At 25.4% G+C, this 57,671-nt stretch carries 64 protein-coding genes, 2 tRNA genes, 2 rRNA genes and 1 other RNA gene (2 of these 69 running past the window's edge); 51 read left to right on the top strand and 18 right to left on the bottom strand.

What is annotated here, in order from left to right; all coding sequences use genetic code 11:
- Positions 1 to 1,046, bottom strand: the 5' portion of a protein-coding gene (gene tsgA / locus AB4W75_RS02400) for an MFS transporter TsgA (protein ID WP_367679369.1). The gene continues 124 nt to the left of window position 1, outside the view; the window shows 1,046 of its 1,170 coding nt (coding positions 1-1,046); the start codon lies at positions 1,044 to 1,046; the stop codon falls past the left edge of the window.
- Positions 1,047 to 1,562: 516 nt separating this feature from the next.
- Between tsgA and AB4W75_RS02395 the strand changes: the two genes are divergently transcribed.
- The 36 genes from AB4W75_RS02395 (at position 1,563) to rplQ (ending at position 22,979) form a co-directional block, all read left to right on the top strand.
- Positions 1,563 to 2,783, top strand: a complete 1,221-nt coding sequence (locus AB4W75_RS02395) for an acetylornithine/succinyldiaminopimelate transaminase (RefSeq protein ID WP_367679368.1) — start codon at positions 1,563 to 1,565, stop codon at positions 2,781 to 2,783.
- Positions 2,784 to 3,265: 482 nt separating this feature from the next.
- On the top strand, positions 3,266 to 3,652 hold the full coding sequence (gene tusD / locus AB4W75_RS02390) for a sulfurtransferase complex subunit TusD (protein ID WP_367679367.1): 387 nt from the start codon (positions 3,266 to 3,268) through the stop codon (positions 3,650 to 3,652).
- 27 nt (positions 3,653 to 3,679) lie between these two features.
- The gene (tusC, locus tag AB4W75_RS02385) at positions 3,680 to 4,042 is read left to right on the top strand and encodes a sulfurtransferase complex subunit TusC (RefSeq protein ID WP_367679366.1); all 363 of its coding nucleotides are present in this window, start codon (positions 3,680 to 3,682) and stop codon (positions 4,040 to 4,042) included.
- 13 nt (positions 4,043 to 4,055) lie between these two features.
- Positions 4,056 to 4,346, top strand: a complete 291-nt coding sequence (gene tusB, locus AB4W75_RS02380; protein ID WP_367679365.1) for a sulfurtransferase complex subunit TusB — start codon at positions 4,056 to 4,058, stop codon at positions 4,344 to 4,346.
- Positions 4,347 to 4,458: 112 nt separating this feature from the next.
- Positions 4,459 to 4,833 (top strand): 30S ribosomal protein S12, encoded by a 375-nt coding sequence (rpsL, locus tag AB4W75_RS02375; protein WP_367679364.1) that lies wholly within the window; start codon positions 4,459 to 4,461, stop codon positions 4,831 to 4,833.
- Positions 4,834 to 4,916: 83 nt separating this feature from the next.
- Positions 4,917 to 5,387 carry a 30S ribosomal protein S7 gene (gene rpsG / locus AB4W75_RS02370; protein WP_367679363.1) on the top strand — a complete coding sequence of 157 codons (471 nt, stop codon included), beginning with the start codon at positions 4,917 to 4,919 and terminating at the stop codon, positions 5,385 to 5,387.
- 63 nt (positions 5,388 to 5,450) lie between these two features.
- Positions 5,451 to 7,556 carry an elongation factor G gene (fusA, locus tag AB4W75_RS02365; protein ID WP_367679362.1) on the top strand — a complete coding sequence of 702 codons (2,106 nt, stop codon included), beginning with the start codon at positions 5,451 to 5,453 and terminating at the stop codon, positions 7,554 to 7,556.
- Positions 7,557 to 7,652: 96 nt separating this feature from the next.
- Complete coding sequence (gene tuf / locus AB4W75_RS02360) at positions 7,653 to 8,837, top strand: elongation factor Tu (RefSeq protein WP_367679361.1); 1,185 nt, start codon at positions 7,653 to 7,655, stop codon at positions 8,835 to 8,837.
- 522 nt (positions 8,838 to 9,359) lie between these two features.
- A complete protein-coding gene (rpsJ, locus tag AB4W75_RS02355; protein ID WP_367676520.1) occupies positions 9,360 to 9,671 on the top strand; it encodes a 30S ribosomal protein S10 in 312 nt (103 codons plus the stop codon).
- A gap of 31 nt (positions 9,672 to 9,702) precedes the next feature.
- Positions 9,703 to 10,332, top strand: a complete 630-nt coding sequence (rplC, locus tag AB4W75_RS02350) for a 50S ribosomal protein L3 (protein ID WP_367679360.1) — start codon at positions 9,703 to 9,705, stop codon at positions 10,330 to 10,332.
- Positions 10,333 to 10,345: 13 nt separating this feature from the next.
- The gene (gene rplD / locus AB4W75_RS02345) at positions 10,346 to 10,957 is read left to right on the top strand and encodes a 50S ribosomal protein L4 (RefSeq protein WP_367679683.1); all 612 of its coding nucleotides are present in this window, start codon (positions 10,346 to 10,348) and stop codon (positions 10,955 to 10,957) included.
- Positions 10,951 to 11,256 carry a 50S ribosomal protein L23 gene (gene rplW / locus AB4W75_RS02340; protein WP_367679682.1) on the top strand — a complete coding sequence of 102 codons (306 nt, stop codon included), beginning with the start codon at positions 10,951 to 10,953 and terminating at the stop codon, positions 11,254 to 11,256. Before rplD ends, rplW begins: the two co-directional genes overlap by 7 nt.
- A gap of 19 nt (positions 11,257 to 11,275) precedes the next feature.
- Positions 11,276 to 12,094 carry a 50S ribosomal protein L2 gene (gene rplB, locus AB4W75_RS02335; RefSeq protein ID WP_367679359.1) on the top strand — a complete coding sequence of 273 codons (819 nt, stop codon included), beginning with the start codon at positions 11,276 to 11,278 and terminating at the stop codon, positions 12,092 to 12,094.
- Between the two features lie 23 nt (positions 12,095 to 12,117).
- A complete protein-coding gene (gene rpsS / locus AB4W75_RS02330) occupies positions 12,118 to 12,417 on the top strand; it encodes a 30S ribosomal protein S19 (protein WP_367679358.1) in 300 nt (99 codons plus the stop codon).
- A gap of 4 nt (positions 12,418 to 12,421) precedes the next feature.
- Positions 12,422 to 12,748: a 50S ribosomal protein L22 gene (gene rplV / locus AB4W75_RS02325; RefSeq protein ID WP_367679357.1), complete on the top strand. Its 327-nt coding sequence runs from the start codon at positions 12,422 to 12,424 to the stop codon at positions 12,746 to 12,748.
- A gap of 32 nt (positions 12,749 to 12,780) precedes the next feature.
- Complete coding sequence (gene rpsC, locus AB4W75_RS02320; protein WP_367679356.1) at positions 12,781 to 13,491, top strand: 30S ribosomal protein S3; 711 nt, start codon at positions 12,781 to 12,783, stop codon at positions 13,489 to 13,491.
- 2 nt (positions 13,492 to 13,493) lie between these two features.
- A complete protein-coding gene (rplP, locus tag AB4W75_RS02315; RefSeq protein WP_367679355.1) occupies positions 13,494 to 13,898 on the top strand; it encodes a 50S ribosomal protein L16 in 405 nt (134 codons plus the stop codon).
- 6 nt (positions 13,899 to 13,904) lie between these two features.
- A complete protein-coding gene (rpmC, locus tag AB4W75_RS02310) occupies positions 13,905 to 14,096 on the top strand; it encodes a 50S ribosomal protein L29 (RefSeq protein ID WP_367679354.1) in 192 nt (63 codons plus the stop codon).
- On the top strand, positions 14,086 to 14,343 hold the full coding sequence (gene rpsQ / locus AB4W75_RS02305; protein ID WP_367679353.1) for a 30S ribosomal protein S17: 258 nt from the start codon (positions 14,086 to 14,088) through the stop codon (positions 14,341 to 14,343). Before rpmC ends, rpsQ begins: the two co-directional genes overlap by 11 nt.
- 80 nt (positions 14,344 to 14,423) lie before the next feature.
- Positions 14,424 to 14,792 (top strand): 50S ribosomal protein L14, encoded by a 369-nt coding sequence (rplN, locus tag AB4W75_RS02300; RefSeq protein WP_367679352.1) that lies wholly within the window; start codon positions 14,424 to 14,426, stop codon positions 14,790 to 14,792.
- Between the two features lie 15 nt (positions 14,793 to 14,807).
- Positions 14,808 to 15,122, top strand: a complete 315-nt coding sequence (gene rplX, locus AB4W75_RS02295; RefSeq protein WP_367679351.1) for a 50S ribosomal protein L24 — start codon at positions 14,808 to 14,810, stop codon at positions 15,120 to 15,122.
- 14 nt (positions 15,123 to 15,136) lie between these two features.
- The gene (gene rplE / locus AB4W75_RS02290; protein WP_367679350.1) at positions 15,137 to 15,676 is read left to right on the top strand and encodes a 50S ribosomal protein L5; all 540 of its coding nucleotides are present in this window, start codon (positions 15,137 to 15,139) and stop codon (positions 15,674 to 15,676) included.
- A 30-nt stretch (positions 15,677 to 15,706) separates the two neighbouring features.
- Entirely contained in the window at positions 15,707 to 16,012 is a 306-nt protein-coding gene (gene rpsN / locus AB4W75_RS02285; protein ID WP_367679349.1) for a 30S ribosomal protein S14, read from the top strand.
- A 35-nt stretch (positions 16,013 to 16,047) separates the two neighbouring features.
- Positions 16,048 to 16,440 (top strand): 30S ribosomal protein S8, encoded by a 393-nt coding sequence (gene rpsH, locus AB4W75_RS02280; protein WP_367679348.1) that lies wholly within the window; start codon positions 16,048 to 16,050, stop codon positions 16,438 to 16,440.
- Positions 16,441 to 16,457: 17 nt separating this feature from the next.
- Complete coding sequence (gene rplF, locus AB4W75_RS02275; RefSeq protein WP_367679347.1) at positions 16,458 to 16,994, top strand: 50S ribosomal protein L6; 537 nt, start codon at positions 16,458 to 16,460, stop codon at positions 16,992 to 16,994.
- A gap of 1 nt (position 16,995) precedes the next feature.
- A complete protein-coding gene (gene rplR / locus AB4W75_RS02270; RefSeq protein ID WP_367679346.1) occupies positions 16,996 to 17,370 on the top strand; it encodes a 50S ribosomal protein L18 in 375 nt (124 codons plus the stop codon).
- A gap of 14 nt (positions 17,371 to 17,384) precedes the next feature.
- The gene (gene rpsE / locus AB4W75_RS02265) at positions 17,385 to 17,888 is read left to right on the top strand and encodes a 30S ribosomal protein S5 (protein WP_367679345.1); all 504 of its coding nucleotides are present in this window, start codon (positions 17,385 to 17,387) and stop codon (positions 17,886 to 17,888) included.
- A gap of 7 nt (positions 17,889 to 17,895) precedes the next feature.
- Positions 17,896 to 18,078 carry a 50S ribosomal protein L30 gene (rpmD, locus tag AB4W75_RS02260; RefSeq protein ID WP_367679344.1) on the top strand — a complete coding sequence of 61 codons (183 nt, stop codon included), beginning with the start codon at positions 17,896 to 17,898 and terminating at the stop codon, positions 18,076 to 18,078.
- A gap of 3 nt (positions 18,079 to 18,081) precedes the next feature.
- Positions 18,082 to 18,522, top strand: coding sequence for a 50S ribosomal protein L15 (rplO, locus tag AB4W75_RS02255; protein ID WP_367679343.1), 441 nt, complete (start codon positions 18,082 to 18,084; stop codon positions 18,520 to 18,522).
- A gap of 6 nt (positions 18,523 to 18,528) precedes the next feature.
- Positions 18,529 to 19,857 carry a preprotein translocase subunit SecY gene (gene secY / locus AB4W75_RS02250; protein ID WP_367679342.1) on the top strand — a complete coding sequence of 443 codons (1,329 nt, stop codon included), beginning with the start codon at positions 18,529 to 18,531 and terminating at the stop codon, positions 19,855 to 19,857.
- Positions 19,858 to 19,895: 38 nt separating this feature from the next.
- On the top strand, positions 19,896 to 20,012 hold the full coding sequence (gene rpmJ / locus AB4W75_RS02245) for a 50S ribosomal protein L36 (RefSeq protein ID WP_367679341.1): 117 nt from the start codon (positions 19,896 to 19,898) through the stop codon (positions 20,010 to 20,012).
- A gap of 96 nt (positions 20,013 to 20,108) precedes the next feature.
- Positions 20,109 to 20,465: a 30S ribosomal protein S13 gene (gene rpsM / locus AB4W75_RS02240; protein ID WP_367679340.1), complete on the top strand. Its 357-nt coding sequence runs from the start codon at positions 20,109 to 20,111 to the stop codon at positions 20,463 to 20,465.
- Positions 20,466 to 20,488: 23 nt separating this feature from the next.
- Positions 20,489 to 20,878, top strand: a complete 390-nt coding sequence (gene rpsK, locus AB4W75_RS02235) for a 30S ribosomal protein S11 (RefSeq protein ID WP_367679339.1) — start codon at positions 20,489 to 20,491, stop codon at positions 20,876 to 20,878.
- A gap of 33 nt (positions 20,879 to 20,911) precedes the next feature.
- Positions 20,912 to 21,532, top strand: a complete 621-nt coding sequence (gene rpsD, locus AB4W75_RS02230) for a 30S ribosomal protein S4 (RefSeq protein ID WP_367679338.1) — start codon at positions 20,912 to 20,914, stop codon at positions 21,530 to 21,532.
- Positions 21,533 to 21,564: 32 nt separating this feature from the next.
- Positions 21,565 to 22,554, top strand: a complete 990-nt coding sequence (gene rpoA, locus AB4W75_RS02225) for a DNA-directed RNA polymerase subunit alpha (RefSeq protein WP_367679337.1) — start codon at positions 21,565 to 21,567, stop codon at positions 22,552 to 22,554.
- A 44-nt stretch (positions 22,555 to 22,598) separates the two neighbouring features.
- On the top strand, positions 22,599 to 22,979 hold the full coding sequence (gene rplQ, locus AB4W75_RS02220) for a 50S ribosomal protein L17 (protein ID WP_367679336.1): 381 nt from the start codon (positions 22,599 to 22,601) through the stop codon (positions 22,977 to 22,979).
- A 182-nt stretch (positions 22,980 to 23,161) separates the two neighbouring features.
- Here the strand turns inward: rplQ and fmt are convergent, their stop codons facing one another.
- Both fmt and def read right to left on the bottom strand, forming a co-directional pair.
- Positions 23,162 to 24,103 (bottom strand): methionyl-tRNA formyltransferase, encoded by a 942-nt coding sequence (gene fmt, locus AB4W75_RS02215; protein ID WP_367679335.1) that lies wholly within the window; start codon positions 24,101 to 24,103, stop codon positions 23,162 to 23,164.
- A 9-nt stretch (positions 24,104 to 24,112) separates the two neighbouring features.
- On the bottom strand, positions 24,113 to 24,628 hold the full coding sequence (def, locus tag AB4W75_RS02210) for a peptide deformylase (RefSeq protein ID WP_367679334.1): 516 nt from the start codon (positions 24,626 to 24,628) through the stop codon (positions 24,113 to 24,115).
- A 334-nt stretch (positions 24,629 to 24,962) separates the two neighbouring features.
- Here def and AB4W75_RS02205 point away from each other — a divergent pair, with 334 nt between their 5' ends.
- The 6 genes from AB4W75_RS02205 to cspE all read left to right on the top strand — a co-directional run bounded on the left by AB4W75_RS02205 (position 24,963) and on the right by cspE (position 30,445).
- Entirely contained in the window at positions 24,963 to 25,553 is a 591-nt protein-coding gene (locus tag AB4W75_RS02205) for a Sua5/YciO/YrdC/YwlC family protein (protein ID WP_367679333.1), read from the top strand.
- Between the two features lie 4 nt (positions 25,554 to 25,557).
- Complete coding sequence (aroE, locus tag AB4W75_RS02200; protein WP_367679681.1) at positions 25,558 to 26,385, top strand: shikimate dehydrogenase; 828 nt, start codon at positions 25,558 to 25,560, stop codon at positions 26,383 to 26,385.
- A 189-nt stretch (positions 26,386 to 26,574) separates the two neighbouring features.
- A tRNA-Glu gene (locus AB4W75_RS02195) sits at positions 26,575 to 26,646 on the top strand.
- A 172-nt stretch (positions 26,647 to 26,818) separates the two neighbouring features.
- Positions 26,819 to 29,747 (top strand): 23S ribosomal RNA (locus AB4W75_RS02190).
- Between the two features lie 82 nt (positions 29,748 to 29,829).
- Positions 29,830 to 29,945 (top strand): 5S ribosomal RNA (rrf, locus tag AB4W75_RS02185).
- Positions 29,946 to 30,235: 290 nt separating this feature from the next.
- Positions 30,236 to 30,445, top strand: a complete 210-nt coding sequence (gene cspE, locus AB4W75_RS02180; RefSeq protein ID WP_367679332.1) for a transcription antiterminator/RNA stability regulator CspE — start codon at positions 30,236 to 30,238, stop codon at positions 30,443 to 30,445.
- A 224-nt stretch (positions 30,446 to 30,669) separates the two neighbouring features.
- Here cspE and ybeD read toward each other — a convergent pair whose 3' ends face one another.
- A complete protein-coding gene (gene ybeD, locus AB4W75_RS02175; RefSeq protein WP_367679331.1) occupies positions 30,670 to 30,933 on the bottom strand; it encodes a DUF493 family protein YbeD in 264 nt (87 codons plus the stop codon).
- A 436-nt stretch (positions 30,934 to 31,369) separates the two neighbouring features.
- Here ybeD and cysS point away from each other — a divergent pair, with 436 nt between their 5' ends.
- Positions 31,370 to 32,773, top strand: coding sequence for a cysteine--tRNA ligase (gene cysS / locus AB4W75_RS02170; RefSeq protein ID WP_367679330.1), 1,404 nt, complete (start codon positions 31,370 to 31,372; stop codon positions 32,771 to 32,773).
- A 23-nt stretch (positions 32,774 to 32,796) separates the two neighbouring features.
- Here cysS and folD read toward each other — a convergent pair whose 3' ends face one another.
- Positions 32,797 to 33,654: a bifunctional methylenetetrahydrofolate dehydrogenase/methenyltetrahydrofolate cyclohydrolase FolD gene (gene folD, locus AB4W75_RS02165; protein ID WP_367679329.1), complete on the bottom strand. Its 858-nt coding sequence runs from the start codon at positions 33,652 to 33,654 to the stop codon at positions 32,797 to 32,799.
- Between the two features lie 171 nt (positions 33,655 to 33,825).
- On the opposite strand from folD, the gene AB4W75_RS02160 reads away from it, so the two are divergent.
- Positions 33,826 to 33,899: transfer RNA gene (locus AB4W75_RS02160), tRNA-Arg, on the top strand.
- A gap of 74 nt (positions 33,900 to 33,973) precedes the next feature.
- On the opposite strand, the gene adk is transcribed toward AB4W75_RS02160, so the two are convergent.
- From adk to dnaX, 4 genes are all read right to left on the bottom strand, one after another.
- On the bottom strand, positions 33,974 to 34,621 hold the full coding sequence (adk, locus tag AB4W75_RS02155; RefSeq protein WP_367679328.1) for an adenylate kinase: 648 nt from the start codon (positions 34,619 to 34,621) through the stop codon (positions 33,974 to 33,976).
- Between the two features lie 152 nt (positions 34,622 to 34,773).
- Positions 34,774 to 36,663 (bottom strand): molecular chaperone HtpG, encoded by a 1,890-nt coding sequence (htpG, locus tag AB4W75_RS02150; protein ID WP_367679327.1) that lies wholly within the window; start codon positions 36,661 to 36,663, stop codon positions 34,774 to 34,776.
- 162 nt (positions 36,664 to 36,825) lie between these two features.
- Positions 36,826 to 37,158, bottom strand: a complete 333-nt coding sequence (locus AB4W75_RS02145) for a YbaB/EbfC family nucleoid-associated protein (protein ID WP_367679326.1) — start codon at positions 37,156 to 37,158, stop codon at positions 36,826 to 36,828.
- Between the two features lie 329 nt (positions 37,159 to 37,487).
- Positions 37,488 to 38,585 (bottom strand): DNA polymerase III subunit gamma/tau, encoded by a 1,098-nt coding sequence (dnaX, locus tag AB4W75_RS02140; protein ID WP_367679325.1) that lies wholly within the window; start codon positions 38,583 to 38,585, stop codon positions 37,488 to 37,490.
- A 157-nt stretch (positions 38,586 to 38,742) separates the two neighbouring features.
- On the opposite strand from dnaX, the gene ffs reads away from it, so the two are divergent.
- Positions 38,743 to 38,834, top strand: an RNA gene (gene ffs / locus AB4W75_RS02135) — signal recognition particle sRNA small type.
- Between the two features lie 59 nt (positions 38,835 to 38,893).
- Here ffs and AB4W75_RS02130 read toward each other — a convergent pair.
- The 8 genes from AB4W75_RS02130 to AB4W75_RS02095 form a co-directional block, all read right to left on the bottom strand.
- Positions 38,894 to 40,669 (bottom strand): SmdB family multidrug efflux ABC transporter permease/ATP-binding protein, encoded by a 1,776-nt coding sequence (locus AB4W75_RS02130; RefSeq protein ID WP_367679324.1) that lies wholly within the window; start codon positions 40,667 to 40,669, stop codon positions 38,894 to 38,896.
- A gap of 31 nt (positions 40,670 to 40,700) precedes the next feature.
- Complete coding sequence (locus AB4W75_RS02125; protein WP_367679323.1) at positions 40,701 to 42,440, bottom strand: SmdA family multidrug ABC transporter permease/ATP-binding protein; 1,740 nt, start codon at positions 42,438 to 42,440, stop codon at positions 40,701 to 40,703.
- 619 nt (positions 42,441 to 43,059) lie between these two features.
- A complete protein-coding gene (locus AB4W75_RS02120; RefSeq protein WP_367679322.1) occupies positions 43,060 to 44,919 on the bottom strand; it encodes a SurA N-terminal domain-containing protein in 1,860 nt (619 codons plus the stop codon).
- A gap of 185 nt (positions 44,920 to 45,104) precedes the next feature.
- On the bottom strand, positions 45,105 to 47,447 hold the full coding sequence (lon, locus tag AB4W75_RS02115; protein WP_367679321.1) for an endopeptidase La: 2,343 nt from the start codon (positions 47,445 to 47,447) through the stop codon (positions 45,105 to 45,107).
- A 179-nt stretch (positions 47,448 to 47,626) separates the two neighbouring features.
- Positions 47,627 to 48,898: an ATP-dependent Clp protease ATP-binding subunit ClpX gene (clpX, locus tag AB4W75_RS02110; RefSeq protein ID WP_367679320.1), complete on the bottom strand. Its 1,272-nt coding sequence runs from the start codon at positions 48,896 to 48,898 to the stop codon at positions 47,627 to 47,629.
- Positions 48,899 to 48,948: 50 nt separating this feature from the next.
- Positions 48,949 to 49,575: an ATP-dependent Clp endopeptidase proteolytic subunit ClpP gene (gene clpP, locus AB4W75_RS02105; protein ID WP_367679680.1), complete on the bottom strand. Its 627-nt coding sequence runs from the start codon at positions 49,573 to 49,575 to the stop codon at positions 48,949 to 48,951.
- 179 nt (positions 49,576 to 49,754) lie between these two features.
- On the bottom strand, positions 49,755 to 51,065 hold the full coding sequence (gene tig / locus AB4W75_RS02100; RefSeq protein WP_367679319.1) for a trigger factor: 1,311 nt from the start codon (positions 51,063 to 51,065) through the stop codon (positions 49,755 to 49,757).
- A 248-nt stretch (positions 51,066 to 51,313) separates the two neighbouring features.
- On the bottom strand, positions 51,314 to 51,625 hold the full coding sequence (locus AB4W75_RS02095) for a BolA family protein (RefSeq protein WP_367679318.1): 312 nt from the start codon (positions 51,623 to 51,625) through the stop codon (positions 51,314 to 51,316).
- 540 nt (positions 51,626 to 52,165) lie between these two features.
- Here AB4W75_RS02095 and cyoA point away from each other — a divergent pair.
- From cyoA to cyoE, 5 genes are all read left to right on the top strand, one after another.
- Entirely contained in the window at positions 52,166 to 53,020 is an 855-nt protein-coding gene (gene cyoA, locus AB4W75_RS02090; RefSeq protein WP_367679317.1) for a ubiquinol oxidase subunit II, read from the top strand.
- 107 nt (positions 53,021 to 53,127) lie between these two features.
- Positions 53,128 to 55,086 (top strand): cytochrome o ubiquinol oxidase subunit I, encoded by a 1,959-nt coding sequence (gene cyoB / locus AB4W75_RS02085; protein ID WP_367679316.1) that lies wholly within the window; start codon positions 53,128 to 53,130, stop codon positions 55,084 to 55,086.
- 7 nt (positions 55,087 to 55,093) lie between these two features.
- On the top strand, positions 55,094 to 55,708 hold the full coding sequence (locus AB4W75_RS02080; protein ID WP_367679315.1) for a cytochrome c oxidase subunit 3: 615 nt from the start codon (positions 55,094 to 55,096) through the stop codon (positions 55,706 to 55,708).
- Positions 55,705 to 56,040, top strand: a complete 336-nt coding sequence (locus tag AB4W75_RS02075) for a cytochrome o ubiquinol/quinol oxidase subunit IV (protein WP_367679314.1) — start codon at positions 55,705 to 55,707, stop codon at positions 56,038 to 56,040. Before AB4W75_RS02080 ends, AB4W75_RS02075 begins: the two co-directional genes overlap by 4 nt.
- A gap of 13 nt (positions 56,041 to 56,053) precedes the next feature.
- On the top strand, positions 56,054 to 56,908 hold the full coding sequence (gene cyoE / locus AB4W75_RS02070; protein ID WP_367679313.1) for a heme o synthase: 855 nt from the start codon (positions 56,054 to 56,056) through the stop codon (positions 56,906 to 56,908).
- A 73-nt stretch (positions 56,909 to 56,981) separates the two neighbouring features.
- Here the strand turns inward: cyoE and AB4W75_RS02065 are convergent, their stop codons facing one another.
- Positions 56,982 to 57,326 (bottom strand): TusE/DsrC/DsvC family sulfur relay protein, encoded by a 345-nt coding sequence (locus tag AB4W75_RS02065; protein WP_367679312.1) that lies wholly within the window; start codon positions 57,324 to 57,326, stop codon positions 56,982 to 56,984.
- A 234-nt stretch (positions 57,327 to 57,560) separates the two neighbouring features.
- On the opposite strand from AB4W75_RS02065, the gene AB4W75_RS02060 reads away from it, so the two are divergent.
- A protein-coding gene (locus AB4W75_RS02060; RefSeq protein ID WP_367679311.1) for an MFS transporter crosses the window boundary here: on the top strand, positions 57,561 to 57,671 show its beginning. The gene runs 1,068 nt beyond the window's last position; the window shows 111 of its 1,179 coding nt (coding positions 1-111); the start codon lies at positions 57,561 to 57,563; its stop codon lies off the right edge, out of view.

Here is a 57,671-nt window from a genome sequence, read left to right as displayed (position 1 = left end):
ACAATAAATGTTAATAATGTACCTATTGTACCGGATATTAATATTAAATTAATGTTTTTGTTAGATGGTATATTTGTTTGTAATGATGATAAAGTTATAATTATTGTATAAATAGCACTAGAAAAAAAACCTAGTAGTGCAATAATCCAATTTAATTGCACTATATTATTGTTATTAATAAATAGATACATAAGTATAGTAGATATACCTGTTAGTACTGATAACAATTTTTGGATATCAAATAATTTTAATATAATACTAAAGAACCACATTCCTATCATATATGCCATCCAAAAACTGCTAACTAATTTTCCTGCATGATTAATTGTTATATGCATTTTTTGTATAATATATTCTGGTATCCATGAAATAAATCCTAATTGTCCTAAAATATAACATGTAGCTGATATAGAGAGTAATATTACACTAATTTTGGTATGGTAGTTTTGTATGAAAGTATAATTTTTTTGATTTGAAAAATTTAATTTTGAAAAATTAGTACTTATAGTAATAATAAATATTATAAAATAAATTATTCCAATTAAAATATACATCCAATACCATGGTTTGTTATTAGAAATTATTCTGCTACTAATTAAAGGAAATATCATTCCAGCCATACTAAAGAACGAATCAGTAATTAATAATACAGTAGCTCGATTTTTATTGTTATATAAAGAAGAGATCAAGTAAGTACTAATCGACATTGTTATTCCACTTACTATTCCAAATAAGAATATGCTTATTCCAAATATGATTAGGTTGTTGGTATATATCATACCTATTATTGCAATAATAATTAATATAAATCCTGAGTATATTTGAATTTTTATAGACATATTTTTTATTAGCCAAAAATTAAGAAATATGGCAATTAAAATTCCAGAATTTAAAAAAGTAAAAGTATGACTAATGCTAGCAATTGAAGTTTTAAAATATTTTGCAATGTTACCCATGATCATTCCAGTAACAATAACCAATGATCCTGTAAAAAAATAAGAAAAAAAACTAATTAAAGTTATTTTAATATGATTGATTAATGTCATTATTTTTTTTTAACCTATGATGTTATAAGAACTTAAGGTTAGTGTTTTTTGACATAATATCTAAATATTGTTTAGATATAAAATATTTTTTATTTTTTTTATTAATTTTTTAAATAAAATGATAAAAAAATAGTTATTGACTTTAATTAAAAAAAATAATTTTTAATATGTTTTGTTTTTATTATAATGATTTTAATTTTGGTAAAGATTATATCTTTATTATTTAAAATATATATTAGTATTTAAAACTACATTAATTATATCAATTAATGGTATATAAATTGAGATATAATGTATTTTAAAGTTTTACTAATATATTATAATTTACAATATAATTAAGTTATATTTTTATATAATAGTCTTGGACTAATATAATTAAATTATTATTTTAAATAAGAAAATAGATTTTCTGTCATAACTATAAAAATATATGAGAATATTAATTAATTTTTATATATAGATATCAAATAATTTTGTATTTTAATGAAAATATGTTTTATATATAGAAGAATAAAAATGAAACTAACAGAAAATAAGTTTAATAGAAATATGTTTAGTAGTTTTATGATTCCGTTTTATAGCCCTACACATTTTATACCTGTTTTAGGTAAGGGAAGTCTTATATTTGATCAATTTGGAAAAGAATATATTGATTTTTCTGGTGGTATTGCTGTTACATCATTGGGACATTGTCATTCTAAATTAGTTAAAACTTTAAAACAACAAAGTAGTAAATTATGGCATGTGAGTAATTTATGTATTAATGAACCTGCTTTGCAACTAGCAAAAAAATTAATTGATATTAGTTTTAAATCTAAAGTTTTTTTTTCTAATTCAGGAGCAGAAGCTAATGAAGCTGCTTTTAAAATAGCTCGTTATTATTCTAATAAAAAGTATAATACTTATAAAAATAAAATTATTTCTTTTGTAAATTCTTTCCATGGTCGAACATTTTTTACTGTTTCTGTCGGTGGACAATTTAAGTACTCAGATGGTTTTGGACCAAAACCTCCAGATATTATTCATGTTCCTTTTAATAATTTAAAAGCTGTAGAGTCTGTAATTGATGATCATACTTGTGCAATTGTTGTAGAACCAATTCAAGGAGAAGGGGGAATTGAAGTAGCTAATACAGATTTTATGTTAGGATTACGTTATTTATGTGATAAATATCAAGCATTATTAGTTATAGATGAAGTGCAAACCGGAATGGGAAGAACTGGAAAATTATTTGCTTATGAACATTATGGAATAAAACCTGATATTTTAACTTTAGCTAAATCACTAGGTGGAGGTTTTCCAATTGGTGCTATGTTAGCTAGTCATACAGTAGTAGATACTATTGAAGTAGGAATACATGGTAGTACTTATGGTGGAAATCCATTAGCATGTTCAGTAGCAAATACAGTTTTAGATATAATTAATACACCAAAAGTATTATTAGGTGTAGAACGTAAATTCAAAATATTTCAGAAAGAGTTAACAATTATTAATAATAAATTTAATTTATTTAGTAAAATTAAAGGTAAAGGATTATTAATTGGTTTAGAAATGAAATCAGATTATGTACCGTATATTAATCGTTTAATTCAAGTATCAGCTGAAGAAGGAATAATTATATTGAAAGCAGGAGAAAATGTTATTCGTTTTGCTCCTTCTTTAATTATAAAAAATATAGATATTTATAGAGGAATAATTCGTTTTAAAAAAGCATTAAAACGAGTTTTTTGTATTTAGATTCTTATGTATTTATATATAAAAATTTTATTTATATAAATATATAATATATGATTAAATAATCAATTTATATATATAGAAATATATTAGATATGTATTGTATTTTTGCATAATTTTTTATTTACGATTTAAAATATAATTAATAATAATCAGATTTGATTACGAATGGAATATATGATGCAATATTATAAATGAGTATATTTTTTTTTTAAATCTTGCAGTACAACATATTTAATATAAATAATTTTATATATATTTTTATATAACATTACAAAACATGAATTTATATTCATATTCAAAAAATATATATTATTTTAAATAATATAAATTAAATATAATTATATTGTTGCTATTAAAAAATATGTTATGTTTGTAGTTTTATTAATTTAATTATCAATTTAATTAAAAATCATATAAATTATTATTTAATTAACAATATAGTGATAAACTTTACATAAAAAAGATGTACTGGTGGTGGTATGATGAAATATGTCATTATTGTTATGTCATCTCCATATGGTGGTGAAAAATCTCGTAGTGCTTTTTTATTTTCTAATAATTTATTATCGTTAGGTCATACTATAGATATTGTTTTTTTTTATAGTCATGGTGTGTTAAATGCAAATAGTATGATATATGTAGCGAATGATGATTGTAATATTTTGCATGAATGGGAAAAATTACATCAAAATTTTCAAGTTCCATTACATATTTGTATTAATTCTTCTTTAAAACGTGGTTTGATTAATCATAAACAATCTGTAATGTTAGAGTATAAAAGAAGTCACATCAGTAGTTGTTTTATACTATCAGGATTTATGGAGTTATTCCATGCTATACAAAAAACTGATCGAGTTATACAATTTTAATATTGATCTTTGTTTTTCTTAAATGTTATGAAAAAATCTATTGCATTTATATTTTCCCATGCACCGTATGGTACTAGTATAGGACTAGAAGGAGTAGATGCAGTTTTATCTGCATCGTTAGTATTAAAAAAAATTGGACTGTTTTTTATTGGAGATGGAGTATTCCAATTAATTCCTAACCAACAACCAAAACAAATTTTATTACGTAATTATGTTTCTGCACTATTACTATTACCTACATATGGAGTGAAAACGATTTATTGTTGCAATAAATCTTTAGAAGATAGAGGATTATCTAGTACTTCTATATTATTATTAAAAGTGAAATATTTAGATATTATTAATTTTTATAAATATATTAATTCTTATGATTTTATTCTGAATTTTTAAGGAATACTATAGTATGTTACACATGCTTATCAATTCTCCTTTTCATTGTAATATAAATTTGCTTGCAAAGATGATAAGTGTAGATGATGATTTTATTGCTTTACAAGATGGAGTGTTAATTTCTGTACAAAATAATATTTTTTTAAAAAAATTACATTTTCCTTTAATAGAGAAATTATATGTATTACGAGAAGACATTATAGCTCGTGGTTTAAGTTTACATATATCATCATTATTTTCTGTAGTAAATTATAATTACTTTATTAATTTAACTGTTAAGCATAACAAACAAATAAATTGGTAGTATTTTAATTATTTTTATTAATAATTTTATATTTATTATAGTTAATGTAATAACATATTATTTTTTATATTTTTAAAACATTTTAGTTAAATTTATTTAATTAGGAATAAGTATGTCAACAGTTAATCAGTTAGTTCGTAGACCTAGATTAAAAAAAATAATGAAAAGTGATGTTCCTGCTTTAACAGGATCTCCTCAAAAAAGAGGAGTATGTATTCGAGTATATACTACCACTCCAAAAAAACCAAATTCTGCTTTACGAAAAGTGTGTAGAGTACGATTAACTAATGGTTTTGAAGTTACCTCATATATTGGAGGTGAAGGACATAATTTACAGGAACATTCTGTAATTTTAATACGAGGAGGTAGAGTTAAAGATCTTCCTGGTGTTAGATATCATGTCGTTCGTGGAGCTTTAGATTGTGCAGGAGTAAAAGAAAGAAAAACTAGTAGATCAAAATATGGGGTCAAAAAAATAAAAAAATAAATTAAATATATATTTTGATTATCTTATGAGTGTTATATAAATTATTATTATTTTAAGAAAAATTGGTTAAGGATTAATTAATTATGCCAAGACGTCGTATAGTAGGTCATAGAAAGATTTTACCGGATCCAAAACACCATTCTGAATTATTAGCTAAATTTATTAATATATTAATGATTGATGGAAAAAAATCAATAGCAGAAGTAATTGTATATAAAGCTTTAAAAAATTTATCTCAACGTACAAAAAAAACTGAATTAGAAAGTTTTGATTTAGCGTTAGATAATGTTCGTCCTACAGTAGAAGTAAAGTCCAGAAGAGTAGGTGGATCCACTTATCAAGTTCCTGTAGAAGTACGACCTGTTAGAAGAAATGCATTAGCTATGAGATGGATTATTGAATCAGCAAGAAAGAGAAATGATAAATCTATGGCGTTACGTTTATCAAATGAATTATTTGAAGCATTAGAAAACAAAGGAACAGCTGTTCGAAAAAAAGAAGATGTACATCGAATGGCAGAAGCTAATAAAGCTTTTGCGCATTATCGTTGGTAATCATATTTTTACATATATTTTTAAAATTGATATAGTAATAACACAATATACTACAGGAATCTAATGTCACGTAAAACCCCCATTATATATTATAGAAATATTGGTATTAGTGCTCATATAGACGCAGGAAAAACAACTACTACTGAACGGATTTTATTTTATACTGGAATTAATCATAAAATTGGTGAAGTTCATGATGGAGCTGCTACTATGGATTGGATGGAACAAGAGCAAGAAAGGGGAATTACAATTACTTCTGCTGCTACCACCACATTTTGGTCAGGGATGGCAAAACAATTTCCTTCACATAGAATTAATATCATTGATACTCCTGGACATGTAGATTTCACAATAGAAGTAGAACGATCTATGCGTGTTTTAGATGGTGTGGTCATGATATATTGTGCAGTAGGAGGAGTTCAGCCTCAATCAGAAACAGTATGGCGTCAAGCTAACAAATATAAAGTACCTCGTATAGCATTTATAAATAAAATGGATCGTATGGGTGCTGATTTTTTTAAAGTAATTGATCAAATAAAAAACAGATTAGTAGCTAATCCAGTTCCATTACAAATACCTATAGGCTCTGAAGAAAAATTTACTGGTGTTATTGATATTATTAAAATGAAGGCAATTAATTGGAACGAAATAGATCAAGGAGTGACTTTTACTTATGAAAATATTCCTATAGATATGTTAGATACAGCAGAACATTGGCGTCAGAAATTAGTTGAATCAGCTGCTGAAGCGGATGAAGATATTATGGAAAAATATTTAACTGGTAAGTCACTGACGATTAATGAAATTAAACTAGCGTTACGAAAACGTGCTTTAAATAATGAAATTATGTTAGTAACTTGTGGATCAGCCTTTAAAAATAAAGGAGTACAAGCATTATTAGATTCAATTATTGAATATTTACCCTCTCCTACTGACGTACAATCTATTCAAGATATTTCTAACAACAATTCTTCATTAAATATTAGACTTTCAGATGATACAGAGCCTTTTTCAGCTTTAGCTTTTAAAATTGCTTCAGATCCTTTTGTAGGTAATTTAACTTTTTTTCGAGTATATTCAGGTATGGTTAGTTCTGGTGATGTTGTACTTAATTCTGTCAAATCTCAAAAAGAACGATTTGGTCGAATAGTACAAATGCATGCAAATAAAAGAGAAGAAGTTAAAGAAGTACGAGCAGGTGATATTGCAGCTGCAATAGGTTTAAAAAATGTTACTACAGGTGATACTTTATGTGATGTTAATCACATTATAGTTTTGGAAAAAATGGAATTTCCTGAACCTGTAATTTCTATTTCTGTTGAACCGAAAACGAATATAGATCAAGAAAGGATGGGTCAGGCTTTATCTAGACTAGCTAAAGAAGATCCATCTTTTCGAGTATGGATTGATCATGAGTCTAATCAAACAATTATTGCAGGAATGGGAGAGTTACATTTAGAAATTATTGTTGATAGAATGAAACGTGAATTTAGTGTAGAAGCTAATATAGGAAAACCACAAGTTGCTTATAGAGAAACTATTCGAAATACAGTTGAAAATATTGAAGGTAGACATATTAAACAGTCTGGTGGAAGAGGACAGTATGGTCATGTTGTAATAGATTTGTTTCCTTTAGAACCTGGAAAAGAGGGGTATTTATTTTTAAACGAAATAAAAGGTGGAGTTATTCCTGGAGAATATATTCCTGCTGTGAACAAAGGTATTCAAGAACAATTAAAGTTTGGACCATTAGCTGGATATCCTGTTGTGGATATTGGAGTTCGTTTATGTTTTGGTTCATATCATGATGTAGATTCTTCTGAATTAGCATTTAAAATTGCTGCCTCAATAGCTTTTAAAAATGCATTTAATAAAGCTAATCCTGTATTATTAGAACCAATAATGAAAGTTGAAGTTGAAACTCCTGATGATTATATGGGTGATGTCATAGGTGATTTAAGTCGTCGTAGAGGAATCATTGAAGGTATGAGTGATACTTCATCAAATAAAATTATTCAAGCTCGTATACCTTTGTCTGAAATGTTTGGATATGCTACTGATTTACGTTCTCAGACTCAAGGTCGTGCTTCTTATTCTATGGAGTTTTTACAGTATTCAGAAGCTCCATCTCATATTTCTGATACAATTGTTAAAAATAGGGATAATTAAATATTTTTATTAATAAAAATTATAGTTTAAAAATATTATATATACTATTTCGTATTGTTTAATATTATTACATATTATATATATAAGGATACAATGATGTCTAAAGAAAAATTTAATCGTTCTAAACCTCATATTAATGTTGGTACTATAGGTCATGTAGATCATGGTAAAACTACTTTGACAGCTGCTATAACAACTGTTTTAGCAAAAACTCATGGTGGATCAGCTTATGCTTTTGATCAAATAGATAATGCCCCAGAAGAAAAAGCTAGGGGTATTACAATCAATACATCTCATGTTGAATATGATACATTAGTTCGACATTATGCACATGTAGATTGTCCTGGACATGCTGATTATATAAAAAATATGATTACTGGTGCAGCACAAATGGATGGTGCTATATTAGTTGTTGCTGCCACAGATGGTCCTATGCCTCAAACAAGAGAACATATATTGTTAGGACGTCAAGTAGGTGTTCCATATATTATTGTTTTTCTTAATAAATGTGATATGGTTGATGATGAAGAATTATTAGAATTAGTAGAAATGGAAGTTAGAGATTTGTTAACTCAATATAACTTTCCAGGAGATGATACTCCTATCATACGTGGTTCAGCTTTAAAAGCATTAGAAGGTGATCCTGTTTGGGAATCTAAAATTATTGATTTATCTAATTTTCTAGATACTTATATTCCTGAACCAAAGAGAGCAATAGAACAACCTTTTTTATTACCTATAGAAGATGTCTTTTCTATTTCAGGTAGAGGTACTGTAGTTACAGGTAGAGTCGAAAGTGGTGTTATTAAGATAGGAGAAGAAGTAGAAATTGTTGGTATTCAACCTACTATTAAGACCACTTGTACAGGTGTTGAAATGTTTAGAAAATTATTAGATGAAGGTAGAGCGGGAGAAAATGTAGGAGTTTTATTAAGAGGTACTAAGCGAGACGAAATAGAAAGAGGTCAAGTATTAGCTAAACCTGGTACTATTCATCCTCACATGAAATTTGAATCTGAAGTATATGTGTTATCTAAAGAGGAAGGTGGTAGACATACTCCTTTTTTTAAAGGGTATCGACCTCAATTTTATTTTCGTACTACTGATGTTACTGGATCTATAGAGTTACCAGAAGGAATAGAAATGGTAATGCCAGGAGATAATATCAAAATGGTGGTAACCTTAATTCATCCTATTGCAATGTCTGATGGATTACGTTTTGCTATTCGAGAAGGTGGTCGTACAGTAGGAGCTGGTGTAGTATCTAAAGTTTTAAATTAGTTAAATATAGATAGTAATGAGATATAAAATATATTATTCATCAAGAAAAGTAATTTTAATTAACTTTTCTTGATGCAAACTATATTTATACATAGATGTATATACCTTATAAATAATATAATTAAAGATATAGAATACATTTCTAGAATATTTTTTTATAAAAAAGTAATATTTATTTATGTACGTTATATAATAAATCTGATAAAATTTATTTCTATTAATTAATTTTATTTTATATATTATTAATAATTGTAATTATTATACAATAATGTAACTACATAATATAACTATTAAGTTCATCTTAAGAATTAAACATATGTTTAAGTTACTTTTATAAAACATTTACTATAGTTTTTAAAATATATTAATTGCATATATTTAAATACTTATTATTAATTAATATTAATACAATACTCCTTATTTTGGAGTTAAAATTTTAACAATTACGCTAATCATACGATTTTTGTGTATAGAAAAGTGTGGTTTTTTTAGTTTATATATTATAATTGGAGTTCTGGTATAATGCAGAACCAAAGAATTCGTATCCGTCTTAAAGCTTTTGATCATAGGTTGATAGATCTTTCTACAGCTGAAATTGTTGAAACAGCTAAAAGAACAGGAGCACAAGTAAGAGGACCTATTCCTTTACCGACTCGTAAAGAACGTTTTACTATCTTAATTTCTCCACATGTTAATAAAGATGCTCGTGATCAATATGAAATACGTACACATAAGCGCCTTATTGACATTGTTGAACCTACTGAAAAAACTGTAGATGCTTTAATGCGTTTAGATCTTGCAGCAGGTGTAGATGTACAAATCAGTTTAGGATAATTGAGATAATAAAGTAATTAAGGAGAAAACAGTGGTAGGTTTAGTTGGAAAAAAAATTGGAATGACTCGTTTATTTACTAAAGAAGGGATGTCTATTCCAGTTACTGTAATTAATATAGAACCAAATAGAGTTACTCAAATTAAAACAAAAGAAAAAGATAATTATCGTGCTATTCAAGTAACTACTGGAGAAAAAAAGTTAAATCGTCTTAATAAACCTCAACAAGGTCATTTTATTAAATCTTCTGTTGTGGCTGGAAGAGGATTATGGGAATTTTGTATAACATCACATGAAAAATTTATGGTTGGTCAAGTTATTCATTTAGATATTTTAATAAATGTTCATAAAGTAGATATTACTGGTACATCTAAAGGAAAAGGATTTTCTGGAACAGTAAAACGTTGGAATTTTAGTACACAGGATGCAACTCATGGTAATTCTTTGTCTCATCGTGTTCCTGGATCTATTGGTCAAAATCAAACACCAGGTAAAGTTTTTAAAGGTAAAAAAATGTCAGGGCAATTAGGTAATCATCAAGTGACAGTACAAAATTTAAAAATAGTACGTATTGACACAAACCGAAACATTCTTTTGGTAAAAGGTTCTGTCCCTGGTTCAACAGGTAGTGATTTAATTGTCAAACCCGCTGTTAAGACCTAAGGAGTGGAAGGTAATGGAATTAGCACTAACGGATGTACAAACAATGATTTCTGTTTCTGAAGTAGTGTTTGGACTTGATTTTAATGAAGCATTAGTTCATCAAGTAGTGGTTGCTTATTCTGCTGGTACCAGACAAGGAACAAAAGGTCAAAAAAGTCGTGCAGAAGTTTCTGGTTCTGGAAAAAAACCTTGGCGTCAAAAAGGGACTGGTCGTGCAAGAGTAGGTTCGATTAGAAGTCCTCTTTGGCGCTCTGGTGGAGTAACTTTTGCGGCTGAAACAAAAAATTATATTAAAAAAGTTAACAAAAAAATGTATAAAGGTGCATTAAAAAGTATTTTTTCTGAGTTAGTACGTCAAAAAAGATTAATAATATTTAGTAAATTTTCTATTGATTTACCAAAAACTAGATTGTTACTGGAAAAATTAAAAATTACAAAGTTACTAAAAAATATATTAATTATTACTGATAAAATAGATAATACGTTATTATTAGCTTCTCGAAATTTGCATAAAGTAAATGTAAAGAATGTTGTTTCTGTAGATCCTATCAGTTTAATTGCTTGTCAACAAGTAGTTATAACCGTAGATGCTATAAAGAAACTAGAGGAAATGTTGATATCATGAATAATGATAAATTATTTAAAGTATTGCTGGCTAAACATATCTCAGAAAAGTCATCTATGTTGATAGAAAAAAAACATACAGTTGTCTTGAAAGTTGATAGATCAGTTAATAAATTTGAAATTAAAACAGCTATTCAAAAATTATTTAATATTAAAGTAAAAAATGTTAATACTTTAATAGTAAAAGGAAAAAATAAAAAAAATAGAAATCATATTATTTATGGAAAAAAATGGAAAAAAGCATATGTTAGCTTATATAAGGGTGAAAACATAGATTTTATAGGAATTGGAAACAAGTAGTATTTGGAGAAATTGTATAATGGCACTAGTTAAATGTAAACCGACATCGCCTGGTCGTCGTCATGTCATTAAGGTTGTCAATCCAGAATTATATAAAGGTCGTCCTTGTTCTTTATTATTAAAAAAGAAAATTAAAACTGGAGGAAGAAATAATCATGGACATATTACCACACGACATATAGGAGGAGGACATAAAAAATCGTATAGAATTATTGATTTTAAAAGAAACAAAGATAACATCTTAGGTAAAGTAGAACGTTTTGAATATGATCCCAATCGTTCTGCTAACATTGCATTAATTTTATACCAGGATGGAAATCGAAGATATATTATAGCTCCTAAAGGATTAAAAATCGGAGATACTATCGTTTCTGGGTTACAAGCAAATATTAAAATTGGTCATTCTTTACCAATGAAATATATTCCTGTTGGAACTATGTTGCATAATGTTGAAATAAAACCAGGAAAAGGAGGGCAATTAGCTCGTTCTGCTGGAAGTTATGTACAACTGGTATCAAGAGAATCAATGTATGTTAGTTTACGCTTACGATCAGGTGAAATGAGAAAAGTAGAATCAAATTGTAGAGCTACAATAGGAGAAGTAGGTAATTCTGAACATATGTTACGTGTATTAGGTAAGGCTGGAGCTTCACGTTGGAGAGGTATTCGTCCTACTGTAAGAGGTACAGCAATGAATCCAGTTGATCATCCTCATGGAGGTGGTGAAGGAAGAAATTTTGGAAAACACCCAGTAAGTCCTTGGGGAACACAAACAAAAGGTAAAAAAACTAGAAAAAACAAACGTACGGAAAAATATATTTTACGTCATAGAAATTAATAATGATAATAAAGGATCAGTATATGCCAAGATCATTAAAAAAAGGACCTTTTATAGATGTTAGTTTATTTAAAAAAGTAGAAAACGCTGTGTTAAATAATGTAAAAAAACCTTTAAAGACTTGGTCTCGTCGTTCAACTATTTTCCCAAATATGATTGGATTAACTATATCTGTTCATAATGGTAGACAACATATTCCTATTTTTATATCTGAAGAAATGGTAGGACATAAGTTAGGTGAATTTTCTCCTACGAGAACATATAAAGGGCATTTAGCAGATAAAAAAACAAAAAAAGTGTCTAGTACAAAAAAAGGAACATAGATAGATGGAATCTCTAGCTAAATATAAACAAGCTAATGCTTCAGCTCAAAAAATTCGTTTAGTAGCAAATTTAATACGTGGAAAAACTATCTCAAAAGCATTAGATATTTTAACATATACGAACAAAAAATCTTCGTTGTTGTTAAAAAAAGTATTAGAATCAGCTATCGCTAATGCTGAACATAATAATGGTACTGATTTAGATGGATTAAAAGTAACAAAAATTTTAGTTGATGAAGGTCCTACAATGAAACGTATGATGCCTCGTGCTAAAGGGCGTGCTGATAGAATTTTAAAACGTACAAGTCATATTACTGTAGTAGTAGAATAATAAATTATTCACTTCTTCTGGAGAAAGCTAGTATGGGACAAAAAGTTCATCCTAATGGGATGCGATTAGGTATAATTAAATCTTGGAATTCTATTTGGTTTGCAAATAGTAAAAATTTTGCAAATTATTTAGATAGTGATTTTAAAGTTAGAAAATTTTTAATGCAAAAATTATCTAAAGCTTTTATATCAAAAATTATTATAGAAAGGCCTGCTAAAAGTATTAGAGTAACTATCTATACAGCACGTCCTGGGATTGTAATTGGTAAAAAGGGAGAAGATGTAGATAAATTAAGAAAGGTAATATCTACTATTTCTGGAGTTCCCGCTCAAATTAATATTTCAGAAATTAAAAAACCTGAATTAGATGCAAAATTAGTTGCAGATAGTATTAGTTCTCAATTAGAAAGAAGAGTGATGTTTCGTAGGGCTATGAAAAGAGCTGTACAAAATAGTATTCGTCAAGGTGCTAAAGGTATTAAAGTAGAAGTTAGTGGAAGATTAGGTGGTACAGAAATAGCTCGTACTGAATGGTATAGGGAAGGACGTGTACCGTTACATACATTACGAGCAGATATTGAATATAATACTGCAGAAGCACATACTACATATGGTGTTATTGGTGTTAAAGTGTGGATTTTCAAAGGGGAAATTTTAGATGGAATGTCTATTATTAATCCTCTAGAAAAATCTGTTATTTCACAAAAGAAACAGAATCGAAAAAATCGTAAGTTAGGAGGATGAATATGTTTCAACCAAAGCGAACGAAATTTCGAAAAATGCATAAAGGTAGAAATCGTGGATTGGCTGTAGGTACAGACGTACATTTTGGTTCATTTGGTTTAAAAGCTATTGATAGAGGTAGATTAACTGCACGTCAAATTGAATCTGCTAGAAGAACAATAACTAGAGCAGTTAAACGTCAAGGAAAAATGTGGATTCGTATATTTCCAGATAAACCTATTACTCAAAAACCACTAGAGGTAAGAATGGGTAAAGGTAAGGGAAATGTTGAATATTGGGTGGCTTTAGTACAACCAGGGAAAATATTATATGAAGTTTCTGGTATATCTGAAGAACAATCAAGAGAAGCTTTTAAATTAGCTGCTTCTAAATTACCTGTTAAAACTACTTTTGTTTTCAAGAGATAATTTAATATGAATGAATTACAACTAAAAAAAGAAAATGAGTTACAAGAAGAATTGTTAGCTTTATGTAGAGAACAATTTAATTTAAAAATTCAATTATCATCAGGTAAATTACAGAAATTTCATTTATTAAAAAATGTACGTCGTAATATTTCTCGAATTAAAACATTATTAAGTGAAAAAAACACAAATGAAAGTTAAAAATAGTCGTTTATTGAATGGTTGTGTTATAAGTGATAAAATGCAAAAGTCAATTGTTGTAGCAATTGAAAGATTAGTAAAACATAATTTATATGGAAAATTTATTAAACGTACTACGAAATTACATGTTCATGATGAAAAAAATGAATGTAAAGAGGGTGATATAGTAGAAATTTGTGAATGTCGTCCTATTTCTAAAACTAAATCATGGAAACTTGTCCGTATTGTTGAAAAAAGTATATCTTAATAATATGTTATTAAATTATAATTTAACTATAAATTTGAAGTATTAGTAATATTTAAAATTTTTTTTTTACGGAGTTTTTTATGATACAAACACAAACAGTGTTAAATATTGCTGATAATTCAGGTGCTCGTTCAGTTATGTGTATTAAAGTTTTAGGTGGATCAAGAAGAAGATATGCAAGTATTGGAGATATTATTAAAGTTGCAGTAAAAGAAGCTATTCCAAGAAGTAAAGTTAAGAAAGGAGAAGTTTTAAAAGCAGTGATAGTTAGAACTAAAAAAGGTATTCGTCGTTCTGATGGTTCTTTAATTCGTTTTGATAATAATGCTTGTGTCATTTTAAATAATAATGAACAACCATTAGGAACACGTATTTTTGGACCGGTTACTCGTGAATTAAGAATAGAAAAATTTATGAAAATTATTTCATTAGCTCCTGAAGTATTGTAATTAAGGTAATGTAGTATGGCTACTAAAATAAAAAAAAATGATGAAGTTTTTGTATTGTCTGGAAAAGAAAAAGGAAAAAAAGGAATTGTACAATCTGTTATTAATGCTAAAAAAGTTATAATACGTGGAGTAAATTTAGTCACTAAACATCAAAAACCAATTCCTTCTAGAAATCAAACTGGAGGAATTATAAAAAAAGAATCATGTATTTCTATTTCTAATGTTGCAATTTATAATTCTATTACTAAAAAACCAGATCGAATTGGTTTCAGATTTGAAAATGGTAAAAAAATACGATTTTTCAAATCAAATAAAGAAAAAGTTCAGTAAATAGGAGATAAAGAATGGATACTCTATATAAGTATTATAAAGATACAGTAATTAAGCAACTCATGATTAAATTTAATTATTGTTCTGCTATGCAAGTTCCTAAAATTGAAAAAATTACTTTAAATATGGGAGTAGGTGATGCAGGAGCTGACAAAAAGATTTTAGATCATGCTTTAACAGATTTATCATTAATAACTGGACAAAAAGCTTTAATAACCAAAGCTAAGAAATCAGTAGCAAGTTTTAAAATTAGACAAGGTTATCCAATTGGTTGTAAAGTTACATTAAGAAATGAACGTAAGTGGAATTTTTTTAATCGTTTAATTAATATTGCTATACCTAGAATTCGTGATTTTCGTGGATTATCAAAAAAATCTTTTGATGGAAGAGGAAATTATAGTATGGGTATTAGAGAACAAATTATTTTCCCTGAAATTAATTATGATAAAATAAATCATGTTCGTGGATTAGATATTACGATTACTACTACAGCAAAATCTGATAGTGAAGGTTTAGCTTTATTATCTGCTTTTCATTTTCCATTTCGTAAATAATATTACAATCAAGTTGATAAGGAAAATATAATGGCTAAACAGTCTATGAAAGCAAGAGAATTAAAACGTATAAAATTGACTACTAAATTTTCTATTAAAAGAATGAAATTAAAATCGATTATTTCTGATTTAAGTTTATCTCAAGAAAATAGGTGGAATGCGATATTAAAATTACAGAAATTACCTCGTGATTCTAGTCCATCTCGTCAAAGAAATAGATGTAATCAAACTGGTCGTCCTCATGCTTTTTTAAGAAAATTTGGATTAAGTCGTATAAAAGTACGGGAAGCAGCGATGAGAGGTGAAATTCCTGGATTAAGAAAATCCAGTTGGTAATAAATATAATAAACGGAATATGAGAGGAAATGTAGATGAGTACACAAGATCCTATATCTGATATGTTAACTCGTATCCGAAATGGACAAATAGCTAATAAAATTTTAGTAAAAATGCCGTCTTCTATATTAAAAAAATCAATTGGAAAAGTATTAAAAGAAGAAGGATATATTCATAATTATTATATACATGGAACTACTAAAAAAGAATTAGAAATTTATTTAAAATATTTTCGTGGAAAACCAGTAATTTCCAAAATACATCGCATTAGTAAACCTAGTTTGAGAATATATAAAAAAAATAGTAAGTTACCTAAAGTTATGGATGGATTAGGTATTGCAATTATTTCTACTTCTAAAGGTGTTATGACAGATCGTACTGCTCGTAAAATGAACCTTGGTGGTGAAATTATTTGTTATGTATCATAATAATATTAGGAGGAAAAATGTCTCGTATAGCTAAGTGCCCTATTATTGTCCCTCCTGAAGTAGAAGTAATATTAAATGAAAAAAGTATTACAATTAAAAAAAATCAGATTGTATTGAATAGATTAATCAATGATAGTGTTGCAGTAAATTTTCATAATAACGTATTAACTTTTAAAAATAAATTTAATACAGTATATGGTTGGGCTCAAGCAGGTACTATTCGCTCATTAGTGTATTCTATGATTATAGGAGTCACTCATGGTTTTTATAAAAAATTGCAACTATCAGGTGTCGGTTATCGTATTGCAATACATAAAACAAATATTATTAACATGTCATTAGGATATTCTCATGTAATAGATTACAAGTTGCCTATTGGTGTTACTGCAACAGTGATTGCTCAAAATGAAATTATTTTAAAAAGTGCGGATAAACAATTAGTAGGACAAGTAGCAGCTAACTTACGTTCATATAGAGTTCCTGAATCATATAAAGGAAAAGGTGTTCGATATGAAAATGAAATAATAAAAATTAAAGAGGCAAAAAAGAAGTAAGATGATATCTAATGCAAGTACTACAAAAAAAAAGTTTGCTAGATTACGTCGTGCTAGACGTGTACGTTGTCAATTAAAGAAATTAGGAGTTATTCGTTTAGTTGTACATCGTTCTTCTCGTCATATGTATGCTCAGATTATTGTTTCTGAAAATGCTAAAGTTTTAGTTTCAGCTTCTACATTAGAACGTAACATTTTTTCATCTTTAAAATATACAGGAAATCAAGAATCTGCAGCTATTCTTGGTAGAATTATTGCTGAGAGAGCTATAAATAAAACTATTACATCAGTTTCTTTTGATCGTTCTGGTTTTCAATATCACGGTCGAGTTAAAGCATTAGCTGAATCAGCTCGAAAATCTGGACTCAAGTTTTAAGGCAAAATAATTGGATGGCTAATTTAGAAAAAAATACAGGTATTGAATTACAAGAAAAATTAATTTCTGTGAATCGAGTATCTAAAACGGTTAAAGGTGGTCGTATTTTTTCATTTACTGCTTTAACAGTAGTAGGAAATGGAGAAGGAAAAGTAGGTTTTGGTTATGGAAAAGCAAGAGAAGTACCAGCTGCTATTCAAAAAGCAATGGAAAAAGCAAGAAGAAATATGATTACTATTCCTTTAAAGAATAAAACTTTATATCATTCTTTACAAGGATTTCATACAGGTTCTATGATATTTATGAAACCTGCTTCTGATGGTACGGGAATTATAGCAGGAGGTGCTATGAGAGCAGTGTTAGAAGTTGCTGGAATTCATAATGTATTAGCTAAATCGTATGGTTCTACTAATCCTATTAATGTTGTTCGAGCTACTATGAAAGGATTGGAGAATATGAATTCTCCAGATATGATAGCTGCTAAACGCAATAAATCTATAGATGAAATTTTAGGTTAATTCTCAAATGATTATGAAAATAAAAATTACGCAAGTTAAAAGTTCTATAGGACGTTTACCAAAACATAAATCTACTTTGAAAGGATTAGGATTAAGAAGAATTGGACATAGCGTATATCGTAATAATGATAATGCTATTAGAGGAATGATAAAAAAAATTTCTTACATGTTAGAAGTAAGAGAGGAGTAAGAAATGTATTTAAATACTTTAAAAGGATCAAAAAATTCTTATAAAAGTAAAAAAAGATTAGGTAGAGGAATTGGTTCTGGTTTAGGAAAAACTTCAGGTAGAGGACATAAGGGTCAAAAATCTAGATCTGGTAGTAGTATTCGTCGTGGTTTTGAAGGAGGTCAAATGCCATTGTACAGACGTATACCAAAATTTGGATTTACTTCTAGAAAAAAAATTCTAACGGATGAAATTCGATTATTTGAATTAGAAAAAATTAAAAATAATATTATTAATTTAGAACAATTAAAATTATATAATTTAATTAATAGTAATATAAAGTATGTAAAAATCATTCTTTCCGGAACAATTAACAAACCATTGATTATACAGGGATTACGTGTTACAAAAGGTGCTCGATTAAAAATTGAAGAAGCTGGTGGTAAAATAATTGAGGAAAATTAGTATATAATGAGTAAGATATTAAAAATTAATACTAATAATATTAATTCTGGACTGACAGAATTAAAAAAAAGGTTGTTATTTTTCGTTTTTTCTTTATTAGTATTTAGAATTGGAACATTTATTCCTATACCAGGAATTAACACTATTGAATTATCTCAATTAATTAATTATCAAAAAGGAACCGTTGTTGAGATGTTTAATATGTTTTCTGGTGGAGCTTTAAGTCATGCTTCAATTTTTTCTTTAGGAATTATGCCATATATTTCTGCATCAATTATATTGCAAGTTTTAACTTTAGTGCATCCTAAGTTAAAAGATCTAAAAAAAGAAGGAGATATAGGAAGACAAAAGATTAATCGGTATATAAGGTATACTACTTTGTTTTTATCTATTTTACAATCTATAGGTATTGCTATTAGTTTTCCACATATACCAGGAATGCAAAATTTAGTAGTCAACTTAAATTTCAGTTTTTATTGTTTAGCTATTATTAGTTTAGTTACAGGAACTATGTTTTTAATGTGGTTAGGAGAATTAATTACTAAAAGTGGAATAGGAAATGGTATTTCTATTATTATTTGTACTGGTATCTTGGTAGGATTTCCTGGAGCTATTGGAAACACTATTGAAGAAATAAGACAAGGAAATTTATCCGTTTTATTATTATTTGTAATTTTAATATTAGTATTTTCTATTACTTGTTTAGTAGTTTGTATTGAAAGAAGCCAGAGAAAAATTTTTGTTAATTATGCACGTCGTCAACAAGGTAGGAAAATGTATTCTTCACATAGTACATATTTACCATTAAAAGTAAATATGTCAGGTGTGATTCCAGCTATTTTTGCTTCTAGTTTAATTTTATTTCCTGCTACTATAGTTTCTTGGTTTGGAAGTATGCATTATTTCCATTGGTTTTCATTGATAGTATGGAATTTACAACCTAATCAACCGTTATATTTAATTTTATATATTAGTACTATATTTTTCTTTTGTTTTTTTTATACAGAATTATTATTTAATCCTCGTGAGACAGCTGATAATTTAAAGAAATCAGGAGCATTTATTCCTGGAATTAGACCAGGAGAGCAAACTGCAAAATATATAAAGAAAATTATGTTACGTTTAATTTTAATTAATGCATTATATATTACTTTTATTTGTTTAATTCCAGAATTTCTTAGGAATGCTATACATGTTCCATTTTATTTTGGTGGAACTTCGTTACTGATAGTAGTAGTCGTAATTATGGATTTTATTTTGCAGATACAAACTATGATTATGTCAAATCAATATGATTCAATTTTAAAAAAAACTAATTTTAATATAAAACATTAACAAAATAATATGTTAGATATTTTTTTTGAGGTGTTATAATGAAAGTTCGAGCATCAGTAAAAACATTATGTAGAAATTGTAAAATTGTTCGAAGAAAAAATGTTGTTCGGATTATTTGTAGTAACGATCCAAAGCATAAACAACGTCAAGGATAATTGTATTTATTTTAATTATATATATAAATAATAATATTATTGATTATTATTTGTTAAAAATAAAAAATTGTAACTATCAAGATCAAGGAGTAAATAGTGGCTCGTATTGCAGGTATCAATATTCCTGATAACAAGCATGCTATTATTGCTTTAACAGCAATTTATGGTATAGGAAAAGCTCGTGCTAAAATAATTTGTTTTTCTACAGGTATATCTGAAGAAATGAAAATTGCTGATTTATCAGAAAAACAAGTAGAATTATTACGTGAAGCAGTATCTAAATTTATTGTAGAAGGTGATTTAAGAAGAGATATAACGTTAAGTATTAAAAGATTGATGGATTTAGGATGTTATCGTGGTTTAAGACATAGAAAAAGTCTACCGGTAAGAGGTCAAAGAACAAAAACAAATGCTAGAACAAGAAAAGGTCCTAGAAAATCAATAAAAAAGTAATTTAATAGTCAGGAGTTTATAGTATGGCTAAGCCAGTAATTCGTACTAGAAAACGTATAAAAAAACAAATTTTAGATGGGGTTGCTCATATACATGCTTCATTTAATAATACCATTGTAAGTATTACTGATCGTCAAGGTAATACTTTAGGTTGGGCTACTTCTGGAGGTTCTGGGTTTCGAGGTTCAAGAAAATCTACTCCTTTTGCTGCTCAAGTAGCTGCAGAGCGTTGTGCTGATTTAGTTAAAGATTATGGAATAAAAAATTTAGAAGTAATGGTTAAAGGACCAGGTCCTGGTCGTGAATCTACTATTAGAGCTTTAAATACGGCAGGTTTTAAGATTACTAATATTACTGATGTAACACCAATACCTCATAATGGTTGTCGTCCTCCCAAAAAACGTCGAGTATAAATTAGATTTTTAGATATAGGAATATAAAATATAATGGCAAAATATTTAGGACCAAAATTACGATTATGCAGAAGAGAAGGAACTGATTTATTTTTAAAGTCTGGTTTTCGTTCCATTGATTCTAAATGTAGGATTGATCATCCACCTGGGCAACATGGTGCTCGAAAACTTCGTTTATCAGATTATGCAGTTCAGTTACGTGAAAAACAAAAAGTTAGAAGATTATATGGAATTTTAGAACGTCAATTTAGAAATTATTATAATAAAGCAGCTAGGCTAAAAGGTAATACTGGAGAGAAATTATTACAATTATTAGAATATAGATTAGATAATATAGTTTATCGAATGGGTTTTAGCGTTACTAGATCAGAAGCAAGACAATTAGTAAGCCATAGATCAATATTAGTGAATTTTAAGATTGTTAATATCCCTTCTTGTCAATTATCAAAAAATGATATTATTACAGTTCATAAGAATTCTCAAAATCAATCTCGTATTAAAGCTGCTTTAGAATTATCTGAACAAAGAGAACAACCAACTTGGTTGACAGTTGATATACATAAGATGGAAGGAATAATAACGAGAATTCCTGATCGTACGGATTTATCTGCAGATATTAATGAACATTTAATTATTGAACTTTATTCTAAATAATGTGTATATATGGAAGTGAGGTGAGGTAATTCATGAAGAATTCTGTAAATGATTTTTTAAAACCAAAATTAGTAGAAATAGAACAAATAAATGTTACACATGCAAAGGTTACACTTGAACCATTAGAGAGAGGATTTGGACATACTCTAGGCAATGCTTTGCGTCGTATACTTCTTTCTTCAATGCCAGGTTGTGCTGTAACAGAAGTAGAAATTGATGGAGTTCTTCATGAATATAGTAGTAAAGAAGGAGTACAAGAAGATGTTATTGAAATTCTATTAAATTTAAAGAAATTAGCAATTAAATTACATAGTAAAGAAGAAGTAATAGTTACATTACATAAAACGGGAATAGGAATAGTCACTGCATCTGATATTGCTTATCATTCAGATGTTGAAATTATTAAACCAGAACATGTTATTTGTAATTTAACTGATGTTCATTCTTCTATAAATATGAGAATTAAAGTACAACGTGGTCGTGGTTATGTTCCTGCTTTTGCTCGTATATCTTTAGAAGATAGTAAAAATACTATAGGTAGGTTATTAGTTGATGCTTGTTATAGTCCCATAGATCAGATTTCTTATAATGTGGAAGCTGCTAGAGTAGAACAGCGTACTGATTTAGATAAGTTAATCATTGAAATGAAAACTAATGGAACTATTGATCCTGAAGAAGCAATTAGAAGAGCAGCTACAATTTTATCAGAACAATTAGAGGCTTTTGTAGATTTAAAAGATGTAAGTGAACCAGAAGTACGTGAGGAAAAACCAAGTATTGATCCTATTTTGTTACGTTTAGTAGATGATTTAGAATTAACTGTTCGTTCTGCTAATTGTTTAAAAGCGGAATCAATACATTACATAGGTGATTTAGTTCAAAGAACTGAAGTTGAATTATTAAAAACACCTAATTTAGGTAAAAAATCTTTAACTGAAATTAAAGATGTATTAGCAGCAAGAAATTTATCATTAGGTATGCATTTAGAAAATTGGCCTCCTAAAAAAATTATAGATGAATGATTTTTTGTTTATATTGTTTAAAGTAATATAATTAAGGATACGGTATGCGACATCGCAAGATTGGTAGGAAGTTTAATCGAAATCGTAGTCATCTTAAATCTATGTTTCAAAATATGTCATGTTCATTATTTCGTCATGAAATTATTAAAACCACTTTAGAAAAAGCAAAAGAACTTCGTAGATTTGTTGAGCCTTTGATAACTGTTTCAAAGACAGACACTTTATCAAATCGTAGATTACTATTTTCTAAATTAAGAAATAATGAAATAGTAGCTAAGTTATTTCATACTCTTGGTCCTAGGTATAATACTAGATTAGGTGGTTATACTAGACTATTAAAATGTGGATTTCGTGTGGGTGATAATGCTGCATTAGCTTATATCGAATTAGTAGATCGAATACAAAATAAAAAAGATAGTATTTAAATTAAAATTGATTGTGTTTGATATTTTTAAATTTGTTTTATTATATTAAATGTATGATGATTAATTTAATTATAATAATTAAAAAAAACGGTATTAGATACCGTTTTTTTAATTTCTAGTGTAACAATATTTTATTGAATAAAATTGTACTTTAAGGTAATAATATATTATATTTATTTAATTTATTTTAATATTGATTCTGGAATAAACCATTTTTTTTTGGAATTATAAATATCTATTGATGTAATTATTTTTTTACCTGGAAATTGTATTTCTTGAATTTGTATTATATCAGTTGCGGTTTGTATATTTATTCCTTCTTTATTAATAGATAAAATTTTCCCGATACATTTTTCTTTATAAATGTAATTTGGTATAATTTGAGCTTTAAATATTTTTATTCGAATATTATGAATAATAAAATAACTTATAGGCCATGGATTATATGCACGGATCATTCTATCTATTACTTGTGCTTCGTTATTCCAATTAATTTTAGCATCAATTTTTTGTATTTTTTTTGAATATGTTGATATTAAATGATCTTGTCTTTGATATATCACTATTTTTTTGATAATGTTTGTTAATGTAACTAAAATACATTGAATTCCTAATTGGATTAATTTTTTGGTTAAAGATTTTGTAGTATCTATATTTGTAATATTACATTTTCTTGAGTATAGAATATCACCAGTATCAATATTATTATCCATTTTTATAATAGTAATTCCAGTAAATTTATCACCTGCTAATAAAGCACTGTGTATGGGAGATGGACCTCTCCAACGAGGTAGCAAAGATGCATGAATATTAATACATCCCATAGGAAACATATTTAATATTATTTTTGGAAGTATTAAACCATATGCAACTACAATCATTATATTTGCATTAAAACAAGATAAAGAAGATTGAATTGAATAATTTAATATATTTGGTTGAAATATTGGAATATTATGTTTTTTAGCAATTTTTTTAACTGGAGAAAAAGTGGTTTGATTGCCTCTTCCAGAAGGTTGATCTGGTTTTGTAAGAACAGCTACAATGTTATATTTAGATTTAATTAATTCATTTAAATGTTGAGCAGAAAATTCTGGTGTTCCGGCAAATATTATTTTTAACATATAATTGTATTATATTTCATATTTATTATGATTTTTAAATTTATATAGTTTTTTTATTTTTTTTTCAATTCGATTTTGTTTTAATAATGATAAATAATCAATAAACAATTTCCCTTCTAAATGATCCATTTCATGTTGAATACATATTGAAAGTAATGATGATGCTGTTATTTCGATTTTATTTCCAATTCTATTAATAGCTTGTATTTTTATAAAATTTGATCTGTTAATCTTTGCCCGTTGATCAGGAATGGATAAACAACCTTCTTCTATGTATGAGTTTCCATACTTTTCTATTAATTTAGGATTGATTAATACAATTTCTTCTATTTGATCTATATTAATTACAATTATTTTTAAATTGATTCCTACTTGTGTAGCAGCGAGTCCTATTCCTTCTTGAAAATACATTGTTTCAAACATATCGTTAATGATTTTGTTTATTTTAGAATTCATTTTTTTTACAGGTTCAGCTTTAATTCTTAAACCTGGATCGGGGTAATATAATAAATTTAGAACTGACATAAATATTTTAAAATATACTTTGATAAAAAATAATTAATGATTATTATAAACTGTTTTATATAAATTTACAGCTCAAATTTTACTTGTTTTACTTGATATAGCAGTGTTTTTAAATAAGAATGATTATTTAATAATATGTAATATACTTAATATTAAGTATTATAAGAATAATTTTTTAAAATATATTAATATAAATAATATATTATTAATATTATAAATATATATAAATATTGATTTTTTTGTTTTTTAAATAAGTAAATTATTTATTGTTATTGCTCATTGATTACAATTATATTGTAAGATACTATCAATTTTATTTTAATGTTAATAATATATGTTTAATAATGTTCATAATATTAATTATTCTAGCGTTTATACTGTAAGTGATGTTGTGAATCAATTAAATAAAAAAAAAATTATAGCATATCCTACTGAATCAGTATTTAGTCTTGGTTGTGATCCAGATAGTAAATCAGCAATTTTTTCATTAATCAAATTAAAAAATAGAAATATTAACAAAGGTTTTATATTAATTGCCGCGCATTATGATCAATTAAAACCTTATATATTAGAAAAAAAAATTTTATTATCGCATAAAAAAATTTTATCTTCTTATTGGCCAGGACATAAAACTTTTTTATTACCAGCTAATGATAATGTTCCATATTGGTTAAATGGTAATTCATCCTTTATAGCTACTCGTATCACAAATCATAAAGTAGTAAAAAATTTATGTTCTCTTTTTGGAAAACCTATTATTTCTACTAGTGCTAATTTAACAGGACTATTACCTTGTAGGACGGTAGAAGAATTTTACAAACAATTTGGAAAAAATATAATGTTATTACGTGGACCTTTGGGAATTAACAAAAAACCTTCTTCTATTTTTAATCTTATTACTGGAGAAATAGTTCGTTATGGATAATACTATATCTGAATTTGTTGTTGTAGGTAATCCGATTGAACATTCTTTATCCCCTTTTATTCACAAACAGTTTGCTAAACAAACAGGTATTGTTCATAATTATTCTGCTAAATTAGTAAACAAACATAATTTAGTATTTTTTTTAAATGATTTTTTTAGTAAATCAGGTAAGGGTGTTAATATTACATTACCTTTTAAAAAAGAAGCTTTTTTATTTGCGGATCAAGTTACAAATAGAGCTAATATAGCTGGTTCTGTAAATACTTTAATAAAATTAAGTAATAAGATAATTTTAGGAGATAATACGGATGGAGAAGGATTACTATATGATTTACGTAAATTAAATTTTTTAAAAAAAAAAGATAATGTATTATTATTAGGAGCTGGAGGAGTAGCTTATGGTATAATGAATGTTCTATTAGATTTGAATTGTTCAATTTTTGTTTTTAATCGTACATTTTCTAATGCGGAAAAATTAGTATTACATTTTAATAAATATAAAAAAATTACAATTTTGAAACAGTATGAATTAATTAATTTTTCTTTTGATTTAATTATTAATGCTACTTCTTCTGGTGTAACTGGTGATATACCAATGATTTCTAGTAAAGTAATTAATAATACTAGGTATTGTTACGATATGTATTATACACAAAAAAGAGAACAAACTCCTTTTTTGTCTTGGTGTTTAAAAAACGGAGCTAGAGATGTACAAGATGGTATGGGTATGTTAGTTGCTCAAGCAGCTGCTTCTTTCTTTCTATGGCACAGAATACGTCCTGAAATAGAACCAGTAATTAATATTTTAAGAAATACAATTCATTCTGAATAGAATATTGATCAAAATTATTATTTATGTTTGTTTTATCTATTCTAATGTTTATTAGAATTTTATGGTAATATATTTATAAAGTGTTTATTTTTTTTTTAATGTTTATATAGTTTATTATTAAAATAAAAAAAAAACTTGACTCTTTACGTTCAATATGTAACATATATAAATATAAGAATTTATTTTTTTGTCCCCTTCGTCTAGTGGTTAGGACATCGCCCTTTCACGGCGGCAACAGGGGTTCAAATCCCCTAGGGGACATAAAATTATAGTATTTAATTATTTTTGTTGTATACTATTTTGAAATTTTATGTTATATTAACTTAGTTTTAATTGAAAATGAATTATTGTTTTTTGCTCTTTAAAAATTTGGCAACAAGAAAAATTTTATTATTATTGTAATTTTAGATAATAAGACACCTGTGGGTTGTAAGGTTAAGCAAATAAGCGTACATGGTGAATGCCTTGGCAGTCAGAGGCGATGAAGGACGTGCTAATCTGCGAAAATTATCGGTAAGTTGATATGAAACGTTATAGCCGGTGGTATCCGAATGGGGAAACCCGATACTTATTAAAAAAAGTATCATTACTATACTGAATTCATAAGTTAGTAAAGCAAACCAAGAGAACTGAAACATCTAAGTACCTTGAGGAAAAGAAATCAATTGAGATTCCCTAAGTAGTGGCGAGCGAAAAGGGAAAAGCCTAGAGTTTATTTCAGTACTTATTTTAGTAGAATGATTTGGAAAAATCAGCGATACATGGTGATAGCCCAGTATACGAAAAAATTTTTATTGTGAACTCAAAAAGTAGGGCGAGACACGAGAAATCTTGTCTGAATATGGGGGGACCATCCTCCAAGGCTAAATACTCCTGACTGACCGATAGTGAACTAGTACCGTAAGGGAAAGGCGAAAAGAACCCCGGTTAGGGGAGTGAAATAGATCCTGAAACCGTGTACGTACAAGCAGTAGGAGCTCAATTTTTTTATAGAGTGACTGCGTACCTTTTGTATAATGGGTCAGCGACTTGTATTTTGTAGCAAGGTTAACCTAATAGGGGAGCCGAAGGGAAACCGAGTCCTAAACAGGCGAATTTTTTTTAAGTTTCAAGATACAGACCCGAAACCCGGTGATCTAGCCATGGGCAGGTTGAAGGTTAGGTAAAACTAACTGGAGGACCGAACCGACTGATGTTGAAAAATCAGCGGATGACCTGTGGTTAGGGGTGAAAGGCCAATCAAACCGGGAGATAGCTGGTTCTCCCCGAAAGCTATTTAGGTAGCGCCTCGTGAATTCATCTTCGGGGGTAGAGCACTGTTTCGGTTAGGGGGCCATCCCGGTTTACCAATCCGATGCAAACTCCGAATACCGTAGAATGTTATCACGGGAGACACACAGCGGGTGCTAACGTTCGTTGTGGAGAGGGAAACAACCCAGATCGCCAGCTAAGGTCCCAAAGTCATAGTTAAGTGGGAAACGATGTGGGAAGGCATAAACAGCCAGGATGTTGGCTTAGAAGCAGCCATCATTTAAAGAAAGCGTAATAGCTCACTGGTCGAGTCGGCCTGCGCGGAAGATGTAACGGGGCTAAACTATGCACCGAAGCTGCGACAATTAATTTGTTTTTTAGTTGGGTAGGGGAGCGTTCTGTAAGCCAATGAAGAAATATTGAGAAATGTTTTGGAGGTATCAGAAGTGCGAATGCTGACATGAGTAACGATAAAGCAGGTGAAAAACCTGCTCGCCGAAAGACTAAGGGTTCCTGTCCAACGTTAATCGGGATAGGGTAAGCCGATACCTAAGGCGAGGTCGAAAGGCGTAGTCGATGGATAACAGGTTAACATTCCTGTGCTTAATATTACTGCGAAGGGGGGACGGAGAAGGTTAGATTATCCAGGCGACGGTTGTCCTGGTTTAAATGTGTAGGTATAATGATTAGGCAAATCCGGTCATTTTTAATCTGAGGCATGATAACGAATTACTACGGTAATGAAGTAATTAATACCACGCTTCCAAGAAAAGCCTCTAAGCATCAGGTAATATTAAATCGTACCATAAACCGACACAGGTAGTTAGGTAGAGAATACTAAGGCGCTTAAGAGAACCCGGGTGAAGGAACTAGGCAAAATAGTGCCGTAACTTCGGGAGAAGGCACGCTAGCATGTAAGTAATAAGATTTACTCTTAAAGCTGAAGTTAGTCGAAGATAACAGCTGGCTGCAACTGTTTATTAAAAACACAGCACTGTGCAAACATGAAAGTGGAAGTATACGGTGTGACGCCTGCCCGGTGCCGGAAGGTTAATCGAAGAAGTAAAGGGAAACCTGAAGCTTTAGACTGAAGCCCCGGTAAACGGCGGCCGTAACTATAACGGTCCTAAGGTAGCGAAATTCCTTGTCGGGTAAGTTCCGACCTGCACGAATGGCGTAATGATGGCCAGGCTGTCTCCACCCGGGACTTAGTGAAATTGAAATTGCTGTGAAGATGCAGTATACCCGCGGCAAGACGGAAAGACCCCGTGAACCTTTACTATAGCTTGACACTGAATATTGATCTTTAATGTGTAGGATAGGTGGGAGGCTATGAAATTTAAACGCTAGTTTAAATGGAGCCAACCTTGAAATACCACCCTTTACAGTTTAGTATTCTAATCTTGTACCGTTATCCGGTATGGAGACAATGTCTGGTGGGTAGTTTGACTGGGGCGGTCTCCTCCCAAAGAGTAACGGAGGAGTACAAAGATTGGCTAATCACGGTCGGACATCGTGAGGTTAGTGCAAAGGCATAAGCCAGTTTAACTGTGAGCGTGATAACGCGAGCAGATGCGAAAGCAGGTCTTAGTGATCCGGTGGTTCTGAATGGAATGGCCATCGCTCAACAAATAAAAGGTACTCCGGGGATAACAGGCTGATACCGCCCAAGAGTTCATATCGACGGCGGTGTTTGGCACCTCGATGTCGGCTCATCACATCCTGGGGCTGAAGCAGGTCCCAAGGGTATGGCTGTTCGCCATTTAAAGTGGTACGCGAGCTGGGTTTAGAACGTCGTGAGACAGTTCGGTCCCTATCTGCCGTGGGCGTAGGAAGATTGAGGGGGGCTGCTTCTAGTACGAGAGGACCGAAGTGGACGCATCACTGGTGTTCGGGTTGTCATGCCAATGGCATTGCCCGGTAGCTAAATGCGGGAAAGATAAGTGCTGAAAGCATCTAAACACGAAACTTGCCCCAAGATTAGTCTTCCCTGAACAATAATTTATTGTTAACTGAAGGGACGTTGTAGACTACGACGTTGATAGGCTAGATGTGTACGCATAGCAATATGTTTAGCTAACTAGTACTAATGACCCAAGAGGCTTAACCTTACAACACCAGAGGTGTTTTTCAATAATAAATAAGATTAAAATCTTGTTGACAAATTTAATTATTTAATATATTATATTTTTGCCTGGTAAAAATAGCAATTTGGTACCACCTGATCCCATTCCGAACTCAGAAGTGAAACATTTTTACGCCGATGGTAGTACAGGGTCTCCCTGTGTGAGAGTAGGAAATTGCCAGGCATATATTTTTTAAAATACTTCTTTTTAAAATAATAATTAAGTTAAAAACTAGATATTTTTTTAAATTAATTATAAAATACACTTCTTCTTATTTAAAATATATTCAATTATAAATAAAAAATATTCTTAAATAACAATAGATTAATTATTTTAAATCTACAGTAATTAAAGATTAGTTTTTTATTGTAATGTTTATTTTTTAAAAAATCATATTTAATCAAATCAATATAAGTAATTTACTAACTTATTTTTTAAGTTTAGTTTATATTTTTTATTTAAGGTAACAATAGATGTCTAAGATTAAAGGTAATGTTAAGTGGTTTAATGAGTCTAAAGGTTTTGGATTTATCACTCCTGAAGATGGAAGTAAAGATGTTTTTGTTCATTTTTCAGCTATCCAAAGTAATGGTTTTAAAACGTTAACTGAAGGACAAAGTGTTGAATTTGAAATTACTGAAGGTGCTAAAGGACCATCAGCTGCTAATGTTATTAGTATATAATTTTTTTGTAATCTTAGATTATATTTAAAATTGCAAAATTGTTTTAATAAAATAGAACGTGTAAAAGTAATTCTTACACGTTCTAAATTTTTATCATTTTATATATTATTTTGTATATGTATGTATATACAAAATAATTATCTAAATATGAGTTTAAAATAATTAATATAATTATTTTAGTTATGTATGCTTTTTTTCTATATATATATAGAGGATTTCTATTATTAGAATACCATTCTTACCATACTAATTTGACTAATTTCATTATACAATTGTTCAATTTGTTCAAAATTTTTTGCACAAATTGTAATTGAAACAGATAAGTAATTTCCTTTATTACTAGACTTAACTTGTGGAATGTAATCTCCTGGTATGCATAATTGAACGACTCTAATAATTTGATCAATTAATTCTGGACGTGATAGACCAATAATTTTATATGTAAAATAACAAGGAAATGTTAACATTTCTTGTAGTTTTTTTCTCATTATATCCTTCTGGTTTTTATTAATATAATTTTAATTTTTAAATTGTGTTACTTGTTATAAATTTTTTATATATATATGTATGCATTATTTATTTAAAAGAAATAAAAATAATATATAATTAACATTCTAACTTGAATAATCAATGTAATTTTTTTTATTTACATGTATAAATTCAAATTAGAATGTTAATTATATATTATTTTTTTTATTTTATAAATTTTATTTTAAATATGTTATTTAATTATATGAGTTGATCTATATATAGTTTTGTTTATTAATATTTTTTATATTAATAATATGAAATATATATTTATTTTTTTATAGTAAAAAATATTATATATAATAAAAATTATATATTTTTAAATAAAAAAATATTATGCAAAATAATTGTGGATTTAGTATGATTTTTATTAAATTTTTATCGAGATTACTTTTTATGTTAAAAATTTTTAATACATTAACTCGTAATAAAGAAATATTTAAGTCAATTAAAAAAAAACAAGTTGATTTATATGTATGTGGAATTACAGTGTATGATTTTTGTCATATAGGACATGGTAGGACTTTCATATTTTTTGATTTAATTATTCGATATTTTAAAGAATGTAATTATCAAGTAAAGTATGTTCGTAATATAACAGATATTGATGATAAAATTATTACTAGATCTATACATAATCAAGAAAATTTTATAGAGTTATCAAATCGTATGATTAATGCTATGCATAGTGATTTTTCTATGTTAAATATGCTACCAGCTACTATTGAGCCTCGTGTTACTAATTGTATAGATTCAATTATTCATATGATTGGTACATTAATTAATAAAAAACATGCTTATATTAGTAATAATGGTGATGTTTTATTTTCTGTAAGTAGTTATTTAGAATATGGAAATTTATCTAATCAATTTTTAAAAAAATTACAATCAAAAAATAAAATTTTATTAACAATTAATAACAAAAAGAATAAAAATGATTTTGTATTATGGAAACGTATTGATAATTCAAATTATATTTGGGATTCTCCATGGGGTTCAGGTCGCCCTGGTTGGCATATTGAATGTTCAGCCATGACAGATAAATATTTAGGAAATACATTTGATATTCATGGTGGTGGAATAGATTTGTTATTTCCTCATCATGAAAATGAAAAAGCGCAATCTACTTGTTTTAATAGTAATTTTTTAATTAATTATTGGATTCACGTTGGAATGTTAATTGTAAGCGATAACAAAATGTCTAAATCATTAAATAATTCTATTACATTGAATTCAATGTTAAAAAAATTTAATGGAGAAACAATACGTTATTTTTTTTTATCTACACATTATAGAAGTCCTCTGTATTATGATGAAAAAAATGTAAAAATTGCAGAAAGATGTATACAAAAAATTTACTTTTCATTATTAGGTACGGATGATAATTATATTCCTATTAAAAATTTTATTATAGAAGATGAAATAAATTTTCATCAAGCTATGAAAGATGATTTTAATTCTCCTCAAGCATTAAAAATTTTATTTAATTTAGTAAAAAAAATAAATTATTATAAATTAGTTAGTATTAATATAGATAAAGTTAATTTTTTTGCATACAAATTAAAATTATTAGGTAGAATATTAGGTTTTGTTTTTAACGTAAATCAATATTTTTTAACAGGAGATAAAAATAAATATAATTATAATATCATGGAAATAGATTTATTAATAAAGTTGCGAGAACAATATCGCACTAATAAAGAATGGGAAAAAGCAGATATATTAAGAAAAAAATTAAATTCTCATGGTATTAATATAAAAGATACAAAATATGGTACTAAATGGTATAAAATAAAATAAATAAAATTATATATTATATATTTTTATGTTTCTTTTTTTTTTGTATATGCTTGAAACGTATTTTTTAAAAGTGTAGCTACGGTTATAGGTCCTACTCCTCCTGGTACAGGAGTAATATAAGATGCATGAATTAATGCAGAATCAAAGTCTATATCTCCAATAATTTTCCCGTTTTTTAATTTATTAATTCCTACGTCAATTACAACAGCTCCTTTTTTAATCCATGTTCCATGTATGAAATTTGGAATTCCTACAGCTACTATTAGTAAATCAGCTTGTTGTATATAATATTTTAAATTTTTAGTAAATCTATGAGTTACTGTAATTGTGCAACCGATTAATAATAATTCCATACTCATAGGTCTTCCCACTATATTAGATGCACCCACTATTACTGCATGTAATCCATAAGTATTAATTTTATAATATTTTAATAAAGTTACAATTCCATAAGGAGTACACGCACGAAATTTAGGTGTACGTTGACATAATAATCCAATGTTATAAGGATGTAATCCATCAACGTCTTTGTTAATTTCAATATTACTTAGTATATTTGTAGGAATCATATATTTAGGAAGAGGTAATTGTATTAAAATACCATCAATTTTATTTTCTTTATTTAAATTATGAATAATAGATATCATTTTTTTTTCAGTAATATTATTTTTTATATGTATAATAGTTGATTTGATACCTACTTTATTACATTCCAGTTCTTTTTTTTGAACATATATTTGAGAAGCATCATCGGAACCAATTAAAATTATTGCTAAACCAGGTTTTCTTTTACCTTTTTTTAGTTGTTTATTAATTTCGTTTTTAATGTTTAAACATATTTGGTCTGCTATATAACGACCATCTATAATTTTTGCTATCATAATAAACTATTAGTATCCTATTGATCATTTTTGTTATATATATATTATATTATTAATGAAATTGTATTATTAATTATTTTAAATATACATATTTAAAATAATTAATGATTATTATTAAATAATATTGACCTAGATTATACTTAAGCAGTATAATATACTTTTTATAAACATGCGTTCTTAGCTCAGTTGGATAGAGCAACGGCCTTCTAAGCCGTAGGTCATAGGTTCGAGTCCTATAGAACGCAATATCTTTAATTGTTAATTTTTTTTTTAATTATATTTTATATTATTATTTTAAATAATAATATTTTTTTTTGATTTAATTTAATAAATTTATTATTTCTTTTTGTATAACGTTAATTGAGTTTCTAGAATCTATCTTTTTATAAATTAAATTTCTATTTTCTTGTTCTTTCAAATAATATTTAATTAATGGAATTGTAAATTTTTTGTATTCTTTTATTCTGGTTAAGATTATATCTTTATTATCATCATATCTAGTTATTAATTTTTCTCCAGTGATATCGTCAATTCCTTCTATTTTAGGAGGATAAAATGTTTTATGGTAGATTCTTCCAGAATTTTTATGTATTTGTCTACCTATAATTCTTTCCATGATAAATGATGTAGGTAACCAAAATTCAATTATATAATTTATTTTAATTTTTTTTTCTTTCATATAATTTGCTTGATTTAATGTTCTTGGAAAACCGTCCAATAAAAATCCATTTTTACAATCTAATTTTATTATTCTATTTTGAATTAAATTAACAACAATTTCATCTTTAATTAATTTTCCTTGTTTTAATTTTTCTAATATTTCATTTTTTTGTTTATTTTCTACTGTTGAGGAGATATTTTTTAATAAATCTCCAGTAGATATTTGTGGAATATTATACTTTTTTTTTATAAATTGAGCTTGAGTTCCTTTTCCTGTTCCTGGAGGACCTAGTAAAATAATATTCATTAGACTTCTCTTTTTTTTTTATTACATTAATAATTTATATTAAGATAGTGTGAATTTTTTTTAAATAACTATAATATAATAACATGTATTCAGATAATTCATTAAATTTAATACAAATCAATGAAGTATCTGAACATTATTTTCAAAATAGTTTAATTGTTTTGAATTAACAATAATTTATTTACTAAATTAATAAACTGATTAGGATTTTCTAATGTTCCTTTTTCAGCAAGTAATGCTTCTTCAAATAACAAAAATATCCAATCTTTTATTTCATTTTCGTTCTTTATATTCATTATTTTATTAATAAATTTATGATTAGGATTAATTTCAAATATATATTTAATTGGATTAACAGATTGTCCAGCAGCTAAAAATAATTTAGCCATTTGAGTGGTCATGGCATTAGCATCAGTAACTACTATAGCAGGAGTATTAGTTAATTTATAAGTTAATTTTACGTCTTTTACTTGATCTCCTAGTATTGATTTTATTTTTTCAATAAACAATAATATTTCAGTTTCTTTTTCTTTTTTATTGATTGCGTTATTGTTATCTTCAGTTAATTTATTAATAGAGCTGTCAGTAGTACTCACTGATTGAAATTTTTTCCCTTGAAATTCTGTTATATAATTCATCATCCATTCGTCAATTCGATCTGATAAAAGTAATACATCAATTTTCTTTTTTTTGAATAATTCAAGATGAGGACTAGTATAAGCAGAATTATAACTATCAGAAGTTATGTAATAAATTTTTTCTTGTTCAGGTAACATATTTTGTATATAATTTTGTAATGACAATGTTTGTTCTTGACTTTCTGTGGAAATAGCAGAAAAACGTAGTAAATTTAATATAATATTTTTATTTTCATGATCTTCAGCTGGACCTTCTTTAAATACTAATCCAAATTCTTTCCAGAAAATTTTATATTTTTCGTTATCTTCATTAGCTAATTTTGTTAAAGTTTGTAGTATTTTTTTTGTCAAAGACTTTTTAAGTTGTTGACTAATTTTATTTTCTTGTAAGGTTTCTCGAGAAATATTTAACGGTAAATCATTTGAATCAATAATACCTTTTACAAATCTAAGGTAATTAGGCAAAAATTGTTCAGCATTATCCATAATATAAATTTTTTTAATATATAATTTAAGTCCATTTTTATTTTCTTTATTCCATAAATCCCAAGTAGATTTCATAGGAATATATAGTAAACTAATATATTCTAATTTTCCTTCAACTTGATTATGACTCCATATTAAAGGTTCATTTTCTTCATTTGTAATTTGTTTATAAAAGTCTTTGTATTGTTGATTATTTATATTAGATTTGTTTATTGTCCAAATAGCAGTAGCTTTATTAATTTGTTCCCATGTATATACTTTATTTTTTTCATCAAATGTTTGTATTTCTATTGGTACATTAATGTGATCAGTATATTTACTGATAATACTTTTAATTTTCCAAATTTGTAAAAATTCTTCTTCTTCTGGTTTAAGATATAAACAAATTTCTGTACCTCTGGTTTCTTTTTTAATTGTAGATACTGAAAACTCTCCTTCTCCTAATGATTCCCATAATGTTGATTGATCAATAGGCATACCTGCATAACGAGTAGATACAGATACTTTTTTAGATACGATAAATGCTGAATAAAATCCTACTCCAAATTTACCTACAAACTGATTATTATTTTTTTCTATTTTTTCTATAGATTCTAAAAATAATTTAGTACCTGATTTAGCAATAGTTCCTAAATTATCAATAACTTCTTGATTTGTCATACCAATTCCGTTATCACTAATGATTATAGTTTTTTCTTTTTCATTAATTGAAATTTGAATTTTAGTTTTTGCGTCTTTTTCATAAAGATTGGGGTGTGATATTGACTGAAAATTTAATTTTTCTATGGCATCAGAAGCATTAGATATAAGTTCTCTAAGAAAAATATCTTTATTAGAATACAACGAATGAATCATTAGATGTAATAGTTGTTTGGATTCAGATTGAAAACTATATGTAGTTTTTTTTATATTATTCATATATATCCTTTAGTAATAATTTATTAAATGTATTTATATTTTTATATATATAATGTATTTAATTGTATATTTTTTGAAATTTAATTTATTTATAATATCTATTTTTTTTTTAATATATATAGTTTATTGATGTTATGTATATATGATGTTTAATACGTATTTTTAAATAGGAATATTAAAACCAGAAGGAAGACTCATTCCTGTTGATATTGTTTCCATTTTTTGTTTTTTTGCTTCATTTATCTTTCTGGAAGCGTCGTTAAAAGCAGCTGCTGCAAGATCTTCTAATATTTCAATATCATCATCAACTAATAAACTGGGATCTATTTTTACTTGTTTACAATTATATAGACCATTAATAGTAATTTTTACCAATCCTGCTCCTGATTCTCCTGTAGCTTCCATGGAAGAAATTTCTTTTTGTACTTGCTCTATTTTTTCCTGCATGTTTTGTGCTTGTTGCATTAGGTTTCCCAAACCATTTTTATTAAACATATTTTAACCTTTGTTTAGAATTACATGTAATATATCATAATAGAAATTAGTTGATACTAATTATCATTTAAAAATTTCTATATTTATATAATTAATTAGTATTAGATAAACATTTACTTTTAATTATTATCATTTGTATTATTATAAGTAATATATATATATTAATTTTCACCATACTTATAGTACGGTATTATTATAAATATAGATAAATTATTTACTATTTTTATTTATTATATTTTTATAATAGTAATAAATTTCTATATTAGAATTATTTAATTTTAGATATATATTAAATTTAATTATTTCTATTTTAAAAATATTTTATTATTTTATTTTTCTTTATTAAGATTTATTAATCTCAATAAAGCCATTTCTACACCTATTTTTGCATTGGGAGCAAATTTTAGTTCTTTTTTTCCTATAATTAATTCTTGGTAACATTTATGAATAGTAATAGGAGATATCGTATGAATTAAATTTTGTAAGATATTATTATGTATTTTATTTATATTTGTATTTTTCCACATCAATGGAAACGATTGTATCATAGCTATATGATGTAGTATTCTTAAAATTGTTGATAATATTTGATCCCATTCTATATTATTTTGATTCATTTCATTAAATATGTTTATAATTAATTCAGTATTATTATTTAGTAATGCTGAAACTATTTGTATTGCCAATTGATCACTAATAGAACCTGTAATTTCATATACTAGATTAGTAGAAATATTACCTTTACCTAGTGCTATAGCATGTTCAGTTAAGCTCAATCCATCTCTTAAGCTACCTTCGGAAAATATTGCAATATGTTTAATAGCATTTTCTTCAAAAGTAATATTTTCTTGTATTAAAATTTTTTTAATTCTTTTACATATTTCAGATTCTGAAATTGGTTTTAGATTAAATTGTAAACATCTAGATATAATAGTTTTGGGTATTTTTTCTATATTAGTGGTTGCGAAAATGAATTTGATATAATCAGGTGGTTCTTCAATATTTTTTAGTAAAGCATTAAAACTATGTTTAGATAACATATGAATTTCATCAATTAAATATATTTTATATTTACCCTTGATCGGTGCATAATGAATGTTGTTTAGTAAATCTTTCATATCTTCTATTTTAGTTCTTGAAGCTGCATCTACTTCTATAAGATCTAAAAAAGTACCATTTTCTATATTTATACAATTATTACATATTCTGCATGCTTGTATATTAGTTAAATTAGTACAATTCAGAGTTTTTGCTAGTATTCTAGCTATACTAGTTTTACCAGTTCCTCTAATTCCATATAATAACCAAGCATGGTGAATTTTATTAATTAATAAGCTATTATTAATAGCTTGGATAATATGTTTTTGACCAGATATTTGATCAAAAGATTGTGGTCTCCATTTTCTTGCTAACACTTTGTAGTTCATAAATTAATATGTTTCTTGTTTAAAATTGTAATATTTTAATATATTATAAATTAATATATTAAAAAATATTAAATATAATTTATGTAAAAATATTTATATTTTTAAAATAGTATGTTACAATTTTAAATTAATAATGAAGTATTATTATTTATGGTTCTGTTAGTAAATTAGTAGTGTAAATTTAAATATCTGGTCAGGTTCGGAAGAAAGCATCCAAATTAAATTAAACAGGTACTAATCAAACTAACAGAACATATGATTAGTCTAAATTAATCATTAATGTATATAATTAAATTATAATTATTCAATTAGTATTTATAATTTAATTGATCTTTTTTTGATAAATTGTTTAATTGTAATTTATACATTTCCCAATATCTTCCTTGTTTTTTAATTAATTGATTATGTGTTCCTGATTCTACAATACATCCTTTGTTAAAAACAATAATTTTATCAGCTTCTATAATAGTAGATAATCTATGAGCAATAACAATTAATGTTGTTTGCTTTTGTATTAATTTTATTGCTTCTTGAATATTTTTTTCTGTTTCAGAATCAATATTAGCTGTAGCTTCATCTAATATTAAAATTTTTGGATGAGATATTAATATTCTAGCAATTGATAGTAATTGTTTTTGTCCAACTGATAAATTGTTTCCTTGTTCACCTAATAAAGAATGAATACCATTTTTCATAGATCGAGCAAGTTGATCTAATTTTACTTGTTTTAATATATTCCATACCTGTTCTTCTTGAATATTTTTTCCTAAAGTTATATTAGACATAAATGTATCAGCTAGAATAATAGGATCTTGTTGAACCATACTAATATTATTTCGTAATACTTCATGACTTAAGGAATGTAATAATCTATTATCTAAATAGATTTCTCCTTCATCAATAGGATAATATCCCATTAGTATATTAGCTAAAGTACTTTTACCACTTCCAGTATATCCTACAAAAGCATAAAAACTTTTTGATGGTATAGAAATATTAATATTGTTTAATATGTTATTTGTTTCATTTTTTTTATATTTAAAATTTAATTTTTTTATTTCAATTTTTCCAGTTTTCAATGGTAATAAATCTGTTCCATAGTATTGTTGAGGAGCATCAATTAGTTCAAATATTCTTTCTCCTGCAACAATAGCTTGCTGTAATATGCTTTGTTGAGTAGTAATTGCAATTAATGGTTCATTTAAACGTCCTAAATAATTTATGAAAGCATATAATACTCCAACTTCAAAAAAATTCATTGGAAACATACTAAATAAAATCATAAGACTAGATAAAATTATAGCTGAATACAAACTTAGAAGAGGTCTGAGTAAAAATCCATCTAATTTTAACGTTTGCATCCTTGAATTATAATGCTCCTGACAGGTATTGTGTATGGATTGTTGAAATCTATGTTGTTGCGAAAATTGTTGTATAACGTCCATTCCATTAATTATTTCATTGAATTTATTATTGATATTAGCTAGATGATATCGAACGTTTCTTAAAATTGGTATACTATAATGTTGATAAATAAACATTACAGTTATTATAAATGGGAAAATAGTAATAGAAATTAATGCCATTCTCCATTCTAAAGTAAACATAGCTATAAGTATTACAGTAATTAAAGTAATACTTCTAAAAACAGTTACTATTACGGTATCATACAGTTCTTTAATAACTTCGGTATCATTAGTAACTCTAGATATAATTTGTCCAATTTGTTGATTATCAAAAACAGACATAGGTTGCTGCAAAGCAGCATCTATTACTTCAGATCTTAATTTTTGTACTATATTAATAGCAATTTTACTAAATAAAATAGTTTGAAAATAATGTAATGAAGATGCAATAATTTGTAATATAATTAGAGTAATAATAATAGATATGATTAATTTTATATTTAAACATTGTTGTTCTAAAATATTATGAATAAAATAACTAATTAATATAGGACCTAATACTTCTGCAATTGATGCAATTAATAATAATAGACTAGCTATAATTAATAACTTTTTCCAAGGTATACCATATTTCAATAAACGTTGTAGTACAGGCCAAAATTTTACTACATTAGCCATTTTATTAATTTTCCTTGTATTATAAATGTTATTATTCATATTTTTTTTGTGTTTCTTGATAGTGATACATATCACTATACCAATTTTTTTCTTTCATAAGAGATAAATGAGATCCTTGTTTATTAATTGTACCATTTTTCATAACTATGATTTCGTTCATTTTTGATAAAGCTGATAATCTATGAGTAGAAATTATTATTGTATGTTTATTACTTTTCTTTAATTTTAAATTTGTTAAAATTTTATTTTCAGTATAAGCGTCTACAGCAGATAAAGCATCATCTAAGATTAAGAATTCTGAATTTAATAATAACGCTCTTGCAATAGCAATTCTTTGTTTTTGTCCTCCTGATAACATTACTCCTTTTTCTCCAACTTTTGTACAATATCCATTTGGTAATCTTATGATATCTTTATGTACATAAGCTAATTTAGCAACTTCTTCAATTTCTTTTTGTGTTGCTTTTGGTTTTCCTAATGCAATATTATTTGCAATACTATCAGAAAATAAAAAAGTAGTTTGATTGACTACTGCTAATTTTTTTCTCCATTGTTCAATTTTAATATTGGATAAAGGTAAGTAATGATATAAAATTTCACCTTCTGAAATATTAAAATTTCTTTGAATTAATCGAATTAAAGTACTTTTACCTGAACCTGTTGGACCACAAATTCCTAAATTATTTCCAGGTAGAATAGAAATATAAATTTTTTTTAAGCAATAAGTTTTGTTATTAGGATAACAAAATTTTTCAATTTTTATTTCTAATTTCCCAGATTTTTTAGGTACGTTGATATTACCGTCACATATATCTTGATTTTTTATAAAAATAGATTGAATACGATCCCAAGCTGCACTTCCTCTTTCTACGATATTAAACATCCAAGCAAATGCTAGCATAGGCCAAATCATTAATCCTAAATACATTATAAAACTTGTTAGTTGTCCTAAACTAATTTTTCCATGCCATACTAACCATCCTCCACAAGTGATAGCTAGTAAATTTGAGCAAGAAATTGCTAAGTGTATTGTAGGATCAAATTTAGCATCAATTTTAGCAACTTTCATATTTTTTATTCCAGCTTCATTAGCTGTTTGAGAAAACTTTTTTGATTGATGTTTTTCTAATCCAAATGCTCTTATCATTCTTATGCTAGTTAAACTTTCTTGAGCTTGATTGTTTAGAGAAGAAAAAGCAGATTGTGCTTGTCTAAAATATTGATGTAATTGTTTTCCGTATTTTTTTATTAATAATGCCATAATAGGCATAGGTAATAATGAAATTATAGTTAATTTCCAACTAATATTAGTACTCATTACTAATAGTACTGAACAACCCATTACTAATGAGTCTACTAATGTTAATACTCCTTCTCCTGCAGCAAATACTACTCTGTCTACATCATTAATACCTCTTGCCATTAAATCACCAGTTCTATTTTTTAAATAAAAAATAGGTTCTTGTTTACTTAAACAAGAATAAAATTTTACTCTTAACTCCACTGCTAGTTGATATGAAGCTCCAAATAAAAGTATTCTCCATATATAACGTAGAATATAAACTGCTATAGCAGTAAGAAACATTAAGATAATCCATAATATTGTTTTATTTGTATGAATATGTTTTTGAGTAACTATATCTACAATAATTCCAACTAATTTTGGAGGTAAAAGTTGTAAAATAGAAATAATGATTAATAAAGAAATTGATCCTAAATATCGTTTCCATTCTTTTATAAAATACCATTTTAATTGTCTAAATAGTTGCACAAGGATTCCTATAATTAATTTTTTAATAATATTTATTTAGTTATTATGGATTTATTTATTTTATTAAATTTATAATGTTATGTGTAATTATTATGATAATTTTTAATTATTAGTAATATATATTATTAATAAAATTATGTTTATTAAAGTAAAAATATAAAATTATATTTATTATTAATAATATATCACAGTATTAAATTTCTATATTATTTCATGTTCTAATGTTAAATTGTATTGTTAATTAATATATTATAAATTTAATAATATGTATTTCTGATTATTATGTAGTATTTTAATTTTAATAAACATAAAATATTAATATGCATGTATAAAAAAATCAATATATTAGAAATAATTAAAAAATTAATATTTAAATTTATTTAATAATAGATTATAAATGAGAATATAATCAGTTTGTTATTAATTAATTTATATTAGTAAATATTTTAAATATGTATATTAGTTTTTATATTTTATTGTTCTTACTTTTATATATATATTATTATTCAGAATATTAATTAAAATTTTAAATTATAATAATTAAAATAGAAATTAATATTAATAATTGTTATATATTTCATTTTATTTTTATTAAGTTTTAACATATTAAATAATTTTGTTAAAATAAATTATTTTTTTTATATTGTATATTTGCTTTTTTTCGTAAATTATTTGTTAAATTTGTTAGAATAGATTCTATTTGACATTGTAGTAAATAATTAGTAATAATTTTTTTTTCTTCATTGTTTAATTTAATATTTATAACTTTATATAAATACAATATTGTTATATTTCCGTTATTTTCTTCTTGTAAAGTCAGTTGTTTTTTTTCTTTTTTAGGATAAGGTAATTGGAATACTAATTTAGAAATAGATTGTTGATTATTTCTAGATATAATAATTGATTTTTTAAATATAGATTTTTTATTGTTTACAATTTTGTTGTTTTTATTGAATTCTATAATTTTTTTCTTTGCTATTTGTAATGCAGTTTTTCTAGCATATTGATATTTTAAAATAGATTTAATTTTATTTTGAATGTTATGAAATTGAATTGAACTATTATTTTTTCTAATTGTTATTTTGATAATATAACTAATATTATCATTTATTTTTATCCATTTTGAATACGTTTTTATATATTTTTTACAATTTATATTAGATATATTAAAGATATATTGAATAATTTCATTTTTTTGAATTAAATTAGGAATTGTATATTTAGTAAACCAATTAGTAGTAATAAGTTTTGCATTAATATTATTTGCTATTTTTTTTAACAAAATAGAAGAGAAATAGTGATGATTTATAATTTTTTGATAAATATATTTTTTCTTTAATATTATTTTTTGTTTTTTAATGTTTTTAATAATTTCATTTTGCACTTCAGATAATGATCTTATAGTACTTAATGTAATACTATTTAACTTAAATATTATATATCCAAACTGAAATTTTATAATAGGAGATATTTGATCAATTTTAGTTAAATTAATTTTTTTTATCTCTTTATTACATTCACTATTGTTTAACCATCCTATGTTACCTCCTATTAGTGAAGATATTGGATCAATTGATTTATATTTAGCTAATTTGTGAAATAATTGATTATTTTTTAGTTGATTTAATATATTTTTTGATTCTTTTAAATTATTAGTTTGAATAATACTATAATTTTTATTAATTGGATTGATATAGTCTTGAATATGTGTGATATACCAATGTCGTATTTCTTTTGGATCAATAAGTATTGGTATTTTATTTGTTTGTATCGGAACATAGTCAATTTTATATTGAATTGGTGATGAAAAAAGATTATGATATTTTTCATAATATTTATTAATTTCTTTATTATTAATTGTTTGATTATGCATTAAATTAAATGTATTAATGTACGATTTTTTAACTATTCTTTTTTCTGATAACATTTTAAAAAATAACTGTTTTTCATATTTTAATATAAATTCACTATTAGATAGTTTCTTAATAATTATATCTTTTATTTTATACATTTTTAAGTTATTTTTATATTGGTAGCTAGTTATTCCTATTTTATTTAATTTATGAAGATAGATTTTATAATTAAATTTTCCATTTTCTTGAAAATATGGAAGATGTGCAATTATATAATTTATTTTTTTTTCTTGTACTATAAATCCTAATTGATTTGCATATTGCTTTAAGAGTATTTCATCAATTAAATTTTTTAAAATTTTTTTATAAGTTTTCTTTTTAAATGTTTTTGTATTTATTATGTTATGGAATGTGTTTCCTAGTTCTTTTTTTTGTTGTTCTCTAGTAATTTTATAAATATAATTTATTTGTTTATTGGTTATTCCTTCATTATTAATTTGAACTATATACGGATCAAAATAATTATATTGATAATTTTTAATATTATTTAATATTATAGACAATAATAATATTATTAATACAGTATTCAAAATAATTTTATTAGTTAATTTTTTTAAGAAATTCATTCTATGTCAACGCCACATTTTATCTTATTATATAGGTGTTATTTAATTTTATTAAATAATAAAAATGATATATTATTATTAAAAATATATTATTAAGAACTTGATTTTAATATAATAGGCTGGCAATGATATATTTTTGTTTGCCAGCCAAAATAAAAGATTATATCTTTTTTAGATAATTATATTTAACATACTTGAGTATATGGATTTTTTTCTAATGCTATAATTAACACTTCTTTGATATGTTTAACTGGATGTATTTGTAGACCAGAAAGAATATTTTTTGGTATTTCTTCTAAATCTCTTTTATTTTCATTAGGAATCAAAACTTCTTTGATACCTCCTCTATGTGCAGCTAACAGTTTTTCTTTTAAACCACCGATAGGTAAAATTTGACCTCTTAGTGTAATTTCTCCAGTCATAGCTACTTCGGATTGAACTGGATTTCTAGTTAAACAAGATACAATAGCTGTACACATTGCGATTCCTGCACTAGGACCGTCTTTTGGAGTTGCTCCTTCTGGTACATGAATATGTATATCGTGTTTTTCATAAAAATTTTGTTTGATTTTTAATTTTTTTGCTTGTGAACGTACTACTGTTAAAGCAGCTTGAATAGATTCTTGCATTACTTCTCCTAGAGATCCTGTATATGTTAATTTTCCTTTGCCCTCTATACATGCAGCTTCAATAGTCAATAAATCTCCTCCAACTTCTGTCCATGCTAATCCAATTACTTGTCCTATTTGGCTTTTTGTACTTGTTTTCCCATAATCAAATCGTTTGACTCCTAGATATTTTTTGAGATTATGTTTATTAATTTGAATATGTTTAATAGATTTATCTAATAATATAGATTTAACTGTTTTACGGCATATTTTTGATATTTCTCTTTCTAGATTTCTAACTCCTGCTTCTCTTGTATAATAACGAATAATACTAGTTATAGCACTATCATCTATAGTTATTTCTTCATGTTTTAGTGCATTTCTGTTAATTTGTTTGTTTTTTAAATGAGATTTAGCAATATTTAATTTTTCATCTTCAGTATAACCAGAAAGTCTAATCACTTCCATTCTATCTAATAATGGAGCTGGTATATTCATTGAATTAGATGTAGCTACAAACATAACTTCTGATAAATCGTAATCTACTTCTAAATAATGATCATTAAATGATGAATTTTGTTCAGGATCTAATACTTCTAATAATGCAGAAACAGGATCAACTCTCATATCGCAAGACATTTTATCTATTTCATCTAATAAAAAAAGAGGATTATTAACTCCAGTTTTTATAATTTTTTGGATTAATTTTCCTGGCATCGAACCAATATAAGTACGTCTATGTCCTCTAATTTCTGCTTCGTCTCTAATTCCTCCTAGAGCCATTCTAATATATTTTCTACCAGTTGCTTTTGCTATTGATTTTCCTAAAGAAGTTTTACCTACACCTGGAGGTCCAACTAAACATAAGATAGGACCTTTAACTTTAGAAATTCGATTTTGTATTGCAAGATATTCTAATATTCTTTCTTTTACATGTTCAAGTCCAAAGTGATCAATATTTAATATTTCTTGTGCTTTTTTAATATCTTTTTTAATTTTACTTCTTTTATTCCATGGTACTTGTACCATCCATTCAATATAACTACGAACAACAGTAGCTTCTGCAGAAATTGAAGACATCAGTTTTAATTTTTGTAATTCTGATTCCGTTTTTTCTTTTGCTTCTTTTGGCATTTTAGCAGTATCAATTTTTCTTTTTAATAATTCATATTCATCAGGGATATCTTCCATTTCTCCTAATTCTCTCTGAATAGCTTTCATTTGTTCATTGAGATAATATTCTCTTTGACTTTTTTCCATTTGTTTTTTTACGCGGTTTCTAATTTTTTTTTCTATTTCTAAGAGTTCTATTTCTGTTTCCATCATAGACATAATATATTCTAGTCTTTCTTGTACATTAAACATTTCTAAAATAGATTGTTTGTTTGATAATTTTAAAGGTATATGTGCTGCTATTATGTCGGATAATCTGGAAGCATTATGAATATTATGAATTGTATTAAGTATATCTGTTGATGTTTTTTTATTAATTTTTATATAATTTTTAAATGTATTAATTGTTGTTTGAACTAAGATTTTTTGCTGTTTTTCTTCTATTGTAGGAGAAATAATCCATTCTATTTTAGCAAGAAAATAATTTCCATTATTTATTAATGATTGAATATTAGCTCTTTGTAGACCTTCTACTAATACTTTTACTGTACCATCAGGTAGTTGTAGCATTTGTAAAATGGATGAAACAGTTCCTATATTAAATAAATCGTTAATACTAGGTTCATCGGTAGAGGCTTCTTTTTGAGCTACTAGCATAATTTTTTTATCATTATCCATAGCTGCTTCAATACATCTAATTGATTTTTCACGACCTACAAATAACGGAATTACCATATATGGATATACGACAACGTCTCTTAATGGTAATACAGGAATTTCAGTGCGTTGAGAACACTCAATATTCATAGATTTCTCTCTTTTTTTTTTACACTTAATAAAGGATTATAAAATTAATTAAGTATCATAATGAAATCCATAACCAGTAGAGTATGTCGGAATAGATATTTGAGATTTAATATTAATTATATTCAGATGACATTAGAGTAATATTTTTATTGTATTAAATAACATTTATTTATTGAATTTTACTTATTAGATGTTATGGTATTATCTTCATTTTTATATATTAATATTGGTAATGATTTTCCAGATATAACAGATTGATTGATAAAAACTTGTTTAACATTACTTAATGAAGGTAAATTATACATTGTTTCTAGTAAAATTGTTTCTAATATAGCACGTAAACTACGAGCTCCTGTTTTTTTTAATATTGCTTTTTGAGCAATTGCAATTATAGCATGATCATCAAATATTAATTCAACTCCTTCTAAATCAAATAATTTTTTATATTGTTTAAGTAAAGCATTTTTAGGTTGAGATAAAATTTGTACTAATGATTCTTGATTTAACTCATGTAATGTAATTATGATTGGTAATCTTCCAATGAATTCAGGAATAAAACCAAATTTAATTAAATCTTCAGTTTGAACTTGATTTAATAAAGTATTATTATATTTTTTTGTGTTAATACTAGCTTGAAATCCAATTTTTGATTGCTTGTTTTTTCTATTTTCAATTATTTTTTCTAATCCAACAAAAGTTCCTCCACATATAAATAGAATTTTTGATGTATTAATTTTTATGTATTCTTGTTGTGGATGTTTTCTTCCTCCATTAGGAGGAACGTTAGCTATAGTTCCTTCTATTAATTTTAGTAAAGATTGTTGTACACCTTCTCCAGAAACATCTCTAGTAATTGATATATTTTCAGATTTTTTAGTAATTTTATCAATTTCATCTATATAAATAATTCCTAATTCTGCTTTTTTTACATTAAATGAACATTGTTGTAATAATTTTAGTAAAATATTTTCTACATCTTCTCCAACATATCCAGATTCAGTCAAATTCGTTGCATCTGCTATAGAAAAAGGAACATCAAGTAATTTAGCTAAAATTTCAGCTAACAATGTTTTACCACTTCCAGTAGGACCAATTAGTAAAATATTACTTTTTTCTAATTCTATTTCTTTGTCATTCATTTTTAAATATTGAATTTTTTTATAGTGATTATATACTGCTACAGACAGGATTTTTTTAGCTTGTTTTTGTCCTATAATGTATTGATCTAAATGTGTTTTAATTTGATGAGGAGTAAGTATCTTATAATCATCAGTTTTATTTATTGTATTTTCTATTATTTTTTGATTAATAATTTCATATGATAATTTAATACATTCATTACAGATATATGCGGATGGTCCAGCTATTAATTGTTGTATTTCTTGTTGTTTTTTGTTACAAAAAGAACAAAATAGTATTTTCCGGTTATCATCTTTTTGATGATCTGACATTATTTACCTCGTGATTGATTTGTTATATATATTATTTCTTAATTTTATAGTTAATTATCAATTAATCTTTTAGTTAAAATATTATCAATTAATCCATATTGCATTGCTTCTTTGGCAGTAAAAAAACAATCACGTTCTGTATCTTTTTTAATTATATTTAAGTTTTTTCCAGTATGTATAGAAATAATTTCATTAATTTTATTTTTAATTTTAACCATTTCTTTTGTATGTATTTCTATATCTGTAGTTTGTCCTTGATATCCACCTAAAGGTTGATGAATCATAATTTGAGAATTTGGTAATGAAAATCTTTTTCCTTTTTTTCCTGCAGTTAAAAGAAAAGCCCCCATTGAACAAGCTTGTCCGATACAAATAGTATTAATATCTGGTGCAATAAATTGCATAGTATCATAAATCGATAAACCTGCAGTAATTATACCTCCTGGTGAATTAATATATAAATAGATATCTTTTTTTGTGTTTTCAGATTCTAAAAATAAAAGTTGAGCTATAACTAAGTTTGCTAATGTATCGTCAATAATACCATTAATGAAAATAATTCTTTCTGTTAATAGTCTAGAAAAAATGTCATATGCTCTTTCTCCTTTTATAGTTTGTTCAACTACTATAGGAATATAATTTACATTATTATTGTGATTTTTTTTGATATTGGACATATTTTTAATATTAAACATGATGTTCCAAAATTTTTATTGGTTAAATGAAGTAATAAACATACAATAAGAATATCAGTTTTTTAAACTAAGGATTAGTGATAAAAAATAGTTTCATTATAATATGTTTATTGTATAATATTCATATTTAAAATAATAATTTAGACAATTTAAAATTGTTATTATACATTTTGTATATGAATTAAAGCTTCTTGAAAATTACATTTTAATTTTATTAAATTAAATTGTTTTAACAACAATTCATAAGCTGTTTCTTCAAAAATCATATTTTTGATTGATTTTATAAAATGAATATTAGAATATAGTTTTTTTATTTTTTTTTCATTGTTTGATTTAGATTCTAAATTAGTATTTAGTATGTTATAGACTTTTTCATCAATATTTATGTGATTAATATCAATAATTTTTTTTAGTAATAGTTGTATAGTAATTATTTCTATTGCTTTTTTTTGAAAATTTTGATTATTAATATGTAATGATAATACTGGTTCTCCTTGTTCTTTGTATATTTTAATGTTTTCATTTTGTAAGTTAGTTATAGTTTCCATTAATAGTTGGTTAGGTATATTAATTAAATTTTCTTTTAGTAATTTTGATATTATCTGATTCTTTAAATAATTTTTTTTAATTTTTTCAACTTCAATGTTAATTTTGTTTTTAATGATCTTATATTGATCATTAAAACTTTGATATTTATTTTTATTTATAATAATATTATTTTTTTGATATTTTTGATAATTTAATTCTTCAATATTTTTGATGTATATTTGTGTATGAATTTTTTTTCCTTGTATTTCTTGATCACAATGATTGATAGGAAACATAATATATAATTCAATGTAGTCTCCTATTTTTTTATTTAATATCGATTGTTCTATAGTTGGTAATATAGAATTATTTCCAATAATAAATTGAAAATTTTTTTTAGTGTATTTATGTAATATTTTATTTTTAATTAATAATTGATAATTAATAGTAATTAAATCTTTATTTTTAATTGCTCGATTTACTTTTATCCATATTTTTTTTTGTTTATTATGGATGTTTTGAATAGTTTGTTTTATATCATTTTCAGTAATTTGAATAGATAATTGTTTTATCTCTTTTTTTTTTGGATATTTTAAATCAAATTTTGGATATTTTTCAAAATAAATTGAATAAATCAATATTTTTTCAGGTTGATATTGTCGTATATTATATGTAGGTTTTCCTATAATATTTATATTTTTTTCTTTGATAAATTTTAAAAAATAATATTGCATTAAATGATTAATTACATTTTTTTCTATTGTATCCAAATAATCTTGTTTGATTATAGAAATAGGTATTTTCCCTTTTCTAAAACCATTTATTTTAATTTCATTTCTAGTTTTTTTTAATTCAATTGCTATTTGTTTCTTAATTATTTCTGATGATATTGTAATTTCTATGCAATTATTGCAAGTTTGTTGTGGTGTTGTTACAACATGCATTTTGTAACTCCAAAAAAAATGATTTTATCATAGACATAAAAAGCACATTATTATAAATTAAAAATGATAAAGTTAATGTATATGTATATTAGTTAAGTTAACTTAATAATATTATATCTATAAGTCGGTATATCGTCTAGATGACAGCATATAGATATTTTTATTTATTTTTTGTTTTTTTATATTTAATCTTGATAAATATTAATTTTTTAAATATGAATACAAATATTTGTATATAAAACTATTAACTATTTTTTATTTATGCAAGATATACAAAATATCTTATTTAGATGAATGTTTTTCCATTCTTCATTTGTATATGTATACAAGGAAATACTATAAATATATTGTTGGATATATGTATTGATAATATTTTGTACCATTCTATGTCTATTTATTATTGATTGATTTACAAATAATTTACTAACAACAATAATTTGTAGATGTGTAAGATGTATATGAAATTTTTTGATTTTATGTTTATTACTATGATTTGAAATTTTGATAAAATTTGGATTAAGTTTTTCTTGAAGTATTTCTTTAATTTTTACTTTAATCATATTAGTATTTAGTATATTAATAATATATATTTAATTTTATGTTTTAAGTGACTATATTGATATATATATACATTTATTTTTTAGTAATTTTATAAAAATATTAATTTAAATTTATATTCTTATATATTTGTTATATAAATTTTACTACTGTATTATATATTTCAAAAAATATGTAATTTTATTACATTTTATTTAATATACATTTCAATTGAATAATTTATGTATATATATATATGAAATGTAATTTAATAATTATATTTCATTATTAATAATAGTTATTATGTTTAATAAACAGTATATTTTAATGATATAAATATTATAAAATAAAATTTTTATTTTTTATAACATAAATTATATTGTGTGTAATTTATATTTAATTATTTCATGATTATATATCTTCATGTTTTGTTTTAAGTTTATTTTTTTTTAATAATTTAATTAGTTATGAATAATGTAATTTTTAATTTATGTTAATTTTAAAACATGCATTGTAAAATTTTATTAAATTAAGTGTTAAGTGGTTTTGTATTGAGGTTTGTCATGAATTTAATAAAAAAAAATTATATTTTAAAAAAAATTTCATTAATAATGATGATTTTATTTTTAGGTGGTTGTTCTAATGGTATATTGTCTCCTAAAGGAGATATAGTAAGACAACAACATTTAATTATATTATCATCATTAACAATGATGTTGTTAATTGTTATACCTGTGATTGTTATGACATTGTATTTTATTTGGAAATATAGAGAATCAAATAAAATTACAGTTTATACTCCTAATTGGAATCATTCAAATATAATAGAAATATGTATTTGGAGTATACCAATTATTATTATTTTTGTACTAGCATTATTATCTTGGAGTTCTACTCATGTTTTAGAACCAAGTAAACCAATTATAACTAATAAGAAGAGTTGTCCAATTGTAATAGAAGTGGTTTCATTAGATTGGAGATGGTTATTTATTTATCCAGATTATAATATTGCTACTATTAATGAGATTTCTATTCCTGTTAATACTCCAATTTTATTTAAAATAACTTCTTCTTCTGTAATGAATTCATTTTTTATTCCATCTTTAGGAAGTCAAATTTATGCTATGAAAGGGATGAAAAGTATATTATATTTAATTGCAAATCATTCAGGTCAATATAAAGGAATATCTGCAAATTATAGCGGTGAGGGATTTTCTAATATGAAATTTATAGTTACTGTTCATAATAATTATGATAGATTTTATCGTTGGATTCAAATTGTAAAAACATCTGATTTATATTTGAGTACCTTTAATGATTTTAAAAAAATATCTAAACAGAACAAAAATAGTAATATTATACATTTCTCTAACATTGAACCAAATTTATTTAATAAAATTCTCAAATCTATAAATTAAGTATATTTTGACATTTTAATACTATATTTTATTTTTAAGATTGGGTTGTTAATTATTTACTGTGAATGTAAATAATTTTAAATATAATTGATCATAAGGATATAATAATGTTTGGAAAATTGACATTAGAAGCAGTACCATATCATGAACCAATTATTATGTGTACCTATTTAGGAATTATTTTATTGTCCATGGGTATCATGTCTATAATTACATATTATAAAAAATGGAAATATTTGTGGTTAGAATGGTTTACTTCAGTTGACCATAAAAAAATAGCTGTTATGTATTTTATTGTTGCTTTTATCATGTTTTTTAGAGGATTCATTGATGCATTAATGATGAGAGCTCAACAATTTTGTTCTTCATTAGGACATTCTGGGTTTTTACCACCTCATCATTACGATCAAATTTTTACAGCTCATGGTGTAATTATGATTTTTTTTGTAGCTATGCCGTTAGTTGTTGGTTTAATGAATTTAGTTATTCCGTTACAGATTGGTTCTCGTGATGTAGCTTTTCCAGTATTAAATAATATAAGTTTTTGGTTAACCGTTACAGGTGTGATTTTAATAAATTTATCTTTAGGAATTGGTGAATTTGCTAAAACTGGATGGTTAGCATACCCACCTCTTTCAGGTATTCAATATAGTCCCGGAGTAGGTGTAGATTATTGGATTTGGAGTTTGCAATTATCTGGAATAGGTACTACTTTAACTGGAATTAATTTTATAGTCACAATTTTAAAGATGAGAACAGTAGGGATGAATTTATTTAAAATGCCTGTTTTCTCTTGGACAGCTTTATGTACAAATATTTTAATATTAGCTGCATTTCCTGTATTAACATTGACTTTATTATTACTAACATTAGATCGTTATCTTAATTTTCATTTTTTTACATTTGAGAATGGAGGTAATATGATGATGTATATTAATTTAATTTGGATCTGGGGACATCCTGAAGTATATATTTTAATATTACCTGTTTTTGGTGTATTTTCTGAAGTAGTATCTACTTTTTCTAAAAAATCTTTATTTGGATATGTTTCTTTAGTTTGGGCTACAGTTTCAATTACTATTTTATCTTTTATTGTTTGGTTGCACCATTTTTTTACTATGGGTGCAGGAGCTAGTGTAAATTCTTTTTTTGGAATAACAACTATGATTATTGCTATTCCTACTGGAGTGAAAATATTTAATTGGTTGTTTACTATGTATAGAGGACGCATTTGGATGCATTCATCTATGTTATGGACTATTGGTTTTATCATTACTTTTTCTGTTGGAGGAATGAGTGGTGTATTATTATCGTTACCTAGTGCAGATTTTGTTTTGCATAATAGCTTATTTTTAGTAGCTCATTTTCATAATGTTATTATTGGTGGAGTTGTCTTTGGTTGTTTTTCTGGAATTACTTATTGGTTTCCAAAAATGTTTGGATTTATTCTTAATGAAACATGGGGAAAACGTGCTTTTTGGTTTTGGATAATTGGTTTTTTCTTAGCTTTTATTCCATTATATATATTAGGTTTAATGGGTATGACTCGTAGATTAAGTCAGAATATAGATTCTGATTTTCATGTTATGTTAACAATTGCTTCTTTTGGAGTAATAATTATTTTTTTTGGTATTATTTGTCAAATTATTCAATTATATGTTTCTATTCGAGATAGAAAATTATATTGTGATATTACAGGAGATCCTTGGGATGCAAGAACTTTAGAATGGTCAATTCCATCACCTGCTCCATTATATAATTTTGCAGTTCTACCTATTGTTAAAGATAGAGATGATTTTTGGAGAATAAAACAAATTAAAAATAATTCTACTAATATTATTTATCACGATATACACATGCCTAAAAATAATGCAATAGGTTGTATAATTGGTATATTATCTGTATTTTTTGGTTTTTCTGCAATTTGGCATATTTGGTGGTTATTTAGTTTATCGTTATTTTCGATTATTTTAAGTATTATAATTGATAGCTTTAATAAAGAGAACGAATATTGTATTTCATCTAAAGAAATAGAATTCATGGAAAGTAATAATAATAAATATTAGGATTAATATGATAAATGATGCATGTGTAAAACAAATCAAAAACATTAATGATTATAATATTTTTAATAATAAAAAAATATTAGGTTTTTGGTTGTATTTAATGAGTGATTGTATTATTTTTGCTACTATGTTTGCAGTATATGAAGTATTATTAATTAATATTACTGATTATATAAACATAAAAAAAATATTTAATTTAACATTAGTGATGATTGAAAGTTTTATTTTATTAATTAGCTCATTTTCATTTGGAATGAGTATGATTTATTTTTTACAAAATAATAAAAAATTAATTTATTTTTGGTTGGTTAACACTTTTTTATTAGGTTTTAGTTTTGTTAGTATAGAGATATATGAATTTTTTCATTTATGTATAACACAACATAGTCCGCAAAACAGTGCTTTTCTTTCTGCTTATTTTACTTTAATTGGTTTACATGGAATTCATGTTATAATTGGACTGTTATGGATTGTAGTAATGTTATTTCAATTATCTACATTAGATTACTATACTCAAGTTATATATGTTAAAATGAAGTGTTTAGGTTTATTTTGGCATTTTTTAGATGTGATATGGATTTGTGTATTAACTTTTGTGTATTTTTTTGGAGTAATTAAATGAATTTAAATAAAGAAGTGTATAATATAAATTTAATTAACCAAATAAAATATTTTTATTTTTTAGGAATATTTTTATCAATTATTTTAACTTCTTGTTCTTTTTTATTAATTTTTTTAGGTTGGTTTTCAAAAGAAATTACTATATTTTTTATTTTAGTTGGTTTTTTATTACAAATTTTTGTACATTTTCGATATTTTTTCAATATAAATAAATTAAACTATGATATTTGGAGTATGGTTTTCATGATTTTTACTTTGATTGTTGTGTTTATTATTATATCAGGTTCAATATGGATTATGTATAATTTAAACCATCACTTCATTATTGATTAAATAGTTAAGTTATATGTTAAATTATATTCAATTAATTAAACCAGGAATTATCATTGGAAATATTTGTTCTATGATAGGTGGTTTTTTTTTAGCTTCAAAAGGTGATGTGCATTTTAATTTATTGTGTTTTTCTATTTTAAGTTTATCTCTAGTTATTGCATCAAGTTGTATTATAAATAATATTTTAGATAGAGATCTTGATCAATATATGCATCGTACTAAAAATAGATTATTAGTAGTCAATTCTAAATTAGTAACACATGCAATAGTATTTTCTATTTTTTTAGGATTGTTTGGTTTTCTATTTAGTTATTTTTTTTTAAATAATTTTGCTTTAATAATATTATTAATTGGAGTAATTATATATGTAATATTTTATACTGTTCTTTTTAAAAGAAAGACAGTATATTCAACATTTATTGGTAGTATTGCAGGATCTATGCCACCATTGTTTGGTTATTTTACAGTTGTTCATCATTTTGATTATAGTTCTGTTATTTTATTTTTAACTTTTTTTTTATGGCAAATTCCACATTTTTATTCTATAGGAATTTGTCGCATACAAGATTACAAAAAAGCAAGAATACCAATTTTCCCATTAATAAAAGGAATTAAATTAACTAAAATACATATTATGTTATATATTTTACTATTTTTTTTATTTTCTTCTATGTTTACTTATATTCAATTGACTGGAAAATTATATTTTTTTAGTAATTTAATATTTAGTGTTTTGTGGTTTTTTATATCCTTTTTAACTTTTTTAAAATCTTCATATTGTTTTTTATTATATAAAATTTTATTTTTTTGTTCAATTTTGGTGATAATGAATTTAAGTATAATGATGAGCATCGATTATGTAATATAAAATATAAATGTAGTAAAAATTTATTATAGTATGTTTAATATTGTTAATTGAAAAATTGTATCTCATTATTATGTTAAAAACAATGATCTGGTTTGGGAATACCTGCTATTTTACTACCTTGTTGTGCTGGTCCAAGAGGAAATAGTTTATATAAATAAATGCTAGTAGATTTTTTTTTTCCAAATTTTATTTGTATACATTTGGATAACATTTTCATAGATGGTGTAGTGTTAAATTTTAAATAAAAATTTCTAATAAAATTTATTATTTCCCAGTGTTCTGGTGTAAGAATAATATGTTCTTGATCAGCTAGTATTTTTGCAATATTTTTATTCCAATCTTTATAATTATAAAGATAACCTGCATTATCGACTATTATATTATGTTCATTCAGTATGTAATTTTTGTTAGTTATCATAGTATATGTAGTTTTTATATTACAATAAAAATATAATTCGATTAATGAATAAAATATTATTAATTATTGATATATTACATATTATTTATTGAATTAATGCAACTAATAATTTTATTTAATAAAGTATTAATTTAGAGTTATTTAGTTTAATTAAGTTATTTTTTTTAATTAAACAATAGATACTAATATTAATAAGTATAATCAATTTATCTTTTTTATTATAAAAGGATTGTAATGAAAAATAATGAATGTCAATTTTATAATTCATACATAATATATATATTATATGCAATTTTTTCTGTAAGAATGTTTGCAATGTTTATGATTCTTCCGTTTATATTCATT

The sequence above is a fragment of the Buchnera aphidicola (Eriosoma lanigerum) genome, assembly GCF_964059125.1.
Taxonomy (GTDB): Bacteria; Pseudomonadota; Gammaproteobacteria; order Enterobacterales; family Enterobacteriaceae; genus Buchnera_D; species Buchnera_D aphidicola_C.
This window is presented reverse-complemented; position numbering and strand designations above follow the sequence as displayed.

What these genes read in the sequence shown, in the direction of transcription:
- dnaX (WP_367679325.1), bottom strand. Translation starts at nt 38,585, where the DNA reads ATGAACTACAAAGTGTTAGCAAGAAAATGGAGACCACAATCTTTTGAT.
- rpsN (WP_367679349.1), top strand. Translation starts at nt 15,707, where the DNA reads ATGGCTAAACAGTCTATGAAAGCAAGAGAATTAAAACGTATAAAATTG.
- AB4W75_RS02130 (WP_367679324.1), bottom strand. Translation starts at nt 40,669, where the DNA reads ATGGCTAATGTAGTAAAATTTTGGCCTGTACTACAACGTTTATTGAAA.
- rplE (WP_367679350.1), top strand. Translation starts at nt 15,137, where the DNA reads ATGGATACTCTATATAAGTATTATAAAGATACAGTAATTAAGCAACTC.
- rpoA (WP_367679337.1), top strand. Translation starts at nt 21,565, where the DNA reads ATGAAGAATTCTGTAAATGATTTTTTAAAACCAAAATTAGTAGAAATA.
- folD (WP_367679329.1), bottom strand. Translation starts at nt 33,654, where the DNA reads ATGATAGCAAAAATTATAGATGGTCGTTATATAGCAGACCAAATATGT.
- tusB (WP_367679365.1), top strand. Translation starts at nt 4,056, where the DNA reads ATGTTACACATGCTTATCAATTCTCCTTTTCATTGTAATATAAATTTG.
- AB4W75_RS02095 (WP_367679318.1), bottom strand. Translation starts at nt 51,625, where the DNA reads ATGATTAAAGTAAAAATTAAAGAAATACTTCAAGAAAAACTTAATCCA.
- rplN (WP_367679352.1), top strand. Translation starts at nt 14,424, where the DNA reads ATGATACAAACACAAACAGTGTTAAATATTGCTGATAATTCAGGTGCT.
- AB4W75_RS02145 (WP_367679326.1), bottom strand. Translation starts at nt 37,158, where the DNA reads ATGTTTAATAAAAATGGTTTGGGAAACCTAATGCAACAAGCACAAAAC.
- AB4W75_RS02395 (WP_367679368.1), top strand. Translation starts at nt 1,563, where the DNA reads ATGAAACTAACAGAAAATAAGTTTAATAGAAATATGTTTAGTAGTTTT.
- rpsE (WP_367679345.1), top strand. Translation starts at nt 17,385, where the DNA reads ATGGCTAATTTAGAAAAAAATACAGGTATTGAATTACAAGAAAAATTA.
- tusC (WP_367679366.1), top strand. Translation starts at nt 3,680, where the DNA reads ATGAAAAAATCTATTGCATTTATATTTTCCCATGCACCGTATGGTACT.
- secY (WP_367679342.1), top strand. Translation starts at nt 18,529, where the DNA reads ATGAGTAAGATATTAAAAATTAATACTAATAATATTAATTCTGGACTG.
- adk (WP_367679328.1), bottom strand. Translation starts at nt 34,621, where the DNA reads ATGAATATTATTTTACTAGGTCCTCCAGGAACAGGAAAAGGAACTCAA.
- rpsD (WP_367679338.1), top strand. Translation starts at nt 20,912, where the DNA reads ATGGCAAAATATTTAGGACCAAAATTACGATTATGCAGAAGAGAAGGA.
- fmt (WP_367679335.1), bottom strand. Translation starts at nt 24,103, where the DNA reads ATGTTAAAAATAATATTTGCCGGAACACCAGAATTTTCTGCTCAACAT.
- rpsQ (WP_367679353.1), top strand. Translation starts at nt 14,086, where the DNA reads ATGAAAGTTAAAAATAGTCGTTTATTGAATGGTTGTGTTATAAGTGAT.
- cspE (WP_367679332.1), top strand. Translation starts at nt 30,236, where the DNA reads ATGTCTAAGATTAAAGGTAATGTTAAGTGGTTTAATGAGTCTAAAGGT.
- htpG (WP_367679327.1), bottom strand. Translation starts at nt 36,663, where the DNA reads ATGAATAATATAAAAAAAACTACATATAGTTTTCAATCTGAATCCAAA.
- cysS (WP_367679330.1), top strand. Translation starts at nt 31,370, where the DNA reads ATGTTAAAAATTTTTAATACATTAACTCGTAATAAAGAAATATTTAAG.
- cyoB (WP_367679316.1), top strand. Translation starts at nt 53,128, where the DNA reads ATGTTTGGAAAATTGACATTAGAAGCAGTACCATATCATGAACCAATT.
- rpmD (WP_367679344.1), top strand. Translation starts at nt 17,896, where the DNA reads ATGATTATGAAAATAAAAATTACGCAAGTTAAAAGTTCTATAGGACGT.
- rplB (WP_367679359.1), top strand. Translation starts at nt 11,276, where the DNA reads ATGGCACTAGTTAAATGTAAACCGACATCGCCTGGTCGTCGTCATGTC.
- tuf (WP_367679361.1), top strand. Translation starts at nt 7,653, where the DNA reads ATGTCTAAAGAAAAATTTAATCGTTCTAAACCTCATATTAATGTTGGT.
- rpsL (WP_367679364.1), top strand. Translation starts at nt 4,459, where the DNA reads ATGTCAACAGTTAATCAGTTAGTTCGTAGACCTAGATTAAAAAAAATA.
- rpsC (WP_367679356.1), top strand. Translation starts at nt 12,781, where the DNA reads ATGGGACAAAAAGTTCATCCTAATGGGATGCGATTAGGTATAATTAAA.
- tig (WP_367679319.1), bottom strand. Translation starts at nt 51,065, where the DNA reads ATGCATGTTGTAACAACACCACAACAAACTTGCAATAATTGCATAGAA.
- rplD (WP_367679683.1), top strand. Translation starts at nt 10,346, where the DNA reads ATGGAATTAGCACTAACGGATGTACAAACAATGATTTCTGTTTCTGAA.
- cyoE (WP_367679313.1), top strand. Translation starts at nt 56,054, where the DNA reads ATGTTAAATTATATTCAATTAATTAAACCAGGAATTATCATTGGAAAT.
- tusD (WP_367679367.1), top strand. Translation starts at nt 3,266, where the DNA reads ATGAAATATGTCATTATTGTTATGTCATCTCCATATGGTGGTGAAAAA.
- rpsG (WP_367679363.1), top strand. Translation starts at nt 4,917, where the DNA reads ATGCCAAGACGTCGTATAGTAGGTCATAGAAAGATTTTACCGGATCCA.
- ybeD (WP_367679331.1), bottom strand. Translation starts at nt 30,933, where the DNA reads ATGAGAAAAAAACTACAAGAAATGTTAACATTTCCTTGTTATTTTACA.
- rpsJ (WP_367676520.1), top strand. Translation starts at nt 9,360, where the DNA reads ATGCAGAACCAAAGAATTCGTATCCGTCTTAAAGCTTTTGATCATAGG.
- cyoA (WP_367679317.1), top strand. Translation starts at nt 52,166, where the DNA reads ATGAATTTAATAAAAAAAAATTATATTTTAAAAAAAATTTCATTAATA.
- rpsS (WP_367679358.1), top strand. Translation starts at nt 12,118, where the DNA reads ATGCCAAGATCATTAAAAAAAGGACCTTTTATAGATGTTAGTTTATTT.
- rpsH (WP_367679348.1), top strand. Translation starts at nt 16,048, where the DNA reads ATGAGTACACAAGATCCTATATCTGATATGTTAACTCGTATCCGAAAT.
- AB4W75_RS02120 (WP_367679322.1), bottom strand. Translation starts at nt 44,919, where the DNA reads ATGAATTTCTTAAAAAAATTAACTAATAAAATTATTTTGAATACTGTA.
- AB4W75_RS02065 (WP_367679312.1), bottom strand. Translation starts at nt 57,326, where the DNA reads ATGATAACTAACAAAAATTACATACTGAATGAACATAATATAATAGTC.
- rplP (WP_367679355.1), top strand. Translation starts at nt 13,494, where the DNA reads ATGTTTCAACCAAAGCGAACGAAATTTCGAAAAATGCATAAAGGTAGA.
- def (WP_367679334.1), bottom strand. Translation starts at nt 24,628, where the DNA reads ATGTCAGTTCTAAATTTATTATATTACCCCGATCCAGGTTTAAGAATT.
- fusA (WP_367679362.1), top strand. Translation starts at nt 5,451, where the DNA reads ATGTCACGTAAAACCCCCATTATATATTATAGAAATATTGGTATTAGT.
- rplX (WP_367679351.1), top strand. Translation starts at nt 14,808, where the DNA reads ATGGCTACTAAAATAAAAAAAAATGATGAAGTTTTTGTATTGTCTGGA.
- rplR (WP_367679346.1), top strand. Translation starts at nt 16,996, where the DNA reads ATGATATCTAATGCAAGTACTACAAAAAAAAAGTTTGCTAGATTACGT.
- AB4W75_RS02080 (WP_367679315.1), top strand. Translation starts at nt 55,094, where the DNA reads ATGATAAATGATGCATGTGTAAAACAAATCAAAAACATTAATGATTAT.
- lon (WP_367679321.1), bottom strand. Translation starts at nt 47,447, where the DNA reads ATGAATATTGAGTGTTCTCAACGCACTGAAATTCCTGTATTACCATTA.
- rplO (WP_367679343.1), top strand. Translation starts at nt 18,082, where the DNA reads ATGTATTTAAATACTTTAAAAGGATCAAAAAATTCTTATAAAAGTAAA.
- rplF (WP_367679347.1), top strand. Translation starts at nt 16,458, where the DNA reads ATGTCTCGTATAGCTAAGTGCCCTATTATTGTCCCTCCTGAAGTAGAA.
- clpP (WP_367679680.1), bottom strand. Translation starts at nt 49,575, where the DNA reads ATGTCCAATATCAAAAAAAATCACAATAATAATGTAAATTATATTCCT.
- clpX (WP_367679320.1), bottom strand. Translation starts at nt 48,898, where the DNA reads ATGTCAGATCATCAAAAAGATGATAACCGGAAAATACTATTTTGTTCT.
- AB4W75_RS02205 (WP_367679333.1), top strand. Translation starts at nt 24,963, where the DNA reads ATGTTTAATAATGTTCATAATATTAATTATTCTAGCGTTTATACTGTA.
- rpsK (WP_367679339.1), top strand. Translation starts at nt 20,489, where the DNA reads ATGGCTAAGCCAGTAATTCGTACTAGAAAACGTATAAAAAAACAAATT.
- rpmC (WP_367679354.1), top strand. Translation starts at nt 13,905, where the DNA reads ATGAATGAATTACAACTAAAAAAAGAAAATGAGTTACAAGAAGAATTG.
- rplV (WP_367679357.1), top strand. Translation starts at nt 12,422, where the DNA reads ATGGAATCTCTAGCTAAATATAAACAAGCTAATGCTTCAGCTCAAAAA.
- rplQ (WP_367679336.1), top strand. Translation starts at nt 22,599, where the DNA reads ATGCGACATCGCAAGATTGGTAGGAAGTTTAATCGAAATCGTAGTCAT.
- rpmJ (WP_367679341.1), top strand. Translation starts at nt 19,896, where the DNA reads ATGAAAGTTCGAGCATCAGTAAAAACATTATGTAGAAATTGTAAAATT.
- AB4W75_RS02075 (WP_367679314.1), top strand. Translation starts at nt 55,705, where the DNA reads ATGAATTTAAATAAAGAAGTGTATAATATAAATTTAATTAACCAAATA.